The organism is Thiocystis violacea (assembly GCF_016583565.1).
Taxonomy (GTDB): Bacteria; Pseudomonadota; Gammaproteobacteria; order Chromatiales; family Chromatiaceae; genus Thiorhodococcus; species Thiorhodococcus violaceus_A.
In genome coordinates this window covers 1-55,377 of the sequence record NZ_NRRF01000029.1, presented here as the reverse complement: position 1 = coordinate 55,377, position 55,377 = coordinate 1, and the positions used below count along the sequence as shown (strand labels likewise).

At 64.4% G+C, this 55,377-nt stretch carries 56 protein-coding genes and 1 tRNA gene (1 of these 57 only partly in view); 34 read left to right on the top strand and 23 right to left on the bottom strand.

Going from position 1 to position 55,377, the window contains the following annotated elements; all coding sequences use genetic code 11:
- From cobM to sbmA, 4 genes are all read left to right on the top strand, one after another.
- Window positions 1–262 carry the final stretch of a precorrin-4 C(11)-methyltransferase gene (gene cobM / locus CKO23_RS13220; RefSeq protein ID WP_200331882.1) on the top strand. It extends 533 nt beyond the left edge of the window, so the window shows 262 of its 795 coding nt (coding positions 534–795); the start codon falls outside the window, past its left edge; its stop codon occupies window positions 260–262.
- A gap of 11 nt (window positions 263–273) precedes the next feature.
- Complete coding sequence (locus tag CKO23_RS13215) at window positions 274–1,455, top strand: adenosylcobinamide amidohydrolase (RefSeq protein WP_200331880.1); 1,182 nt, start codon at window positions 274–276, stop codon at window positions 1,453–1,455.
- Window positions 1,446–2,411 carry an adenosylcobinamide-phosphate synthase CbiB gene (gene cbiB, locus CKO23_RS13210; protein ID WP_200331878.1) on the top strand — a complete coding sequence of 322 codons (966 nt, stop codon included), beginning with the start codon at window positions 1,446–1,448 and terminating at the stop codon, window positions 2,409–2,411. Before CKO23_RS13215 ends, cbiB begins: the two co-directional genes overlap by 10 nt.
- A gap of 106 nt (window positions 2,412–2,517) precedes the next feature.
- The gene (gene sbmA / locus CKO23_RS13205) at window positions 2,518–3,774 is read left to right on the top strand and encodes a peptide antibiotic transporter SbmA (protein ID WP_200331876.1); all 1,257 of its coding nucleotides are present in this window, start codon (window positions 2,518–2,520) and stop codon (window positions 3,772–3,774) included.
- Window positions 3,775–4,031: 257 nt separating this feature from the next.
- Here the strand turns inward: sbmA and CKO23_RS13200 are convergent, their stop codons facing one another.
- The 4 genes from CKO23_RS13200 to CKO23_RS13185 all read right to left on the bottom strand — a co-directional run bounded on the left by CKO23_RS13200 (window position 4,032) and on the right by CKO23_RS13185 (window position 6,824).
- Window positions 4,032–4,829, bottom strand: a complete 798-nt coding sequence (locus tag CKO23_RS13200; RefSeq protein WP_200331874.1) for an esterase/lipase family protein — start codon at window positions 4,827–4,829, stop codon at window positions 4,032–4,034.
- 385 nt (window positions 4,830–5,214) lie between these two features.
- A complete protein-coding gene (locus CKO23_RS13195; protein WP_200331873.1) occupies window positions 5,215–5,811 on the bottom strand; it encodes a cytochrome C in 597 nt (198 codons plus the stop codon).
- Between the two features lie 30 nt (window positions 5,812–5,841).
- The gene (locus CKO23_RS13190) at window positions 5,842–6,198 is read right to left on the bottom strand and encodes a DUF1924 domain-containing protein (RefSeq protein ID WP_200331871.1); all 357 of its coding nucleotides are present in this window, start codon (window positions 6,196–6,198) and stop codon (window positions 5,842–5,844) included.
- Entirely contained in the window at window positions 6,198–6,824 is a 627-nt protein-coding gene (locus CKO23_RS13185; protein ID WP_200331869.1) for a cytochrome b/b6 domain-containing protein, read from the bottom strand. Before CKO23_RS13185 ends, CKO23_RS13190 begins: the two co-directional genes overlap by 1 nt.
- Before the next feature lie 145 nt (window positions 6,825–6,969).
- Between CKO23_RS13185 and CKO23_RS13180 the strand changes: the two genes are divergently transcribed.
- Window positions 6,970–7,293 carry a PepSY domain-containing protein gene (locus CKO23_RS13180; protein ID WP_242482418.1) on the top strand — a complete coding sequence of 108 codons (324 nt, stop codon included), beginning with the start codon at window positions 6,970–6,972 and terminating at the stop codon, window positions 7,291–7,293.
- A 72-nt stretch (window positions 7,294–7,365) separates the two neighbouring features.
- On the opposite strand, the gene CKO23_RS13175 is transcribed toward CKO23_RS13180, so the two are convergent.
- The 3 genes from CKO23_RS13175 to CKO23_RS13165 are packed head-to-tail and all read right to left on the bottom strand — an operon-like array spanning window position 7,366 to window position 9,779.
- Window positions 7,366–7,518 carry a DUF5989 family protein gene (locus tag CKO23_RS13175; RefSeq protein WP_200331868.1) on the bottom strand — a complete coding sequence of 51 codons (153 nt, stop codon included), beginning with the start codon at window positions 7,516–7,518 and terminating at the stop codon, window positions 7,366–7,368.
- Entirely contained in the window at window positions 7,518–7,922 is a 405-nt protein-coding gene (locus tag CKO23_RS13170; RefSeq protein WP_200331867.1) for an SxtJ family membrane protein, read from the bottom strand. The genes CKO23_RS13175 and CKO23_RS13170 overlap by 1 nt, the downstream gene beginning before the upstream one ends.
- Window positions 7,923–7,934: 12 nt before the next feature.
- A complete protein-coding gene (locus CKO23_RS13165) occupies window positions 7,935–9,779 on the bottom strand; it encodes a carbamoyltransferase family protein (RefSeq protein WP_200331866.1) in 1,845 nt (614 codons plus the stop codon).
- A gap of 92 nt (window positions 9,780–9,871) precedes the next feature.
- Here CKO23_RS13165 and CKO23_RS13160 point away from each other — a divergent pair, with 92 nt between their 5' ends.
- The 4 genes from CKO23_RS13160 to CKO23_RS13145 all read left to right on the top strand — a co-directional run bounded on the left by CKO23_RS13160 (window position 9,872) and on the right by CKO23_RS13145 (window position 16,313).
- Entirely contained in the window at window positions 9,872–10,927 is a 1,056-nt protein-coding gene (locus tag CKO23_RS13160) for an SGNH/GDSL hydrolase family protein (RefSeq protein ID WP_200331865.1), read from the top strand.
- Window positions 10,928–11,257: 330 nt separating this feature from the next.
- Window positions 11,258–12,517: an alpha/beta hydrolase gene (locus CKO23_RS13155; protein WP_242482417.1), complete on the top strand. Its 1,260-nt coding sequence runs from the start codon at window positions 11,258–11,260 to the stop codon at window positions 12,515–12,517.
- A gap of 122 nt (window positions 12,518–12,639) precedes the next feature.
- The gene (locus CKO23_RS13150; protein WP_200331864.1) at window positions 12,640–14,376 is read left to right on the top strand and encodes an OPT/YSL family transporter; all 1,737 of its coding nucleotides are present in this window, start codon (window positions 12,640–12,642) and stop codon (window positions 14,374–14,376) included.
- Window positions 14,377–14,717: 341 nt separating this feature from the next.
- Window positions 14,718–16,313 carry a S8 family peptidase gene (locus CKO23_RS13145; protein ID WP_200331863.1) on the top strand — a complete coding sequence of 532 codons (1,596 nt, stop codon included), beginning with the start codon at window positions 14,718–14,720 and terminating at the stop codon, window positions 16,311–16,313.
- A gap of 88 nt (window positions 16,314–16,401) precedes the next feature.
- On the opposite strand, the gene CKO23_RS13140 is transcribed toward CKO23_RS13145, so the two are convergent.
- The 5 genes from CKO23_RS13140 to CKO23_RS13120 form a co-directional block, all read right to left on the bottom strand.
- Complete coding sequence (locus CKO23_RS13140) at window positions 16,402–16,728, bottom strand: DMT family transporter (protein WP_200331861.1); 327 nt, start codon at window positions 16,726–16,728, stop codon at window positions 16,402–16,404.
- A gap of 104 nt (window positions 16,729–16,832) precedes the next feature.
- Window positions 16,833–17,333 (bottom strand): universal stress protein, encoded by a 501-nt coding sequence (locus CKO23_RS13135; RefSeq protein WP_242482416.1) that lies wholly within the window; start codon window positions 17,331–17,333, stop codon window positions 16,833–16,835.
- A 43-nt stretch (window positions 17,334–17,376) separates the two neighbouring features.
- Window positions 17,377–18,777, bottom strand: a complete 1,401-nt coding sequence (locus CKO23_RS13130) for a TRAP transporter large permease (protein ID WP_200331857.1) — start codon at window positions 18,775–18,777, stop codon at window positions 17,377–17,379.
- The gene (locus tag CKO23_RS13125) at window positions 18,774–19,319 is read right to left on the bottom strand and encodes a TRAP transporter small permease (protein ID WP_200331855.1); all 546 of its coding nucleotides are present in this window, start codon (window positions 19,317–19,319) and stop codon (window positions 18,774–18,776) included. Before CKO23_RS13125 ends, CKO23_RS13130 begins: the two co-directional genes overlap by 4 nt.
- 113 nt (window positions 19,320–19,432) lie before the next feature.
- Window positions 19,433–20,431, bottom strand: coding sequence for a TRAP transporter substrate-binding protein (locus CKO23_RS13120; RefSeq protein ID WP_200331853.1), 999 nt, complete (start codon window positions 20,429–20,431; stop codon window positions 19,433–19,435).
- A gap of 96 nt (window positions 20,432–20,527) precedes the next feature.
- Here CKO23_RS13120 and CKO23_RS13115 point away from each other — a divergent pair, with 96 nt between their 5' ends.
- From CKO23_RS13115 to CKO23_RS13100, 4 genes are all read left to right on the top strand, one after another.
- Entirely contained in the window at window positions 20,528–20,704 is a 177-nt protein-coding gene (locus tag CKO23_RS13115; protein ID WP_200331851.1) for a hypothetical protein, read from the top strand.
- Between the two features lie 158 nt (window positions 20,705–20,862).
- Complete coding sequence (locus tag CKO23_RS13110; protein WP_200331849.1) at window positions 20,863–22,326, top strand: c-type cytochrome; 1,464 nt, start codon at window positions 20,863–20,865, stop codon at window positions 22,324–22,326.
- A gap of 119 nt (window positions 22,327–22,445) precedes the next feature.
- Window positions 22,446–22,522 (top strand) — tRNA-Met (locus tag CKO23_RS13105).
- A gap of 314 nt (window positions 22,523–22,836) precedes the next feature.
- Complete coding sequence (locus CKO23_RS13100; RefSeq protein ID WP_200331847.1) at window positions 22,837–24,063, top strand: HD-GYP domain-containing protein; 1,227 nt, start codon at window positions 22,837–22,839, stop codon at window positions 24,061–24,063.
- Window positions 24,064–24,166: 103 nt separating this feature from the next.
- Here the strand turns inward: CKO23_RS13100 and CKO23_RS13095 are convergent, their stop codons facing one another.
- Entirely contained in the window at window positions 24,167–24,502 is a 336-nt protein-coding gene (locus tag CKO23_RS13095) for a hypothetical protein (RefSeq protein WP_200331845.1), read from the bottom strand.
- A 466-nt stretch (window positions 24,503–24,968) separates the two neighbouring features.
- Here CKO23_RS13095 and CKO23_RS13090 point away from each other — a divergent pair, with 466 nt between their 5' ends.
- The gene (locus CKO23_RS13090; protein ID WP_200331843.1) at window positions 24,969–26,870 is read left to right on the top strand and encodes a hypothetical protein; all 1,902 of its coding nucleotides are present in this window, start codon (window positions 24,969–24,971) and stop codon (window positions 26,868–26,870) included.
- 116 nt (window positions 26,871–26,986) lie between these two features.
- Here the strand turns inward: CKO23_RS13090 and CKO23_RS13085 are convergent, their stop codons facing one another.
- The 5 genes from CKO23_RS13085 to CKO23_RS13065 form a co-directional block, all read right to left on the bottom strand.
- Complete coding sequence (locus CKO23_RS13085; protein ID WP_200331841.1) at window positions 26,987–27,325, bottom strand: TusE/DsrC/DsvC family sulfur relay protein; 339 nt, start codon at window positions 27,323–27,325, stop codon at window positions 26,987–26,989.
- Between the two features lie 144 nt (window positions 27,326–27,469).
- A complete protein-coding gene (gene cas6, locus CKO23_RS13080) occupies window positions 27,470–28,168 on the bottom strand; it encodes a type I-MYXAN CRISPR-associated protein Cas6/Cmx6 (protein WP_200331840.1) in 699 nt (232 codons plus the stop codon).
- Window positions 28,169–28,233: 65 nt separating this feature from the next.
- Window positions 28,234–28,953, bottom strand: a complete 720-nt coding sequence (locus tag CKO23_RS13075) for a hypothetical protein (RefSeq protein ID WP_200331838.1) — start codon at window positions 28,951–28,953, stop codon at window positions 28,234–28,236.
- Window positions 28,954–28,975: 22 nt separating this feature from the next.
- A complete protein-coding gene (locus CKO23_RS13070; RefSeq protein ID WP_200331836.1) occupies window positions 28,976–29,167 on the bottom strand; it encodes a sulfur relay protein DsrC in 192 nt (63 codons plus the stop codon).
- An 8-nt stretch (window positions 29,168–29,175) separates the two neighbouring features.
- Window positions 29,176–30,207 carry a TauD/TfdA family dioxygenase gene (locus CKO23_RS13065; protein WP_200331898.1) on the bottom strand — a complete coding sequence of 344 codons (1,032 nt, stop codon included), beginning with the start codon at window positions 30,205–30,207 and terminating at the stop codon, window positions 29,176–29,178.
- A 454-nt stretch (window positions 30,208–30,661) separates the two neighbouring features.
- Between CKO23_RS13065 and dsrA the strand changes: the two genes are divergently transcribed.
- The 16 genes from dsrA to CKO23_RS12985 all read left to right on the top strand — a co-directional run bounded on the left by dsrA (window position 30,662) and on the right by CKO23_RS12985 (window position 45,825).
- A complete protein-coding gene (dsrA, locus tag CKO23_RS13060; protein WP_200331834.1) occupies window positions 30,662–31,915 on the top strand; it encodes a dissimilatory-type sulfite reductase subunit alpha in 1,254 nt (417 codons plus the stop codon).
- 74 nt (window positions 31,916–31,989) lie between these two features.
- The gene (gene dsrB, locus CKO23_RS13055) at window positions 31,990–33,060 is read left to right on the top strand and encodes a dissimilatory-type sulfite reductase subunit beta (RefSeq protein WP_200331832.1); all 1,071 of its coding nucleotides are present in this window, start codon (window positions 31,990–31,992) and stop codon (window positions 33,058–33,060) included.
- A 188-nt stretch (window positions 33,061–33,248) separates the two neighbouring features.
- Entirely contained in the window at window positions 33,249–33,641 is a 393-nt protein-coding gene (gene tusD / locus CKO23_RS13050; protein WP_200331830.1) for a sulfurtransferase complex subunit TusD, read from the top strand.
- Between the two features lie 12 nt (window positions 33,642–33,653).
- Window positions 33,654–34,064, top strand: a complete 411-nt coding sequence (tusC, locus tag CKO23_RS13045; RefSeq protein ID WP_200331828.1) for a sulfurtransferase complex subunit TusC — start codon at window positions 33,654–33,656, stop codon at window positions 34,062–34,064.
- Between the two features lie 31 nt (window positions 34,065–34,095).
- Window positions 34,096–34,404, top strand: a complete 309-nt coding sequence (tusB, locus tag CKO23_RS13040) for a sulfurtransferase complex subunit TusB (RefSeq protein WP_200331826.1) — start codon at window positions 34,096–34,098, stop codon at window positions 34,402–34,404.
- Window positions 34,405–34,441: 37 nt separating this feature from the next.
- Window positions 34,442–34,780 (top strand): TusE/DsrC/DsvC family sulfur relay protein, encoded by a 339-nt coding sequence (locus tag CKO23_RS13035; protein ID WP_200331824.1) that lies wholly within the window; start codon window positions 34,442–34,444, stop codon window positions 34,778–34,780.
- A gap of 86 nt (window positions 34,781–34,866) precedes the next feature.
- Window positions 34,867–35,598, top strand: a complete 732-nt coding sequence (locus tag CKO23_RS13030; protein ID WP_200331822.1) for a respiratory nitrate reductase subunit gamma — start codon at window positions 34,867–34,869, stop codon at window positions 35,596–35,598.
- A 60-nt stretch (window positions 35,599–35,658) separates the two neighbouring features.
- Window positions 35,659–37,227 (top strand): sulfate reduction electron transfer complex DsrMKJOP subunit DsrK, encoded by a 1,569-nt coding sequence (gene dsrK / locus CKO23_RS13025; protein ID WP_200331820.1) that lies wholly within the window; start codon window positions 35,659–35,661, stop codon window positions 37,225–37,227.
- 113 nt (window positions 37,228–37,340) lie between these two features.
- Entirely contained in the window at window positions 37,341–39,305 is a 1,965-nt protein-coding gene (locus CKO23_RS13020) for an NAD(P)-binding protein (protein WP_200331819.1), read from the top strand.
- A gap of 17 nt (window positions 39,306–39,322) precedes the next feature.
- Window positions 39,323–39,796: a sulfur reduction protein DsrJ gene (locus tag CKO23_RS13015; RefSeq protein ID WP_200331817.1), complete on the top strand. Its 474-nt coding sequence runs from the start codon at window positions 39,323–39,325 to the stop codon at window positions 39,794–39,796.
- A gap of 1 nt (window position 39,797) precedes the next feature.
- Window positions 39,798–40,583, top strand: coding sequence for a sulfate reduction electron transfer complex DsrMKJOP subunit DsrO (gene dsrO, locus CKO23_RS13010; protein WP_200331815.1), 786 nt, complete (start codon window positions 39,798–39,800; stop codon window positions 40,581–40,583).
- Window positions 40,584–40,604: 21 nt separating this feature from the next.
- Window positions 40,605–41,858, top strand: a complete 1,254-nt coding sequence (nrfD, locus tag CKO23_RS13005; RefSeq protein WP_200331813.1) for an NrfD/PsrC family molybdoenzyme membrane anchor subunit — start codon at window positions 40,605–40,607, stop codon at window positions 41,856–41,858.
- A gap of 21 nt (window positions 41,859–41,879) precedes the next feature.
- Window positions 41,880–43,259, top strand: a complete 1,380-nt coding sequence (locus CKO23_RS13000; RefSeq protein WP_200331811.1) for a cobyrinate a,c-diamide synthase — start codon at window positions 41,880–41,882, stop codon at window positions 43,257–43,259.
- A 166-nt stretch (window positions 43,260–43,425) separates the two neighbouring features.
- Entirely contained in the window at window positions 43,426–43,740 is a 315-nt protein-coding gene (locus tag CKO23_RS12995; RefSeq protein ID WP_200331809.1) for a HesB/IscA family protein, read from the top strand.
- A 42-nt stretch (window positions 43,741–43,782) separates the two neighbouring features.
- Window positions 43,783–44,898, top strand: a complete 1,116-nt coding sequence (locus CKO23_RS12990; protein WP_200331807.1) for a sulfur reduction protein DsrS — start codon at window positions 43,783–43,785, stop codon at window positions 44,896–44,898.
- A gap of 159 nt (window positions 44,899–45,057) precedes the next feature.
- Window positions 45,058–45,825 (top strand): EF-hand domain-containing protein, encoded by a 768-nt coding sequence (locus tag CKO23_RS12985; RefSeq protein ID WP_200331805.1) that lies wholly within the window; start codon window positions 45,058–45,060, stop codon window positions 45,823–45,825.
- A 52-nt stretch (window positions 45,826–45,877) separates the two neighbouring features.
- On the opposite strand, the gene CKO23_RS12980 is transcribed toward CKO23_RS12985, so the two are convergent.
- The 4 genes from CKO23_RS12980 to grxC form a co-directional block, all read right to left on the bottom strand.
- Complete coding sequence (locus CKO23_RS12980; RefSeq protein ID WP_200331804.1) at window positions 45,878–46,732, bottom strand: SDR family NAD(P)-dependent oxidoreductase; 855 nt, start codon at window positions 46,730–46,732, stop codon at window positions 45,878–45,880.
- A gap of 62 nt (window positions 46,733–46,794) precedes the next feature.
- Window positions 46,795–47,256, bottom strand: coding sequence for a hypothetical protein (locus CKO23_RS12975; protein WP_200331802.1), 462 nt, complete (start codon window positions 47,254–47,256; stop codon window positions 46,795–46,797).
- Between the two features lie 7 nt (window positions 47,257–47,263).
- Window positions 47,264–47,671 carry an RNA-binding S4 domain-containing protein gene (locus tag CKO23_RS12970; RefSeq protein ID WP_200331800.1) on the bottom strand — a complete coding sequence of 136 codons (408 nt, stop codon included), beginning with the start codon at window positions 47,669–47,671 and terminating at the stop codon, window positions 47,264–47,266.
- The gene (gene grxC / locus CKO23_RS12965; RefSeq protein ID WP_200331798.1) at window positions 47,668–47,922 is read right to left on the bottom strand and encodes a glutaredoxin 3; all 255 of its coding nucleotides are present in this window, start codon (window positions 47,920–47,922) and stop codon (window positions 47,668–47,670) included. Before grxC ends, CKO23_RS12970 begins: the two co-directional genes overlap by 4 nt.
- A 193-nt stretch (window positions 47,923–48,115) precedes the next feature.
- Between grxC and pepN the strand changes: the two genes are divergently transcribed.
- Entirely contained in the window at window positions 48,116–50,782 is a 2,667-nt protein-coding gene (gene pepN / locus CKO23_RS12960) for an aminopeptidase N (RefSeq protein ID WP_200331796.1), read from the top strand.
- A gap of 37 nt (window positions 50,783–50,819) precedes the next feature.
- On the opposite strand, the gene CKO23_RS12955 is transcribed toward pepN, so the two are convergent.
- Window positions 50,820–51,059 (bottom strand): TraR/DksA C4-type zinc finger protein, encoded by a 240-nt coding sequence (locus CKO23_RS12955; protein ID WP_200331794.1) that lies wholly within the window; start codon window positions 51,057–51,059, stop codon window positions 50,820–50,822.
- Between the two features lie 163 nt (window positions 51,060–51,222).
- Here CKO23_RS12955 and lptF point away from each other — a divergent pair, with 163 nt between their 5' ends.
- From lptF to CKO23_RS12940, 3 genes are all read left to right on the top strand, one after another.
- The gene (gene lptF / locus CKO23_RS12950) at window positions 51,223–52,350 is read left to right on the top strand and encodes an LPS export ABC transporter permease LptF (protein ID WP_200331792.1); all 1,128 of its coding nucleotides are present in this window, start codon (window positions 51,223–51,225) and stop codon (window positions 52,348–52,350) included.
- 82 nt (window positions 52,351–52,432) lie between these two features.
- Entirely contained in the window at window positions 52,433–54,946 is a 2,514-nt protein-coding gene (locus CKO23_RS12945; protein ID WP_200331790.1) for a type I restriction endonuclease subunit R, read from the top strand.
- An 83-nt stretch (window positions 54,947–55,029) separates the two neighbouring features.
- Window positions 55,030–55,377, top strand: a 348-nt coding sequence (locus CKO23_RS12940; protein WP_200331156.1) for a helix-turn-helix domain-containing protein, incomplete at its 3' end; no start/stop codon positions are given.

The window sequence follows — 55,377 nt, the reverse complement described above, 5'->3', positions numbered from 1 at the left end:
CGAGGCCGGCTGGGCAGCGACGGCCCAGGTCGTCGTCGTCCACAAGGCGACCTGGCCGGATGAGGAGCTGGTCCTGCGCGGCACCCTGGAGGACATCGCGGGCCGTTGTCAGGAGGCCCAAGTCGAGCGGCAGGCGCTGATTCTGGTCAGCCCGGCCTTGGGTGCGCGTGGGCGCGCCGGGTCGCAGCCCTCCAAGCTCTATGACGCCTCCTTCCCGCGCCGCTTTCGCCCGACGCGCGCATCCGAGTCGACGCGGGACTAGCGGGCGCTGCGATGCAGTTGGAAGAGACCGACCGCTATCGCCTGCGCCGGCGGGGGCGTTACCTCTGCGCGACCCTCAAGCAGCCCCACCGTGTGCTCAGCACCTGCCGGGTCAACGGCGGGCTGCGCGAGGATCTGACCCATATCGCCAATCACCAGAGTTGCGAAGGGGTCGCCCACGTCGTGCGAGATACCCAGACGGCCGGACAGGGGCATGACGGCTACCATCGCGGCGCCTGCGCCGCCGGCCAGCTACCGCCCGAATCGACCGCGCTCATGGCGACCGCCGCCAACATGCAGTGCGCCGTGCTGACGCACGCGGCCCACGAGGATCTCGCCGTCTCCGTGATCGCGACCGCAGGCGTGCTGGGCAATGCGACCCGAGCGGGCGATCCGGCCGGCTGGCACGAGCATCGAGATGGCAGCCGGCCGGTCGAGCGTGCGCGGCAGGCGGCCGAGGCGGACGCCTCCGGCGCGTCGGTGCCGCCGCCCGAGGCGGGCTCGGGCACCATCGTCACCCTGGTCTTCATCAACCAGCCCTGCACGCCGGCCTGCCTGGTGCGGGCCGCAACCCTGGTCACCGAGGGCAAGAGTGCCGCCGTGCTGGACCTGCGGATGCCGAGCTTGCAGTCATCCGGTCTGGCGACGGGCACGGGCACGGACCAGCTCGCCATCGCCGCGCCCCTGGTCCGCGAGGACACCTGGGAGCGCCATTGGGCCGGCAGCCACAATACGCTCGGCGAGCTGGTGGGGCGGGCGACGCACGCGGCGGTGACGCGCTGCCTGCTGCTGCAGAACGGCGTCTGTCCCGAACTGCGCCGCTCGCTCTGCGCCGCCCTGGGCCGACACGGTTGCGACGAGCCGACGCTGCGGGCGACGGCCAGGGACGAGCTCGAGGCGCGCGACGCCGAGTGTTTCGAGCAGAATCTGCTCGCCCTCCAGCACGACCCCATGAGTGCTGCCGCGGCCTATGGCATGGCGGAGATCCTGGATCTGACGCGCGCCGGCGTGCTGCATGCGGAGGTCGCCCGCGAGGCGATACTCAATCAGGCGGCCCTGCTCGCGGCGGCCGTCGCGGTGAGCCCGGAGGCGCTCACGGAGCTCCGGGTCGCGCTGTTTGCGCATCAGGACCTGTCTCCAGGCCGCCTTGCGGCGTTGGCCGTGGTCAAGGGGTTCGAGCGGAAATGGACATGACCACGCACCTGGCACTCGTCATCGGGGCTTGTCTCTTGGACGTCGCCTTCGGCGATCCCGTCTATCGGCTGCACCCCATCCGGTTGATCGGTGGCTGGAGTCTGGCCTGCGAGCGTCTGCTCTTCGCGCGCGGGCTAAGAGGTCGGGCGGGTGGCGTGCTGCACTGGCTGATGGTCGTCGGGGGGGCGCTCGGCGCCTGGCTGGGCGTCCATTGGGCGCTCGCCTTCGTGAGTCCGGCGCTGGCGATGGTCTGGGACCTCTTCATCGCCTATAGCCTGCTCTGTCTTCGGGGGCTGATCGAGCAGGGCTGGCGGGTGCTCAAGAGCCTGGGGGATCTCCCGGCGGCGCGGGAGCACATGCGCATGCTGGTGGGACGCGACACCCAGCCCCTGCAGCGCGACGGCATCGTGCGGGCGGCCATCGAGAGCCTGTCCGAGAACTTCACGGACGGGGTGCTGACGCCCCTCTTCGCGCTCTGCCTCTTCGGGCTGCCTGGCCTCATCCTGGTCAAGTCGGTGTCCACCCTGGACTCCATGGTCGGCTACAAGCGCGCGCCTTATCTGGAATTCGGTTGGGCGGGCGCACGCAGTGACGACCTGGCGCACTGGCTGCCAGCGCGGTTCTCGGTCGTCTTGATCGCCGTGGCGGCGGCGCTGCTCAGGCTCCATCCGCTGCTAGCGATTCGCGCCGCCTGGCGCTATCACGCCGTTCTCCCGAGCCCGAACTCCGGCTGGAGCGAGGCGGCCTGTGCGGGGGCCTTGCGCGTGCGTCTGCTGGGCCCTGTTTGGGCGAAGGGGTGTTTGATCAACGAGACCTACATGGGCGATGCGAATTGGCCAGCCGACCTGGATGGCGCCGATCTCCAGCGGGCCTTGGAGCTGATCTTCCTCTGCAGTTTGCTGGCGTTCGCCTGCGGCGTGGTAATGGCGCCTCTGCGCGCCTTCTTGCCTTGGTGACCTAGAGAAGGTGTCCGGCGGTGGCCGGCCCTTCAGGGATCTTGCACTCCAGTCGGTTTCACGCCAGTCTGCCCGCCGCTCAGTTGCCCCTTAAAGGAGATGTGCCTTGTTTCGTTCCTTCTTCCCGCGTCCCGGACTCTTCTTCTCGACCGCGCTGGGTTGGACAGCCGTCAGTATTCTGTTCTGGTACCTCTTCGGCGAGTCCTTGGGCACGGTGCTGGGTTTCCCCGCGGCGGCGGCGGATGCGCCGCCGGTCATCGGGATCGGCTATTTCGTCACGCCCGGCTTCATCTGGTTCTACATCTATTACGCGCTGGTCACCGCGCTCTTCGCGGGCTTCTGGTTCAGGCGCGACCCGCACCCCTGGCGCTGGTGGTCCATCCTCGGTTCCTCGCTGATCCTCTTCTCGACCTACTTCTCCGTGCAGGTCTCGGTGGCCATCAACGAGTGGCGCCGACCCTTCTTCGATACCGTGCAGAATGCGCTCTCGGGGGATGTCGTTGTGACCTCGGGCGAGCTGTTCGCCCTGCTGATCGACTTCGCCGAGATCGCCTTCATCGCCATCCTGGTGGTCGTGGCGACCAGCTTCTTCGTGAGCCACTTCGTCTTCCGCTGGCGCACGGCGATGAATGACTACTATGTCGCCCGCTGGGAAGAGGTCCGCTCCATCGAGGGTGCCGCCCAGCGCATCCAGGAGGACACCATGCGCTTCGCGGACATCGTGGAGACGCTCGGTGTGAAGATCGTGGACTCGGTGATGACCCTGTTCGCCTTCCTGCCGGTGCTCTTCGCGCTCTCCTCCTATGTCAGCGAGCTGCCGATCCTGGGGGCCATTCCGGCACCGCTGTTCAGCGCCGCCCTGGTCTGGTCCATCCTCGGCACCGGCTTGCTCGCGGTGGCCGGCATCAAGCTTCCGGGTCTCTACTTCCGCAATCAGCGCGTCGAGGCGGCCTATCGCAAGGAGCTGGTCTATGGCGAGGACGATGCCAGCCGCGCCCAGCCGCCGACGCTGCGGGAACTCTTCAGCAACGTCCGCAGGAACTACTTCCGGCTCTACTTCCACTACTTCTATTTCAACATCGCCCGCTACACCTACCTGCAGGCGGACAATATCTTCGTCTATCTCATCCTGGTGCCGACCATCGCGGCCGGTAAGGTCACCTTCGGCATCCTGCAGCAGATCCTGACCGCCTTCGGCCAGGTGTCTTCGTCCTTCCAGTACCTGGTGAATTCCTGGACCACCATCGTGGAGCTGCAGTCCATCCACAAGCGACTCGCGGCCTTCGAGGCCGCCTTCGAGCAGCGCCCGCTGCCGGAATTGGATCAGCTCTATCTGGCCACCGAGGCGGCGACCCCGGACTGAGCCCCGCTCGGTCTCATCTGGCGGCGCCGCGATCGGGCGTGTGCCGGCGGTTCCCCCTGGTCACGCGCTTCCGGCTGGCGCGGCGCGGCGGCTAGCGGCGGCGGCCTGGCCACACAGTCCCGGCCGCGATCCCGCGCCGATTCGCATGGCGGATGCGACCGACTTGGCGATGCTTTCCTCTGAAGTCCCTATGCCAATGGGCAGGGACCAGGCGCCCGTCCGACCGACGGGCGCCTGCTCTTCGGTCAGGCGCGCGCTCAGGCGACTTGCGCGCAGACGGCGCGGGCGGGCTCAGGGTAGAGCCATGCCTTGAGGCCGCGACGCTCGAACGGCTGCCATTGGCCTTCCGGCTGGGCGAGTCGGTCGGCGACCGCGAAGAGGCTGAGCGGGTTGCTGGCGAGGCCCAGGTGACTGGAATGGACCTCGATGTTTTCGGTCTGCGGACCCTCGCGCTCGAGACTGCAGTTCCAGGGGACGATGCCGTCCGTGCGGCTGTAGATGGATGTCGTCGGGACGGGAGGCGCTGCGTCGAGCGGGCCGTGCCGCTCGGGCAGGCCCATGGGGTCTCCCGTCGCCGCCTCGTACATGGCCCAGAGGTCAGCGGGCGTTTGGTGCCCGGTGAAGGGCGATCCGAGGGTGATGACCTGTCTGACCAGGTCCGGCGCCTCTTTGGCCATCTCTCGGGCATAGAGTCCGCCGAGGCTCCAGCCAATGAGGCTCACCGCGCGGCCATGCTCGGCATGGAGGTGCGCGAGTCGGGCGAGGCAATCGCGCAGGACGCCCTGTCGCGGGCCGAGGTTGACGCCAAGCTCCCAGGGGCTGGCGGCATAACCGAGCGTGGACAGGTAGTGGCGCAGGGGTTGGGTCGAGAGATCGCAGCCGAGCAGGCGTGGCAAGACGAGCACCGGGTGTCCGTCGCCTGTCGGCGCTCCGTAGAGGAAGGGCTGGGCGACGAAGAGGCTGGCGAATTCCAGGCCCGCGCGGGACTCCAGTGCGAGTCGGAACGGGGTGCTGGCCTGGAGCCAGAGGGCTTGCGATTCTGAGAGTCTGGTCATTGGATACGTCATCGATGCGGAAACGGAGGGTGTGAGCAAGAGGCTCGGGGCGGAGGTCGGGCAGCTGCGCTGGCTTGCTTTGGCGAAGCCGAGCGACATGCCCAGGTCATCGTCGACGCCATCGAGTGGCGCCGACGATGAGCGATCTCGCCCCGGGCATTGTCTCGCATCCGCGTGATCGCGTCGTCAACGATGCCGAGCGCGGCCTGGACGCTGACTCTGACCGGGCGGCCGATCGACTGGAACCAGGATCCGAGCCACGGTCTCCGGTCGCGATTCGACGACGGCCCGAGGGCGGCGGCGAGCCCCTGGTTCGGGAGGGCGTAACGCCCGGACGATGGCGGTCCCTAGGGGCATCGCGCGTGATCGCTTTGCCCTGCCTGGATCAATCCTCCCAGGGGCCATGGCCTGGAATGTTGATCTGCCGCTCGTTGTAGTTCCCCTCGGTCGCGCCGCGATGGCAGGCATTGCATTTGCTGAAGCTGCCAACCTCCGGATTTCCCGCCACCAGACGTGACGGGATCTCATCATGCTCGTGCTTGAAGTTGGCGGTTTCGCTGATGCGCGGCAGCACGCCGCCCGTGTTCGGCCCGCTGGCATCGAGGCGCCGAGGATTGCCCTGCAAGGCCAGATCGGCGGAATTGGCGCCGAGGAAGCTGCTGATCTCGGTGCGCAGATCCTCCGTCAGCGAGGCGTCGTCGCCATAGTGATTCGCAAGCGCCGTGGGCGTCATGATCTGCGCCCAGGCGCGCGGCGGCAGCAGTCCCGGCTGGTAGGCCATGTGACAGGAGCCGCACTCCGTGTTGTAAGTGGCGTTGACGACGGGCGCGAGCCGGGAGCGGGACTCCATCCAGCCGCTTTCCTCGTGGCCGCCCTCGCGGCCTTCATCGTCGTCGTCGTCATCGCCGAAGGCCAAGCCGACAGTGCCCAGCGAGAGCAGGCCGACGGCCAGCAGGATGAGAATGGGTTTGGGATGCTGCATTGATTGAGTCTCCGGATGACTGGGTCGTGATTACTGGGTTTTGAGGTAAGCAATGAAATCGGCCTTTTCGGTCGCGCTGCATTCGCGCCCGAGGGTCCAGTTGCAGTTGCGCAGCAGCCATTTGTCGACCTTCTTCTGGTCGGTCAGGCGTTGTGGATTGACCGAGGGCGCCATGGGTTCGATCGTCTTGCCGGTCTTGGCGTGACGACCCGCCTGGGTCAGGTCGCGGCCGTGGCAGGTGGCGCAACTGCGCGCGGGCGAGCCGTCCGTTTGGGCGTATTCCTTGATCCAGCCCGCTTTGCCCGCAGCCGGGTCGGCGGCCAAGAGGGTGGTCGGCAGAGTCAGCGCGCCAGTCGCGACCAGAGCGATTGCAAGGCGTTGTTTCATCAGTCTTCTCTCCGTTTGTATCCGGTAATCATGGCGCCGATCAGATTTTCCTGATGCGACAGGCTGGAAAAGAGCACGCCGGCCAGGTGAGCGATCACCAGGGCGAGCGTGAGGTTGGCGAAAAATTCATGAACGTCTTCGAGCGCATGCGCCGTGGCGTTGGAGACGCCGCTCATCGCCCCCGCCAGGGGACCGGCGAATTCCTGTGCGCCGTAGAGCGCCATCCCGCTGGCGCCGGTCGCCGTGACCGCGAGCAGCAGCGCCACCACCATGGCCCCGCCAGCCGGGTTGTGCCCCAGATAGCGCGGCGCGCGCAGGGTGAGCGCCGCCTTGAGGTAGGCGATGACCTGGCTAGGTCTCCGCACGAAGTCGCTGAAACGCGCATGTCGGGTGCCGATGACACCCCAGACCAGGCGCACGGCGATCAGGCTCAGGACCAGATAGCCGGCCCAGACATGCACATCGAGGAGGTCGTCCTCGACGATGAAGGCCGTGGCGAAACCGCCGGCCAGCGTCCAATGGAAGACCCGCACCAGCGGATCCCAGACGCGCACCCGCGGGCTCGCGGCGGCGGTGATGGAATCCGGTGGCGTGGTCTCCTGGGTGACCGTGGTGGGTGTCGTCATGGATCGGTGCTCCTTGTGGTGGTCGTCGCTTAGGCGGTCACGAGGTGTCGTGACCCTGTTGCGCAGACTACCGAGGCGACCCTGACTGTTGGCTATCGGGCCTTGTCAGCGTTCGGTCAGTTGGGGGCCGGCCATAATCGTCGGCATGAACATCGCCTCTCGCCGTCTTGAGTCGCTCGCCTGCCTCCTCGCGGGGGTACTGGCCTGCGCTTCGGTCCATGCGGCTCCCCAGCACGACCATGATCACGATCACGCGCGTGAGGCATTGAGGCGCGGGGAGGTGCGCCCGATCGCTGAAATCCTGGCTGGGGTGGCGGGCGAGGTGGTCGGGGTGGCGTTCGAGCGTTCGCGGCGCCACGGCGCCGAGGCGTGGGTCTACGAACTCAAGATCATTGCCAAGGACGGGCGTCTGCTGGAGGTCGAGGTGGATGCGGCCACCGGCCGCATCCTGGTGGCGCAGGAGGACTGATGCACGAGTGATCTGCCGATTCGCTTGCCCGCCATGTAGGGAACAACGGGCGTCAGCCTGCGTCGCCCAACCTCAGAACAGCGCGTAGATGAAGGGTGCCACGGCCGAGCCCTGGGCCAGCACGATCAAGACGCCGAGCAGCAACATGACGAGGATGATCGGCGCGAGCCAGAACTTCTTGCGCTCGCGCATGAAGCCCCAAAGGTCCTTGAGAAGATCGAGCATCAGTAAGGTTTCTCCATGGATTCGGGTGCGGCCGGTTGGCTTGGCTCGCGGTAGCTTTCGGCATCCGGCGACAGACGGCGCTTCATCGGGTCATTCCCGGCCAGACGCATGATGAGACCCGCCGGGACGAACACCAGGAAAAAGACGAGGGTCAGGATCAGGGGCGTCGTCACGCGGCTCATCAGGAGCCCAAGACGCATCCAGCCGCGATAGACCGGGCGCAGCGAGCGCGGCGCGGCCAGCCCCCAGAGCATCAGGACGGCGGCCAGCGGCCAGGGCCAGATCGGAAACCGCAGGTCGAACAGCCAGGGCAGGATCAAGCCGAACAGAGCGGCGACGATCGCACCTGTGGTCAGCGCGAAACGGCGCAGTCCGCGCGCGTCGAGTTCGGGAATGGCGTGCATCGGCGGATACCCTCAGTCCAGCTCGAATTCGTGTTGCCAGCTTTGATCGCGCGGTTGCACGGGCTGCTCGGACTTGGCCAGCAGGCAGTTCTCCAGCACCAGATAGTCCATCTCGGTGCGCATGAAACAGCGGTAGGCATCCTCGGGGGAACCGACGATGGGCTCGCCACGCACATTGAAGGAGGTGTTGATCAACAGCGGGCAGCCGGTGCGCTCGGCGAAGGCCGCGATCAACCGATGGAAGCGCGGGTTGGTCTCGGCATGCACGGTCTGAAGCCGGGCCGAATCGTCCACATGGGTGATGGCCGGGATCTGCGAGCGCGCCACCTTGAGTTTGTCGATGCCGAACAGCCGCTGCTGGTCGTCCGTCATGGCAATGCGTCGGGCTTCGGCGACCGGCGCGACCATCAGCATGTAGGGGCTGCGGCCCGCGTACTCGAACCAGTCCGTGACCTGCTCCGCGAGGACCGCCGGCGCAAAGGGTCGGAAGGATTCCCGATACTTGATCTTGAGGTTCATCACCGTCTGCATCTTCGCGCTGCGCGGATCGCCGATGATGGAGCGCCCGCCCAGCGCCCGTGGGCCGAATTCCATGCGGCCCTGGAACCAGCCGATGACCTGCTCGTCGTCGAGCAGCGCCGCTAGCCGAGCCATCAAGGTGTCGTCGTCCAGGCGCTGGTAAGGAATGCCGGCGCTATTCAGGTAGGCTTCGATCTGGGCATTGTCGAACGCCGGCCCCAAATAGGCGCCGCGCATGCGGTCGTGGTCGGCGCCAGCGCGGGGCTTGTCGAGGTACTGGTGCCAGACGGACAGCGCGGCGCCCAGGGCACCGCCGGCGTCGCCCGCCGCGGGCTGAACCCAGATCTCCTTGAATGGCCCCTCCCGCAGCAGCCGACCGTTGGCGACGCAATTCAGCGCGACCCCGCCGGCCAGGCAGAGGTGATCGACGCCCAGCTCCCGATGGACCGTCCGACCCAGGCGCAGCACGACCTCCTCGGTGACCGCCTGAATAGAACTGGCCAGGTCCATTTCCCGCTGCGTGACCGGCGATTCGGGCCGGCGCGGCGGGCCGCCAAAGAGCCGGTCGAAGGCCCGGTTGGTCATGGTCAGGCCGTTGGCGTAGTTGAAATAGCGCATGTCCATGCGAAAGCTGCCGTCGTCCTTCAGCGCCAGCAGGTGCTTGAGGATTAGATCCCTGTACCTCGGCTCGCCGTAAGGGGCAAGCCCCATCAGCTTGTACTCGCCGGAGTTGACCTTGAAGCCGGTGAAGTAGGTGAAGGCCGAGTAGAGCAGCCCCAGTGAGTGCGGAAACTGGATCTCCCACTGCGGCGTCAGCCGATGGCCGTCGCCGAGCCAGACCGAGGTGGTCGCCCACTCGCCGACGCCATCCATGCAGAGCACGGCGGCGCGCTCGAAGGGGCTTGGAAAGAACGCGGAGGCGGCGTGCGCCTGATGGTGTTGGGTGAACAGCAGTGGCGGCAGATCCGCCGGCGCGCTGCCGCCAAGCGCGGCGAGTTCCTTGCGCAACAGACTCTTGAGGAGGAGTTTTTCCTTCAGCCAGATCGGCATGGCGGCCAGGAAGGAGCGCAGCCCGCCCGGCGCATAGGCCAGGTAGGTCTCCAGCAGGCGCTCGAACTTGATCAGCGGCTTGTCATAGAAGACCAGATGGTCGAGATCCGCCAGCGCGAGGCCGGCCTCTTCCAGGCAGTAGGCGATCGCCTCCGCCGGAAAGTCCGCGTCGTGTTTCTTGCGCGAGAAACGCTCCTGCTGCGCAGCGGCCAGGATCTCGCCGTCACGCACCAGGCACGCGGCGCTGTCATGATAATATGCGGAGATACCAAGGATAGTGACGGCCATGGACGCGCGGTAACGATTGGGGCAATGGGCGCGCAGTATAGCGAACTCCCAATGGGGCGGCTCACGATCGAGATGTGATGCGAAAGGATCCGATGCGAAAAGCGCTGCTCGTCTTGGTCTGGTTGGTCTTCGTCTTCTTGCTGCTGGAGGCTGCGGGCTTCGCCTTCTATCAGCTGCGGATCAGTCAGCCGATCAGCGACTATGGCTATCCGACGGGTCTCACCGTTGCGCATCCCCAGCTGGGCTTTTCCTACCGGCCGAACTTCTCCGGTTACTTCAAGGGCTCGGCCTACCAGGACATTCCGATCGAGATCAACGCGCAGGGGTTCCGCGACCGTGATTTCGCGGCCCAGCCCGGCGATGGGGCGCGGATTGCCGTCTTGGGCGACTCGGTCGTGTTCGGCGCGGGCGTGCGCCAGGAGGACAGATTCACCGAGTGTCTCGGCGACGCCAATCAAACCGGCCATGCGGGCCGTCGCGTGCTCAACCTGGGCGTGAATTCCTATAGCTTCGGTCATTACCTGACGCTGGCGCGTCTGGGTTTCCTGGGCGCCGCACCCGATGCGGTCCTGGTCGGCATCACCCTGAACGACTTCGCGTCGATGGACAATAACGGCCCGGCCCGCCGTGCCCGGCGGCATGCCGAGGGATGGCACAAGCCCGACTGGGTCGCCCGCATACAGGAGCGCATCGGTCGCACCTATGCCGTGCGCTTCCTGCGCGAAATCAAGACGCGCGTCTCCTATGCCCTCGTGAACGTGGACGAGCGCGAGGAGTACCACACGAAGTGGATGCGCACCGTGGTCGCCGGTTGGCGATCCGAGGAAAACCGACAGCGATTCGAGACGCAGCTCGACGACTTCGCGGCACTGCTGAAAGGCGCGAACATCCCCTTCGATGTCATTCTCTTCCCGGAGCTGAACGAACTGCGCACTCCCTCGGAGTTCGGCGAACCGCGGATGCTGGTCCGCGACCTGCTCGATGGACGTGGCCTGCGATACTGCGACCCCTATGACGATTTCGCGCGCCAGAGCGATCTCGACGCCCTGTTTCTGGCAAGAGACGACATCCACTACAGCGCCAAGGGGCACCAGATCCTTTGCCAATCCCTCAGCCGCTGCCTCGATGATCTGACGTCGAAGCCATGATCTCGGGGTAGAGCCTCCGCAGGGGACTCGCGCCATCCAGGCAAAGGGGCGGGGAGTCGGATGCGATCGTTCCGTGACCGCTGTCAGAAGGCTGTCAAGGTGCCGGGGTATGATGGTGCTGCTGAGCGTCTTGGCTGGCGGCGCGGACTCGGGATCACCTCGACGCCGATCGTCCGGGCGGAATCGCTACCTCTCGACGGTATTGCGACATGGAGCACCTGTGATATGGCCATGCGACCCAGATCGAGTCGCCCGCTAAGGGCGCGTCTTCTTCTCTGCTGTGCCGCTGCCCTCGTGATGGCTGGCTGCGCGAGCTCCGCGCGGTCGCTGATGCCGACCCCCAGCATTTACGCCGCCCACCCCGAGAGCGCGCCCTTTGGTGAGGTGGCGGCCGATCTGCGCCGCACGAACGTCGATCTGCTCTACGTCACGGACCGACTGCCGGACCTGGCGAAGGAGGCGGTGCTGCCCTACGGCGAGGTGCGCTCGCGCTCCATCGGTTTCGGTTCGGCCATCGTGGAGATGACACCGGTGGCGGATTGGGCGACGCTGGAGCGGCAGAGTCTGCTCGCGCAGCGCACGCAGGACATCCATCTGGAGCTGGGCGCGGTCAAGGAGCTGGGCCGCTTTCCGACCGAGCCCTACGACATCGAGCGCACCGCCGCCGGCAAGACGGTTCGCACGCCTGGCGTCGTCGCGCGACACGCCCTGGCGAAGGCGCATTTCCAGGGCGAGCTGCGGCGGCGGCTGAAGAATGCGCCGAGCAAGCAGGTCATGCTCTACGTGCATGGCTTCAATGAGACCTTCGCGACGGCCTCCTATACGGCGGCCGAGCTGTGCCATTTCTTCGCCCATCGCCACGTCTGCGGCTTTTTCACCTGGCCCGCCTCCTCGTCGGGGAGCTTCCTGATTTCCTACACCAACACGACCGAATCGGCCGAATACTCGGTTGGCCATCTCAAAAAGGCCATTCGCCTCATCGCTCAGACGCCGGGCGTCGAGGGGCTCCAACTCCTGGCCCACAGCCGGGGGACCGCCGTCCTGCTCGGCGCCTTGCGCGAACTGGCGATCGAGTCAATCGCGGCGGGCATCGAGCCGGCGAAGTCGCTGAAGATCGAGAACGTCGTGCTGATGTCGCCCGACATCGACGTGGATGTGGCGACGCAGAAGGTCGAGGCCTTCGGCTCGGACCCGGACCTCATCGCCGCCTGGGATACCGAATTCGTGCCCAATCTGCTGCGCGGCCGACTGACCATCTATGCCTCGCCGGAGGATCGCGCGCTGCGTCTGTCACAATTCCTCTTCAGGAGCCGCAATCGCGTCGGTCAGCTCCGACCGGAAGACATCACACCGGCGGCCCAGGCGTACTTCTCCAAATGGGGGGACATGGACCTCATCGTCTACGACGGAGAGCGCACCGACATCTTCGGACACTCCTACTTCACCAGCAATCCAGAGGTCAGTTCGGACCTGATCGAGCTGGTGCGTTTCGGCCGCGCGCCCGGCGAGCCGGGGCGGCCGCTGGTGCAGACGGGACCCATCACCTGGGAGTTTCCGAAGGGCGCGACCCAGACGGCCGGCGGCCGCTGAGCCTCGGCGGTCCGGTGCGCGGGCTCCCGAGCCGGGCCGCATGTCATTGCCTTGCCCGCGCTGTTAGGATCGGAGCGGATCCCGCGCGCTCCTGGCGCGGATGACGAGAGGGAGCCCCGGCCGTGCCAGACAGACAACTGACCCTTCGCGCCATTCTGACCGGAATCCTCCTGGGCGCGCTGCTGACCCCCTGCAATATCTACTCGGGTCTCAAGATCGGCTGGTCCTTCAACGTCTCCATCATCGCGCTGCTGATCGCGTCGGGCTTCTGGGCCCTGCTCGATCGGCTGAGTCTCGGCCGGCCGCTCGGGGTGGGCGAGGCCAATATCGCGCAGACCACGGCCTCATCCTCCGCGAACATCATCTCGGGCGGCCTGGTGGCGCCCATCCCGGCCCTGGCCATGCTGACCGGCGCGAATCCGCCGACCGGCCAGCTGGTGGCCTGGGTCTTCGCGGTGAGCTTCCTCGGCATCTGGGTGGCCTGGTATCTGCGCGACTCGCTCATCCTGCGCTCGGGTCTGCCTTTTCCGACCGGCCGCGCCACGGCGGAGACCTTGCTGGAGCTGTTCGACAAGAGTCGCGAGGCGGCGCTCAGGCTGCGCGTGCTGCTGACGAGCATGGCCGTCGCCGGTGGGCTCAAGTGGCTGGACACGGGCTGGCTGGCGCTGCCGCGGCCGAGCCTGGGCTTCAGTCTCCCGGCGCTCGGCAAGCTCGCGGGCCTTGGCTCGGTCAGCGCCAAGAACCTGACCTTCACCCTGGATCCTTCGCTCATGCTGGCGGGGTTCGGCGCCATCATCGGCTTTCGCGCGGGGGTCTCATTGCTGCTCGGCGGCATCCTGTCCTGGGGCATGCTTGGGCCATGGGGGCTGTATCAGGGATTCGTGACGCCCGGTGAGGCGGATGCGGATGCCATCTGGTTCGCCGCCATGATCGAGTGGCTGCTGTGGCCGGGCGTCGCGCTCATGGTCAGCGCCGCGCTCACCAAGCTCGCCCTCCATGCCTACGCCAGCCGTCGCAAGGGCTCCGAGTTGCGTCCGGACGCAGCGGCAGATGGCGAGACTTGGCCGCGTCTACTGGGCTTGATGGTGGCGAGTGCCCTGGTGGTCATGGCGCAGGTTGGCTTCTTCGGTATCCATTGGCTGATCGCTACGCTGGCCGTGCCCATCGCCTTCCTGCTGGCCATGGTGGCTTCCCGCGTCGTGGGCGAGACGGGCATTCCGCCGATCGGCGCCATCGGCAAGGTGTCGCAGCTCGGCACCGGGGTGATGGCGCCGGGGGAGATGACCGCCAATCTCATTGGGGCCAATGTCGCCGGCGGCGCGGCCGGACAGAGCGCCGATCTGCTCAACGACTTCAAGGCCGGGCACGCCATCGGGGCGCCGCCGCGTCTGCAGGTGGTCGCGCAGATCTTTGGCGTGCTCACGGGCAGCCTGATCGGCAGCCTGGTCTACCTGAGTCTCATCCCAGATCCGGCAGCCATGCTGATCACGGAGGAGTGGCCGGCGCCGGCCGTCGCGACCTGGAAGGTGGTGGCGGAGACGTTGAGCCATGGGCTGTCCTCGGTGCCGGCGAGCGCGCTCTGGGCGGTGGGGATCGGCGGGATGATCGGCATCCTGGCATCCATCCTCGAGCATCGCCGCGGTCCGCGCTGGCTGCCGAGCATGCCGGCCTTGGGACTGGCCATGGTCATCCCGGCGTCGCTCTCCATCACCATGTTCTTCGGCAGTCTCGTCGCAAAGCTGCTGGAGCGTTGGAACCCGACGGTGGCGCAGCGTTTCCTGATCGCCGCGGCCTCCGGGCTCATCGCGGGCGAGAGCCTGACGGGCGTCGCCCGTGCCCTGGTCGGCATCTTGGAGTGAACCGGGATCGACCATGGAGCGAGCGTCGATCGATCATGCGATGCGCGTTCGGCGAAGACGATTCCATGTGCTTGTCGAACTTCTTGGGGCTTTGCACACCTGTGCCGCGTCAAGTTGAGACGTTCATCTCAGAATGGAGAGGCTGCTGTCCGCTGCGCTCGACGCACCTGGCAGGGCGGGGTAGAAGTGAGGCTATTCATCATCTTTCATGAGAGGAGGTGCGCGTCTTGCTCACTCGATTTCCGTGTCATGCAACCGCCCTCGTCATCCTATGTCTCTCCCCTTGGGCTGCGAGCGTTGCGGCTTCGGATCTTCCCGGGTCGTCAGGGCTGCCTCAGTCGTTGCTCACCCATGACGTCGCGGGTGCCGCGGATGGGGATCTCTTCGATGGATGGGGCAGCCAGGCCAAGTGGAGTGTTCTGCCTGCCCTGGTGAACCGCGCCAGGGCCAAGGGGCGCATCCGGGTTCTTGTCGGGTTCGATGTGCAACACGGCTTTCTGTCCGAGGGCCGGTGGGATTCGACGGATGCCGTCATCCGACAGCGCGCATCGATCGCTTCCGCGCAGAGCAACGTTGCTGATCTGTTGGCCGGTCTCCAGGCGCAGGTTCGGGCGAGTTTCAAGTATGTCCCAGGCATGGCCCTTGAGCTCGACGCGGACGCGCTAGAGGTGCTTGCGTCCTTGCCGCAGGTGCGGTGGATCGAGGAGGATGTCCCAACGCCACCGACGATGGAGAGCAGCAATCTCGTCATTGGCGCCGAGTCGGCATGGGCAATGGGTTACGACGGCAGCGGTCAGGTCGTGGCTGTCTTGGATACGGGTATCGACAAGACCCATCCGTTCTTCAGTACGGGCGGCAACAAAGTCGTCTCTGAAGCCTGCTATTCGACGACCGCCGCGACCTACGGGTCGACGAGCCTATGCCCCGGCGGAGTTGCTGAATCCGTGGCCGTTGGCTCTGGTGTCAACTGCTCTACTGCGATTTCCGGCTGCAAGGATGGGACGCACACGGCGGGGATCGTCGCCGGCAATGACGGCATCGGCCCGAACTTCGGCGTCGCGCCGGGCGCTGATCTGGTTTCGATTCAAGTCTTCTCGCGCATCGAAGGCACGGCTTGCGGCAGTCGGCCATCGCCTTGCGCCCTGTCGTATAAGAGCGATCAGGTGAAGGGGTTGGAGCGGGTCTATGAGCTTCGCCATCAGTATGCCATCGCCGCAGTCAACATGAGTCTTGCTGGTGGATGCTATAACGATCAGAACCTGTGCGACGCTGACAATGCCCTGCGTAAGGCCGCGATCGACAACCTGCGCAACGCGGGCATCGCAACGGTTGTGTCGTCTGGGAATAGTCTCTGCAAAGACAGTATTGGAGCGCCTGCCTGCATCTCCAGTGCGATTAGCGTCGGTGCGACCGACGATGACGATGTGGTGGCCGAGTTCTCGAACGTGGCCCCCTTCATGAGCCTGCTCGCCCCGGGATCCTCGATCACCTCGTCGGTTCCTGGTGGTGGCACGGAAACCTTGAGCGGCACCTCCATGGCGGCGCCGCATGTCGCCGGTGCCTGGGCGGTGCTCAGGCAATCCCAGCCCAAGGCAAGTGTCGATGTGGTCCTCGAGTCCTTGCAGGCGACCGGAGCCTCCGTGGACGATAGCCGCAGTGGTGGTCAGGTGACCGATATGCGTCGGATCAACGTCGACCTCGCGCTTGGGCTCGAGTGCTCGGCAAGCTCGATCTCGCTAGCGCCCGGTCTCTTTCTAGGCATTGGCGAGGTGCGCTCCGGCAACGACATTCTCACCTCCGGGAACCTCGTCATCGCCTCGGACGCGGCCGTCTCATTCAACGCAGGTCGCCAGATCCGGCTCAACAAGGGCTTTGCGGTGCGGGTGGGGGGGCTCTTCCAAGCACGGATCGGTCCGGTCGGCTGTCCGACGGGCTGAATCCACCCGGCATCACCACAAGCGACTGCCGACGCGCCGCATCGCCGCGATGCGGCAGGCGCGGCTTGGTGTGTGGAGCGACGAATCCTCAGCCGGGCGAAACCAGCTTGAGCCCAAGGATCCCGATGACGATGAGTCCAACGAAGAAGAAGCGCGCCAGGGTGGCGGGTTCGGCGAAGACGAGAATGCCGAGTGCGAAGGTGCCCACCGCGCCGATGCCGGTCCACACGGCATAGGCGGTGCCCATGGGGATGGTCTTCTGGGCTACCAGAAGCAGCGCTCCGCTGGCGATCATGCAGACGACGGCGAAGCCGATCCAGCCCCAGCGCAGCCCCGACTCACTGAGCCCTAGCTTCAGGCCGATGGGCCAGCCCCACTCGCAGAGGCCGGCGGCGAAGAGATAGATCCAGGCCATCGGCTAGGCGGAGCCGCCGATGCGCCACGCCCGGCGGCTCGCGTCCAGGTCCGACCCGACGCGCGCCGAGGCGTCGCGCCGGACGGACAGCGGCGCAACCGGCCTCACCGATGCGGCGCCACGTTCGGCACCAGCAGCACGGGGATATGGCTGTGCTGGATGACCTTGCGGGCCGTCGAACCGACCGACGAGCGACCTAGGAGTGCGTGCGTACAGGTGCCCATGACGATGAGGTCCGCGTCGCGCGCCTCGGCCGTCTTGATGATCTCCTCCGATGGCAGGCCGCTCGCGACCTCCAGCGCATCGACGATGTCCGCCTCGATGTCCGCGGGCGCGGCGTTGAGTTCGTCCTCGCAGAACTTGCTCAGGCGCTTGTGCATGGTCGCCAGGATCTCCTTCAATGCCTCCTGCTCGATCCGATGGACGTCCACGTCTGGCAGATAGGCGCCGATCACCGCGCGCCCCGTGTTGCCCAAGGGTTCCACCACATGCAGCATGGTGATGCGCGCGTTGCTGTATTGCGCGAGCGCGACGGCGTTGCGAAAGACCGGGCGCGTGTAACGGCCCAGGTCGGTCGCGTAAAGGATGTGCGTGTAGGTCGGCATCATAGGTCGGCTTTGGCCCCGCGGTTCAGTTGTAGCCTGAGGTTCAGTTGTAGCCCTGAAGTCTGTCGATGTATTCCGGCAGGAAGAGCGAGATCTGCGGGACATAGGTAATCAGCATCAAGAAACCAAGGAGCAGCAGCATCCAGGGCAGCACCGACTTGATGACCCAGCCCATGCTCTCGCCCGTGATGCCCGCGGTGACGAAGAGATTCAAGCCCACGGGCGGCGTCAGCATCCCGATCTCCATGTTCACGACCATGATGATGCCGAGATGGATGGGATCGATCCCCAGCTGGGTGGCGATCGGGAAGAGGATGGGCGCCATGATGAGCAGGATCGCCGAGGGCTCCATGAAGTTGCCGGCGATCAGCAGCAGGATGTTGACCACGACGAGGAACATCCAGGGCGAGAGTCCCCACTCGACGATCGTCTCGGCGATCTGATGCGGGATGCGCTCGGTCGTCAGGACATGCGCGAAGAGCATGGCGTTGGCGATGATGAAGAGCAGCATGATGGAGACCTTGGCGGCGTCCAGCACGACCTTGCGAACCTCCGGATTGGCGAAGCTGCGTGGAATCGCGAGCGGGACTTGCCAGAGGTTTCTCACCAGCAGGCGGCCCACGCCTTCGCCCGCTTGGCGCCAAGGGGTGCGTTTCAAGGGGCCGATATCGCGATAACCGATCACCGCGACCAGAAAGGCGTAGACGGCGGAGACGGCCGCGGCCTCCGTCGGGCTCGCGACGCCGCCGTAGATGGAGCCCAGCACGATGACGATCAGCAGGATGCCGCCGGAGGCACTGAAGCCGGCGCTCAGCACCTCCCGAAAGCCCGGCCAGGGCTGCGACGGCAGCCCCTTGATCCGCGCGGCGATGTAGATGGCGATCATCAGCAGGAGGCCCATGAGGATGCCCGGGATGAAGCCGGCCATGAACATGCGGGCGGCCGAGACCTCGGTCGCCGCGGCGTAGACCAGCATGACGATGGACGGCGGGATGAGGATGCCCAGTGTCCCCGCGTTGGTGATGACGCCCGCGGCAAAGGACTTCGGATACCCGGATTTGACCATACCGACGATGACAATGGTGCCGATGGCCGCGACGGTCGCCGGGGAGGAGCCCGACACGGCCGCGAACAGCATACAGGCCAGCACCGAGGCCATGGCCAGTCCGCCGCGGATGTGTCCGACGATATCGGTCGCGAAGCGAATCAGTCGCTTGGCCACGCCGCCTGTCGACAGAAAGGCGGAGGAGAGAATGAAGAAGGGGATCGCGAGCAGCGTGTAATGCCCTGACAGGGCCTCGAACAGCTTCAGTGTGATGGAGGCGATCGAGTCGTTGGAGAACAGCAGGATGGTGACGATGCTGGAGAAGCCGAGTGCGATGGCGATCGGCATCCCGAGCAGCATGCAGCCGAAGAGGAGCAGGAAGAGCGTGGCCGTGGTCATGGCGTCTCGACCCCCCGCTTGATCTCCTCGGCCAGGTGCATGCTCTCCTTGGCCTCGTCATTGCGCAGGAATCCGGTTGCCTTGCCGGTGATGACGGCCCAGAAGAGTCCAAGCAGGCGGATCGACAGCATCACCAGTCCGAGCAGCAGGATGCTTTGGGCGATCCAAGTCTGGATAGGGATGTCCTCCAGATCGATGCCGATCCGCTTCATCTTGCCCAGATAGACCCAGGCCCCTTGGATGAACAGCCCGCAGTACACCAATGAGAGCAGGATCGCGATCGCGCTGATCAGGCGCTGCCCGAGCGGCGAGAAGAGTTGCACGAAGGCATCGACGCCGATGTGGGCGCCGACCTTGAGCCCGTAAGAGACACCGAACAGCACGAACCACGCCGAGAGGTAGAGGGTCGCCTCCTGTCCCCAGGTCAGGCCCGTGTTGAAGACGAAGCGCAGAATCACCTCGAAGAACACCAGCAGGGTGATTCCGACCAGGAGGAGGGAGATGACGGCCTCCTCGATCTGATTGAGCACGCGGAAGAACATGGCGTGTGACCCGGAGTTGAAGGGTTGAGCGGGGCTGCGGCGGGCGTCGCGGGCGCTGTGCCCGGCGACGACCGATGGGGGCGGGCGGCCGCCCCCATCCAGGCGCAGGCGGCTTACTTCTGATTCGCCGCGTAGGCCGCGTCGATCAGCTCGGGGCCGATCTCCTTCTCGAACGTCTTCCACACCGGCTTCATGATCTGGACCCATTGAGCCCGTTGTTCCGGCGTCAGCTCGATGACCTCGGAGCGCTTGGAGTCGATGATGGCCTGACGGTCCTCGATGTCCTTCTCGCGCGCGATCTTGTTGCCATAGGCGACGGCCTCGTCGAGCGCGCCCTTGACGCCTGCGCGCACGTCATCCGGCAGTCCTGTCCAGAATTCGGTCGAGGTCACGACCATGTAGTCGAGCAGACCGTGATTGGTCTCGGTAATGTAAGGCTGCACCTCGAAGAACTTCTTGGAATAGATATTGGACCAGGTGTTCTCCTGGCCATCGATGGCCTTGGTCTGGAGCAGGGTAAAGACCTCGGAGAAGGGCTTCTTCAGCGGCGCCGCGTCGAGCGCCTCGAACTGCGCCTCGAGCACGGGCGAGGCCATGATGCGGAACTTGAGCCCCTTGGCGTCGTCCGGAACGCGCAGCGGCTTGCTCGAACTCAGCTGCTTCATGCCGTTATGGAGATAGCCCAGGCCGATGAGGCCCTTCTTCTTCATTGAGTCGAGCATCGCCTGACCCTTGTCGCTCTGCTGGAAGCGGTCGACGGCGTCCAGGTCTTCGAAGAGGAAAGGCAGGTCGTAGAGCGCGAGCTGGTCGGTGTAACGGCTGAACTTCGAGAGCGCGGGCGCGGCCAGCTGGACATCGCCGAGCTGCATGGCCTCGAGCACATTGTCATCGCCGAACAACTGCGAGTTGGGGTAAACCTCGACGACGACCTTGTCGCCCAGTCGCTCCGCGACCAGCTCCTTGAACTTGTTGGCGGCGAGGCCCTTGGGGGTGTTTTCCGCAACCACGTGGGAGAACTTGATGACGATGGGGTCCGCCGCGCTGGCGATGCCGGTCGCCAGCGCCGAGGCGGCGGTCGCGGCGAGCGTAAGTGCGGCTAGGGTGCGCTTCATTCTGGTGTCCTCGCGAAAATGTGTGGTGATTCGCCGATCCGTCTGGATCGGAGCACCATCAGCAAGGTACGGGCCAGAGGCGGTGCCGCTGGCCAGATGGCTGAATTCATGGGCTTCCTGGTCGGGTTGCCGGGGTTGCTCGTGAAGGAGATGGGTGGAAAGCGACCCATTCGAGCCCATGCTGCGGTACGGAAATCCGCTCATCCTATTTCTCGTCACGGCGTTTCAGTCGGCTCGACGGGCAAGACTGGCGTCGTCATTCTTGAGCCGTGAGAGGGTGGTGTGATGCCGGCGGCGAGATTCTCGCGCGCCACCGGATCGCGCACGCGGCAATCATTCGCATGCAAGGAGATATCGAGATTCCAATCCAGCCCGTTTTCGATGCCCGAGTGACTGCACGCGGCTACGCCATGACGTGCCTCGACAGACGCATGACGCCATGGCGGCCCTTCGGTGCTTGTCGAGGGTACCTGTCCCTCGGCGGCATCCTCGGGCTCTTGTTGATCACTCTCGCCGTGACCGGCTGTGAGCAGGGTGTCGAAGAGCACGGGGGAATCTACAAGGCGGAGGTGGGTTCGGTGCCCGCCTTCCCGCAGCGTCCGGGAGACCCGGAGAAGGGGCGCGACGCCTTCCTCAACCGGTCGATCGTCACTTGCGGCATCCCTGACCGCGTGTACCGCAAAATGGCTGGCGAGGCGCCGGTCGAGAGCGAGCAGCGCCTGGCCGGCCGTGCTGGGCGAAACGCGGAGCTGCCGTACAGGCTGACGGCGACGCAGTCGAGGTCCGGCGTGGAGCTGGTGACATCCAACTGCCTCGGCTGTCACGCGGCCGTTTTCGGCGATGCGGTGATTGTCGGGCTCGGAAACGAGTTCCTCGACATGACGCAGGATCCCTTGCTCGCCGTCGAGGCGGCGGGGGCGGTGGACATGAGCGAGGTCGAGCGGGCGGAGTGGCGGCGTTGGGCCGACCGCATCACGGCGATCGCCGACGACATCATGACCGACACCGTCGGTGTGAATTCGGCCAACAACATCACCTTGGCCTTGATGGCGCATCGCGATCCGATGACCCTCGCATGGTCGAATACACCACTGATCGAGCCGCCGCCCGAAAAGCCTCTGCCCGTCAGCGTCCCGCCGCTGTGGAACCTCGGGAAGAAGCGCGCCCTGTTCTACAACGCCGAGGGTCGGGGCGATCACGCGCGGTACATGATGTTGGCATCCACCGCCTGCGCGGACTCGGTGGAAGAGGCCGCCGCGATCGATGCCTGGTTCATCGACGTGCGGGCCTATCTAGCGACCTTGAGGGCGCCGAAGTACCCCTTTCCCGTCGATCCCGTCCTGGCGGAGCAGGGGCGGGGCGTCTTTCAACAGACGTGCAAGGAGTGCCACGGATCCCATGGCGAGGGCGGGCGCTACCCGAACAAGGTCGTGGCTCTCGGTAAGGTGAAGACGGATCCGGCGTTGGCGCGCATGGGATATAGCGACGCTGACAGGTTTCGCAGATGGTTCCAGCGGTCCTTCTACGGAGCACTCTCACAGGCCGCTCCTGCTCTCGGGTACATCGCCCCTCCGCTGGATGGCGTCTGGGCGACGGCTCCTTATCTGCACAATGCGTCCTTGCCCAACCTCGAGCTGCTCCTCGATAGCCAACGGCGTCCGAAGTATTGGGCATTCGATCGCGAGGGGGATCAGCTGCCGGCCTACGATCGGCAAGGCTTGGGTTGGGCGTACCGAGTGCTGGAGCAGGGAAAATCCGGCGCCATGAGCTGGGACGAGCGCAACCGCATCTACGACACCACCCTTCCGGGCTACGGAAACGGGGGCCATTCTTTTGGAGACGCTCTCACGAGCGCAGAACGGGCCGCTCTGTTAGAGTATTTGAAGACGCTATAAGGCCCGCGCTGGATGGGCCTGCAACTCCAGAGTCGATCCGGAAACGAAAGAAATGGGTCGGTAAGTAAGAAAAAGGGGTTGCAAGGAAGGGGATCCGAAGCTAGTATAAGCAGCTCAGTTGCGGGGTGGAGCAGTCAGGCAGCTCGTCGGGCTCATAACCCGAAGGTCGTAGGTTCAAATCCTGCCCCCGCTACCATATCAAAAGGCCTAGAGGTTTTTCCTCTAGGCCTTTTTTCGTTTGTCTGGAGCGGATGGTGACGCGCGCGGCCTCGTTGTACGCTAGGCAGCTTGTGGGCCATTAGGAATGCGCTGTGCAGAGCCGCGTTTTCTGCCGCGACCTCCCCATTTTGCGTCTCTCGGAGCGCGTAAAAGGCAATTCTCCCGGTCAAGTCTCCGAGCGGCTCTTGGTCGTGCGTCGGATCCACGACTTAGCCCACACTCTTTTCGGGGGATTGGCGATAGGATCCACCCACTATCGACAGCAGCAAGGGCGCCGATGAATCCTCAAAAATGATCAAAAAGATTCGAGTAGAAGATCTCAGGCTGGGGATGTATGTCCAGGACTTGAACTGTGGCTGGATGGATCATGGGTTTCTGCGCAGCCAATTTGCGGTGAAGTCCGAGGCGGCGTTGCAGCAGATCCTGCGAACGGGCACGCGAGAGCTCTACATCGATACGGACAAGGGGTTAGACCTCCCGACTGCGCCGACCGACACGGAGGTGATCGCGGGGTTAGAGGAGGAGTTGATCGAGATTGCGGGGGCGCAGTCTGGGGCTGAGCGCCCCGTTTCCTTGGCGAAGGAGCGTGCCCAGGCCAAGCGCATCCATAACGAGGCCATCAATCTGGTGAGCGGTCTCATGGAGGATGTGCGGCTCGGACAGCAGATCAGTCTGGAACGCGCCAATCCGGTGATCAGCGAGATGGTTGGCTCGATCTTTCGCAACCAGAATGCCCTCATGGGCCTGGCCCGCATTCGTCGCATGGATCGCTACACCTTCGAGCACTCGGTCAATGTGTCTGTGCTCATGGTGTCTTTCGCCCGAAGCCTGGGGTTGGATCAGACGCTGATCCATGAGATTGGGATCGGTGCATTGCTCCACGATATCGGCAAGACGCTGGTACCGAACGAGATCCTCAACAAGCCCGGCAAGCTGACGGATGAGGAATTCGTCGTGATGCGCAGTCATGTGGTCCATAGCCGCGATGTTCTATCGAGCATCCCTGGGATGCCGGCGGCGGCCTTGGCGGTGGCGGCCGAGCACCATGAGCGCGCGGATGCGAGCGGTTATCCGGACGGCAAGCGGCTCGATCAGATCACCCTGTTCGGCAAAATGGCATCCATCGTCGATGTCTATGACGCCATCACGTCGGATCGTGTCTATCACAAGGGCATGGAACCCCACCAGGCGTTGCGCAAAGTGTTGGAATGGAGCAGCCATCACTTCGATCCGCAGTTGGTGCAGCAGTTCATCCGGTGCGTGGGCATCTATCCGGTTGGCACGCTCGTCATGCTTGAGAGCAAACGGCTTGCCGTGGTCATCGAGGCGGGGCGTGATGAGCTGTTCAGCCCCGTGGTGCGCATCGTGATGGATGCCAAGCATCGCCGCTATTTACCCATTCAGGACTTGGACCTTTCGGCGCAGGGCAGAGGGGGCAAGGATCGCATCCTGAGTGCCGAGTCAACGCAGCGCTGGCGCATCGACCCGGAGGAGATTCTGCAGATGCCGCTGCGGTAGGGTGGCGGTTGGGTTGCCGATTGTCATGCCGCACAAAAAAGCCGCATCCTCTTGGATGCGGCGATGAGTGCGCGTCAGCCAGGGATCCCCTGGCCGATTCCGATTAGCGCATCTGTGTCGCCAGACCGGAGTCCTGCGGGATGACGCTCAACGCGTTGCTCATGATGCGCGGCACGCGCTTGAGAATCTCCGGGTGATCGCTCAGGATCACGACCGTCGCACCGATGCGTTTGAGGCGCTCGTTGAGCAGCCAAAGCAACGCCATTCCTGAGTCGAAGACGCGGTCCAGGCCGGTTAGGTCCATGATGCAGGTGCGCAGCGTGGACGGAATGGCGGTAAAGAGCTGGCAGACTTCCTCTGTGATCGTGAGATCGAGGTTGCCGTGGAAGGAGAGATCGAGCCGATCCTCGCTCGCGATAAAAGACGTGATCATGGGCATGACAGCCATCCTCCTGTGGTTTGCACTTCGTCGGCTGATTCCGACTCGGGCAGTCGCGTTCGGTCTCTTCTAAGAACCCAGTGCGTCCGCAACCCATCTGGGTATTCATTATGGACCTTTTGATCTGGGTTTGCCCAGCGCTCTTGTAGGGGCTTTCCCACTCGCGCACGAGGGGAACAGGAAGGCGGTGCCTACAAGCTTATAATTATAGTGGGTTTAACACCACAGCCAAGTCCGTAAGACTACTTACAACTCGAATCTTGCCGGCGCGATTTCCTCGGTTTTTTCATCGCGCAACGGCTTCGCGCCCCTCTGCCTTGGGCTCACTGCGCCCCTGTCATCCAATCTTCACAGCGCTCGCCGACGTGCTGGTGTAGCGTTCGATTTCCTTGTGACGTTCAAGGGGTAACGCCGCGCCGGGCGCTTCCGATCAGCCCCGTGGCGGACCCGATCAACAGGTGGTCCCGTGAGGTACAAGCATCCAGTCGCGGCCTTGGGGGCGACGGCACTCGCGCTGAGTTTGGTCGCGCTCGCATTCGCCGTCCTCCCGAGCACAGTGGTTCCGCTGGCAATGGGTGATGCCGGGTCATCCGGCTCGGACGCGCAGGGGCATCTCGACCTCCGCAATACCCGCATCCGCAACCGCTTCGCCTACATCGCGCCCCAGTGCTACGTTCTCAATCGGGACGAGACCAATGCGGTGCTGAATCCTTGTTACGTCTGCCATCAACGCGGCAAGGTTCCCAACTACCTGGACGACAGCGATTTCCAGCTCAGCTATCAGATGACCGAGCAGGGCCTGACCAATCCCTGGTCGAACCTCTTCGAAGACCGCTCCGCCCGCATCGAAAGTCTCGGCGATGGCGAGATCCTCGAGGCCGTGCGCACCAGCAACTATGTGACGGAAGCGGGCGAGCTGATCCTCGCCCAGCGCCTGGCGGACTTGCCGGTGACCTGGGACCTGGATGGCGATCACCACTGGGACGGCTATCGCCCCGACGCCTATTTCCGCTTCGATTCACAGGGCTTCGACCTCGACCCGGATGATGGCTACACCGGCTGGCGCGCCTTTGCCTACTACCCCACGCCAGGCACCTACTGGCCGACTAACGGCTCGGCCGGGGACGTGTTGATTCGGCTGCCCGAGGCCTTTCGCCGCAACGGCCAGGGCGAGCTGGATCCGACCCTCTACGCGCTCAATCTGGCCATCGTGGAATCCCTCGTCAAGGGCGCGGACGTGGCCATCGACCCGGTCGATGAGAACCTCTACCGGAGCGATCTCAACAAAGACGGCAGCCTTGGCTGGACCAACCTGGTGCGTTACGACTGGGCACCGCTCGAGGGCCGGACGATGTCCTATCTCGGGCAGGCCGGTGAGCAGCAGACGGCGGGCAAGCTGCAGTTGGCCGCTGGCCTCTTTCCCGAGGGGACTGAGTTTCTGCAGAGCCTCCGCTATCTGGACCTGACAGAGGAGGGCCGGGTTCAGCCGGCCGCGCGGATGAAGGAGCTGCGCTATGCGCGCAAGCAGAGCTGGTACAACTACAGAGAGTTGAAGGGCCTGGTCGACCGGGAGAACGCCGAGCGGCGCGAGTACGAGAACAACACCATCAAAGAGGTGCCCGGGGACTATGAGCGTGGTCTCTTCGCGCAGGGCTGGGTCTACCAGGGATTCATCGAGGCCGCGGACGGCAGTCTGCGACCGCAGAGCCAGGAGGAGAGCCTCTACTGTATGGGTTGCCACAGCGGACTGGGTGCGACCACGGATACCACCTTCGCCTTCGCCCGCAAGCTCGATGCCGGTGCCCATCAACGGGGTTGGTATCACTGGTCGCAGAAGGATGCCTCGGGTCTCGACGAACCCAAGGTTGAGATCCAGGGCGCCGGTGTGCAGTACGAGTACAGCGACTATCTGATGTACACCCGATCGGGCAGTGACTTCCTGGACAACGCGGAGCTGCGGGGGCGCTTCTTCAACGCCGACAAGACGCCCAGGGCCGAGGCCTTCGCACGGCTCCACACCGACATCAGCCAGGCATTGATGCCCTCGGCCGAGCGGGCGCTGGCGCTCGACAAGGCCTATCGCACCATCGTCGAAGATCAGGACTTCGTCCATGGCCGGGACGCCAACATCGCCCCCTTCAGCTGGGCGCTGCCCATCGTGCCACCGGATCTTCCCACCGGGGTCGAGCAGGCCGCCAATCCGCTCGCCTTCGGCGGCTGTTTCGCCGCCGATGACGCCTGTGTTCCGGATCAGTTGGAAGCCAAGGACGCGGACCCCTGGGCATCCCTGATCACGGGCGTCGGGATGGACGGCCCCAAGGGTGCGCGCGATCAGGCGGACTGGCAGGATGTGTCGGCGACCGACTAGGCAATGTCTGAAAGAGGGGGAGGGCGCGCGGACGTGACGCTCGGGACTGCGCCAGCTCGGCGCGCTACGAAAAAGGCCGGCGAATCGCCGGCCTTTCGTCCGGTTTCGACGGGGCGTCAGTACCCGCCCTTGCGATTGACGGCTGGTAGACCGGCGATCTTGGTGCCCTGCTTCGTCGGCGCAAGCGGGAAGAGCTGGTAGAGGTCCTTGCTCGTGGGCTTGCTGCCCCACATCTTGCCCAGGTCCTTGAGCACGGCCCGCTCCATCGGCTGGTTCTGGCCGTTGTTGATGTATTCGTCGCGCAGGTAGTTGATCACATCCCAGTGCTTGTCCGTGAGCGCGATTCCCTCGATCTCGGCCAGCTTGCGCGCCACGTCCTCATCCCAATCGGCGTGGCTCTCAAGATAACCGGTCTCGGTCGTTGCGATGCTTTTGCCATTTACCTCGATGGCCATCTTCTTGCTCCTCGATTCATCATGAAGTCATGAGTGGTCAGTTCACCGGCCACTCGGTTCGTCGGTTGGTTCAAACCTCAGAATTTTATGATTTTATGATGAACGAGTCACCCGGTTGTTGGCGAATCCATGCCTGGTGGCCGCTCAGGACGCCTTCTTGACCGAGTCGATGCCTTTGTGGGGGATGAAAATGCCGCATCCCATGAGGCGATGGGGACCTAGTCCCAGCTGCTGGAGCCGCATGGACTCGTCCTTGGTGAGGCCGGAGAGCATGAGGCTGCGGGTGTGGATCGGGCCATTTGGGCCTTGCAGCCGAGTGGCCTTGCCGCAGAGGGCCTTGCGGATCTTGATATCCATCTCTGTGAGCGCTCGCGCGGCCAACTCCAGGAAATGCGCTTCGGTCAGCTCCGGCTCGGAGTCGGCCCCCGTGGCCAGGTAGCGGGTGAAGAGGGTCGTTTCGGTGCTCAGGGGCTTGATCTTGCCGGATCCGAGGGCGATGCCGTTGCCGGCGACCTCTAGCTGGACGCCAGGCAGCGCGGCCAGCAGCTCGTCGGCGCGGGCCTTGGGCGCGCGAATGCAGAGCTTGGTCCGACGCGAGACCATGAGCAGCGAGTCCGGTCCATGCTCCGGGCGCTCCCAGCCATTTTGTGAGCCGGCGACGTGGATGCTATGGATGCCAATGAGCGGCTCCCGGGCAATCCAGGGGATGGCTGACTGAATGGCCGCGGAGAGCAGATAGGCGTGGTCGACGGGGATGCGCTTGCATTCGATCGAGAAGAGGATATCGACGATCTCCTCCGCGCCGTTCGAGTCTTCCGTCGTTTCGTCTTCATACCAGAACATGCGATTTCACTCCGCGGATGCTGCTGTGTGCGGCGGATGGGTCGTCCAGCGACGTGCGCCCGATCTCAGGCGAGGGGTAAGCGCTCTTGGAGTGCCTCGCGGTCGAACCACCAGTTGTCCTGCACCAGGACGTCGACGACGTTGCGCAATCGGACCAGGAACTTCTCCGGCTCCTTGAGCTCCAGGCGTTCCATCCACTCGTCGAGCTGTGCGGGGGAGTCGACGCCGCTATGACGCCGGGCGACCAGGCCAAGCAGTTGGGTGGCGAAGAACATCAGATCCTCGCGCTGCCGACCCTCCGCGCGCACGTCGGCGAGGAAAAGGGCCGTGGTGGCGGCGACAGCGGCGCCGTCGGCATCGTCTGGCGTGTCCTCGATGACGTGATTGAGCAGCTCGACCGTCAGCTCCGGGTCGATCGGGCAGGTGACGGCGATCCAGATGCCGTGCCCGAGTGCGGCGATGGAGTCGGGCTGATTGGCCTGGAAGAGCACATCGCACGCATCCGCGGCGAGTTCGAACTGATTCCATTCGATGAAGTGATCGAAGGCCGTGCGTGCCATCGGCCAGGCCTCGGCGCCGCGATCGAGATTGGCCAGGGTACGCGCGACTTGCAGTTGCAAATCGGCAAGGTGATGCGCGGAGCCTCCACTGCGTTTCAGTTCGCTCAGGTGCTCATTCAGGACTTGGAGGTGCGACTCCAGCGCCGCCGTCTCGACGCCGAATCCAAGGACGGAGTCGGCCGCGGTGTCTGGTAGCCGTGCGGTGAGTAGGTCGAATTGCTTCATGGTCGACTGCCTTCGGCCTGTGTTAACGAAGGAGTCCGCTGAAAGCGGCCTCGAGTCGGTCCTCCCAGTTCTCCGGTGTGTCCGGGTAGGGTGGCTTGACGTCCATGCGGAAGAAGCGCTCTCCTGATCGGGCGACGTCCTGTACCAGCGGGATCAGCGCCTCGAAGGATTCGATACCTTGATTGGCTACAAGGATTTCACTCAGCTTTAGCATGGGGTGTCCTAACCGTTCCTTTCGATTGGATGGTGAATCTGGACCTGGCCGCGTGGGCCGCTGGTCTCCTCCTGCACGCCCGAAGGCTGGGTGCGGTGTTCCATGGTAGGGGCGCCCGGCGAGGTGGGCCGCTCTCCCGCGATCTTGGTTTCGATTCTGTCGCGGTAGCGAACCCGATAGAGCAGTCGCCCTGAGCGACCCGCTGGGAGATCCTCGAATCCTGATCGGTTGTGGAGCACGTTGTTCGAAACGATGCCTTCTCCGGGCTCCAACCTGTGGTGGAAGGTGAAGGCGTCCGCGGACGAAAACAACTGATCCAGGGCCTTGCGGGCCAGCGCGGTCGCGGCGTTGTCGCGCCAGACGACATGCTTTCCACGGGCTGAATAGCGCATGTGCAAGTGTCCCCGGCGGACCGAGAAGACCGGTCCGATGCGCGCCGGGCGCAGCGTTTCCTCGGCCTGGGTGTGCGCTGGGATGAGGAGCGCCCGCGGATGGGTCAGTGCCTCGATATGGCGCGGCGAGTCGTCCCTGAGGCGGATGTAGGCGATTTCGGGATCCAGGAGGGCGTTGACGCCGCCCCGATGCGCCGGACGCACGCAGAAGAGTGTCCAGGCTTCGACCTGGTCCTCGGGCGCGTTGTAGTAGCCGTCGGTATGCCAGCTCAACGGCCGATTGGTATAGGGAATGAAGTCCGTGCGTCGCGCGCCACCGCCCGCGTTGTCCCGCGTCGCCGTCGCGGCCTCGATGTGGCTCACCGCGCGAGTGTCGGCAAAGAGGTTGGCGTCGGTGCGCTGAAGTCCCAATGCCCGGCCGACGGCGAGCACGCCCGCCGGGCAGACGTCTTCGGGGCGGGCCTGAATCAGGGCCATGTTGAAGCGGGCGACGCGCGTCTTGATGGCGTCCAGCTCCGCCGCGGTCGGGTGGTGGAGGTCGTCGATCTCGATGCGGATGCGCTCGATCCCCGCGGGGTAGTGCGCGAGCTTGAGGCGGCGCCACCGCAGGTAGGCGTCCTGATCGTCGAGATCCATGGGGTCGAACATGTGTGTCTGGTCCAACGCTTGTCCGGGCATATCAGAAAATAGTAATATTACGAAACATTGGCCTTTTTGCCCGGTGCCTTGTAGCATCCTGGCGCGATGGGCTCAAGATTGTGGGTCGCGACAGGGGAGGGCAAGGGTCGCGACATCCGGTGGGTCAAGGGATGCGGGGCGCCGTTCGACCGAGATGGGAAAGGCCATATCCCGAAAGGGATAGAGGTGGGGTAGATATCCCCCCCAATCGTGGAATGGGCGGGCTTACAGTCAATCGGTACATTAAGAAATGCCGATGGGGCTGCCGGTACGAAAACAGACGACGCACATAGTCGGTACCACCACCTCCAACTCAGATGTGACGTGATGTATGAACCTGTTGCTCCGGCAAGGCCGCCGCAACCCGCTCGTGCACGCGAAAAACCACTCACTTTCCTGGTTAATCGATAGGAGAGACCGCGCAATGGCGATCGATAAGCACACGACCCCGATGCTCGACCAGCTTGAAACGGGCCCCTGGCCAAGCTTCATCTCAGGCATCAAGCGCCTGCGCGACGAGCATCCAGAGCCGCGCATCAACGAAATGACCAACGACTTGTTGGGTCAGCTCGAGCACTCTTACGAGACCCGTAAGGGCTACTGGAAAGGGGGGACGGTGTCGGTCTTCGGTTATGGCGGCGGCATCATTCCCCGCTTCTCCGAGGTGGGTAAGGCCTTCCCCAAGTCGAAGGAATTCCACACCCTGCGCGTCCAGCCGCCAGCGGGCAACCACTACTCGACGGCCATGCTGCGCCAGTTGGCCGACAGCTGGGAAAAATACGGCTCGGGCCTGGTCACCTTCCACGGCCAGACCGGCAATATCATGTTCATCGGGACGGATACCCACAACACCCAGCATTTCTTCGACGAGATCAATGAATACGGCTGGGACCTCGGCGGCGCCGGCCCCTGCGTGCGCACCGCGATGTCCTGCGTCGGCGCGGCACGTTGCGAGATGTCCTGCACCAACGAGCTGAAGGCTCACCGGATGCTCGTCAACAACTTCGTCGACGACGTTCACCGTCCGGCGCTTCCCTACAAGTTCAAGTTCAAGGTCTCCGGCTGCGCCAACGACTGCCAGAACGCCATCGAGCGCTCCGACTTCGCGGTCCTGGGCACCTGGCGCGACGACATGAAGGTCGATCAGGCCGAGGTCAAGAACTACATCGCCGACAAGGGCCGCCAGTACTACGTCGACAACGTGATCACGCGCTGCCCGACCCAGGCGCTGTCGCTCAACGACGACGACACGCTGAACGTCAACAACCGCGACTGCGTGCGCTGCATGCACTGCCTCAACGTCATGCCCAAGGCGCTCCATCCTGGGGACGACAAGGGTGTCACCATCCTCATCGGTGGTAAGCGCACGCTCAAGATCGGCGACCTGATGGGAACCGTCGTGGTTCCCTTCAAGAAGCTGGAGACCGAGGAAGACTACGAGTCCATGGTCGAGATGGCTGAAACCATCATCGATTTCTGGGCCGAGAACGGCCTGGAGCACGAGCGTTGCGGCGAGATGATCGAGCGCATCGGCTTGGCCAACTTCCTGGACGGCATCGGCATCGAGCCGGACCCCAATATGCTGAGCCACCCGCGCCAGAGCTCCTACATCCGCATGGATGGCTGGGACGAGGCCGCCGAGGAATGGTTCGCGCGTCAGGCCGAGGCCGGCAACTGAGCCGCCCCGAACTGACGACCATACTCATCACCTGAACTGAACCATTCGAACAGAATCATTCGGAGGATTAGGCAATGGCGGAAATGCGCGAGCCAATCGAGTCAGGCTGTCCAGATCCCTGGCAGTACCTGCATCCCGTAATGCGGAAAAACTTCGGGATGTGGAAGTATCACGAGCACCCGCGCCCGGGTGTGCTGCTGCACGTCGCCTACAGCGGTGACAAGATCTGGACGGTCAAGGCCGGCACCCAGCGTATCCTGGACGTCTTCTCGCTGCGCAAGCTGTGCGATATCGGCGACCAGTTCGCGGACGGCTACGTCCACTTCACCCTGCGCTCCAATATCGAGTACATGGTGAGCGAGGAGTCCAAGGTTCAGCCGTTGATCGACGCCCTGGAAGGCGCTGGCTTCGTGGTCGGCGGAACCCAGAACTCGGTGGCCATGATCTCGCACACCCAGGGCTGGCTGCACTGCGACATCCCGGGCACCGATGCCTCGGGCGTGGTGAAGTCCATGATGGACGAACTCATCGACGAGTTCCGCAACGCCACCATGCCCAACCGGGTGCATATCACGACCTCCTGCTGCCAGATCAACTGCGGCGGGCAGGGCGATATCGCCATCAACATCCAGCACACCAAGCCGCCGAAGATCAACCACGATCTGGTCGCCAACGTCTGCGAACGCCCCTCGGTCGTCGCGCGTTGCCCGGTCGCGGCCATCCGCCCGGCCATGGTCAACGGCAAGCCGTCGCTGGAAGTCGACGAGCGCAAGTGCATCTGCTGCGGTGCCTGCTTCCCGCCCTGTCCGCCCATGCAGATCAACGACGCGGAGCACTCCAAGCTGGCGATCTGGGTCGGTGGCAACCACTCCAACGCCCGCGGCAAGCCGACCTTCCAGAAGCTGGTCGCCGCCGGTATCCCCAATAATCCGCCGCGCTGGCCCGAGGCGACCGCCATCGTCAAGCGCATCCTCAAGGCGTACAAGGAAGGCGCCAAGGATTGGGAGCGGATCAACGAGTGGATAGAGCGCATCGGCTGGCCTCGTTTCTTCGAGGAGGTCGAGCTGCCGTTCACCAAGTATCACATCGATACCTGGCGCGGAGCACGCGCGAGCTTCAACAGCTCGTCCTACATCCGGTTCTGAGAAGAAGCGGGGTTGTCCCGATTTCGGGGCGGTGATGGAACGCTTGGCGCCGGATGATCCGGCGCTGCGTCCCGGCCATCCCCCGCCAAGCCCCAGCTGCGGGCGTGAGGCGGCAGGGGCCATGCGTCCCAATTACTGACAACTGACCACTGACCACTGACCACTGACAACTCTATTCCGAGGTCGACATGAAGTTCGCACTTCAGATCAACGAGGGACCCTATCAGCACCAGGCGTCCGACTCGGCCTACATGTTCGCGAAGGCCGCGCTGGAGAAGGGGCATGAGATCTTCCGTGTCTTCTTCTATCACGATGGTGTCAATAACTCGACGCGTCTGACGACGCCGCCGCAGGATGACCGTCACATCGTCAACCGCTGGGCGGAGCTGGCCGAACAACACGATCTCGACATGGTCGTCTGCGTGGCCGCGGCCCAACGTCGCGGTGTCGTGGACGAGGGTGAGGCTGGCCGCAATGGCAAGGACGCCACCAACATCCATCCCAGGTTCCGGATTTCCGGGCTCGGGCAGCTGGTCGAGGCGGCGATCCAGGCCGACCGTCTCATCGTCTTCGGCGATTAAGGGGGCTAAGACATGTCGGAAGTCGTGAAGAAATTCATGTACCTGAATCGTAAGGCCCCTTACGGCACCATCTACGCGTGGGAGGCCCTGGAGGTCGTGCTCATCGGTGCGGCCTTCGATCAGGACGTGTGCGTCATGTTCGTGGATGACGGCGTCTACCAGCTCACCAAGGGGCAGGATACGAAAGGGATCGGGATGAAGAACTTCTCCCCGACCTATCGCACCCTGGGCGACTATGAGGTCAAGCGGATCTTCGTGGATCGCGCCTCGCTGGAGGCCCGCGGGCTCACCCAAGAAGACCTGGTCGAGATCGCCTGGGAGGATTTCGAGACTGAGGAAGAGATCGAGAACATCGTCGAAGTCGTGGATGCGGCACGCGTCAGCGAGCTGATGAACGAATCCGACGCAATCTTCAGTTTCTAGAACGCTCTAAGGAATCTCGGGAGTCGTCCCAATGACCATTCTGCACACCGTGAATAAATCACCCTTCGAGCGGAATTCGTTAGAATCCTGCCTGAAGTTTGCCACCGAGGGCGCCGCCGTCCTGTTGTTCGAAGATGGGATCTACGCCGCTCTGTCCGGGACGAGCGTGGAGACCCAGGTCGCCGGAGCGCTCGACAAACTCAAAATCTACGTGCTCGGCCCCGATCTGAAGGCGCGGGGTTTTCGCGAAGAGCGCGTTATCGCTGGAATCAGCGTCGTGGACTATGCGGGTTTCGTGGACCTAACCGCGGAAAACGACACGGTTCAGGCCTGGTTGTAGCTTTCGTTTTACAGAAACCGAAGAGAGGAATATCGCGATGTCTGACACGATCGAAGTTGATGGCAAGCAATTTGCCGTGGACGAAGAGGGCTATCTGGCCGACCTGAACGACTGGGTTCCGGGTGTGGCTGGCGTCATGGCCAAGCAGGACAACCTGGAGCTGACCGACGAGCACTGGGACATCATCAACTTCCTCCGCGAGTATTACGAGGAATACCAGATCGCTCCAGCCGTTCGCGTGCTGACCAAGGCCGTCGGCAAGAAGCTGGGCAAGGAGAAGGGCAACAGCAAGTACCTCTATAGCCTGTTCCCCTACGGACCGGCCAAGCAGGCTTGCCGCTTCGCCGGCCTCCCGAAGCCGACCGGCTGCGTCTAACAGCTGATCCGCCGGTGAGCCGCGCGACCTTCGTGGTCGCGCCGGCTTGCCGGACCACAATAAAGATCCACTGAGGTAGCGGAAACATGGCGTTTCTGACGAACTTCTACGCCTTCCTGTTTTACTTCGCCGCTTTCGTGCTCGTCGCCGGCCTGGTCTTCAAGATCGTCCAGTACTCGCGTACTCCGGCGCCCCTGAAGATCCCGACGACCCCGGCTCCGACGACGCGCAGTGGCGTCGTATTCAGGATGATGCGCGAAGTCGTCCTCTTCGAGAGCCTGTTCCGCGGCAATAAGTGGACCTGGATCTTCGGCTGGATGTTTCACTTTGGGCTCTTCATGGTGACGCTGCGACACCTGCGCTACTTCATGGAGCCGGTCCCGTTTCCGATCGAACTCGTCCAGCCTTTTGGAATCTATGGCGGCCTGGCGATGATCGTGGGGCTTGCCGGGCTCTGGTCAAGGCGCTTCTTCGTCGACCGTGTGAAGTACATCACCTCAACCTCGGATCATCTTATCCTCGGGCTGCTCATTCTGATTGGCTGCAGCGGTCTGTTGATGAAGTTCGTCTTCCACACCGATGTGGTTGAGATCAAGACCTTTTTTCTGGGTCTTTACAGTTTCGACATCAAACCCTTGCCGGGTGATCCGCTCCTTCTGCTCCACCTGTTCCTGGTCGCCTCTCTGATGATCATCTTTCCGTACAGCAAGCTCCTGCATGCGCCGGGACTCTTCTTCAGCCCGACCCGCAACCAGGTCGACAACCCGCGTGAGCAACGGCACATCGCGCCCTGGGCGAAAAGACTCGACCAGCCATAGGACCGTCGCAATCCGACCATCCCGCGATCCGAGTCGTCTTCCGCATTGAGAGGTTGATCCATGGCCAAGGCAACGTTTGAAGTCCCAGAACTGAGTCAGTACACCGAGGTTCCGCCGGTCACGCCTGGCACCATGGCTCACAGTGCGCCCTTCAAATCGAAGGATGAGTGGCAGGACGCGCTCGGTTTTCCAGGCGAGTTGCCGGAGGACTGGCAGGCCAGGGCCATCGACAAGATGGGCGACCTGCTCGGCAAGTACCGCTCACTGCGCGTTTACATGGACTCTTGCGTCAAGTGTGGCGCCTGCACCGACAAGTGCCACTACTTCCTGGGTACGAAAGATCCCAAGAACATGCCGGTCGGCCGCCAGGATCTGATGCGCAAGGTGTATCGGCGCTACTTCACGTTGGCGGGCCGGTTCTTCCCCAAGCTGGTCGGCGCCGAGGACTTTACGAAGGAAGTCCTGGACGACTGGTACAGCTACTTCCACCAGTGCTCGCAGTGCCGCCGTTGCTCGGTCTTCTGCCCCTATGGCATCGATACCGCCGAGATCTCCATGGCCGCGCGCGAGATCATGGACAGCATCGGCGTCGGCCAGAAGTACTGCAACGAGATCATCGCGAAGGTCTACAGGATCGGCAACAACCTGGGTCTGCCTGGCCCAGCGCTGGAGGACACCCTCGAAGGTCTGGAAGAGGACGTGTTCGACGAGACCGGCGTCAAGGTGCGCTACCCGCTCGACGAAGAGGGTGCCGAAATTTTGTTGGTGACGCCCTCGGCGGACTTCTTCGCCGAGCCTCATGTGGACGGACTCATCGGCTACGGCAAGGTCTTCCACGAGGCGGGCGTCTCCTGGACCATGAGTTCCTATGCCTCCGAGGCCGCGAACTTCGGCATGTTCATTGGCTCTTACGCCAACATGCGCCGGCTTGCGCAGCGCATTCGCGAAGCGGCCATCAAGCTCAAGGTCAAGCGCATCGTGTTCGGCGAGTGTGGCCATGCGTGGCGCGTCGCCTACAGCTTCCTCAACACCTTGGCCGGCCCCTGGGATTTCCTGGATCCGCGCTACCCGGTGCCGCAGCACATCTGCGAATTCACCTACGACCTCATCCAGAAGGGCAAGCTCAACCTGGATAAGAGCGAGAACGACGACAAGGTGCTGACCTTCCACGATAGCTGCAACGTCGCCCGCGCCTCGCGCATGGGCAGCACGCCCGGCGGTCAGTTCGAGATCCCGCGCGCCATCCTCAAGGCGACCTGCAACAACTTCTACGACATGGACGAGGACACCATCCGCGACCGCACCTTCTGTTGCGGCGGCGGCGGCGGATTGCTGACCGACGACCTCATGGAGATTCGCGTCAAGGGCGCCAAGCCCCGGCTGGATGCCCTGAACAACGTGATGCAGGAGAAGGGCGTGACGCACATGGCCGCTATCTGCGCCATCTGCAAGAGCCAGTTCACCAAGGTTCTGCCCTACTACGGAATGGAGATGGACCAGATCGTCAGTCTGCACCAGCTCGTGTCGAATGCGCTGGTGCTCACGCCCGGCGAGGACGACGAGGAGCCGGATGAAGACGACGATCTCGACAAGAACGATAACGACGAAGAGACAGACGAGGCGGCCTGACCGGGGCCATCGAGCGAGTCCGGTCCGCGCCCAGGCGCGTCGACGGGTTCGCGTGATGATACGAACACCCTGATTCCGCGTCAGGGCTCAAACTGGTACGGAGAGTGATCAAGATGGCAACTTCCAGCGACGAGATGAAGACCAAGCCCTCCTGGCGTCGGTTCGAGGACGGCGAGCACGTTTGGGACGACCTGACGCAAAAGATCTTCAACGAAGATCATTCTCATAAGTGCCCGACCTATGTCCACAAGACGCCGCCCTGTCAGGGCAGCTGTCCCTCGGGTGAGGATATCCGTGGCTGGCTGCAGATCGTGCGCGGCATGGAAAAGCCGCCGCAGGGGATGGACTGGCGCGAGTACGCCTTTCGCCGCTCCACGGAGGCCAATCCCTTCCCGTCGATGATGGGCCGTGTCTGTCCGGCGCCCTGTCAGGACGGCTGCAACCGCAACGAGCTGGAAGACTTCGTCGGCATCAACGCCGTCGAGCAGTTCATTGGCGATACCGCCATCGCGAACGGCTACAAGTACGATGCAGCCCCCGCCGATACGGGCAAGCGCGTTGCCATCGTCGGTGGTGGTCCCGCTGGTCTCGCCGCGGCCTACCAGCTGCGCCGCAAGGGCCACGCCTGCACCATCTTCGAGGCCAACGAGGGCCTGGGCGGCATGTTCCGCTTCGGCATCCCCGGCTACCGCGTGCCGCGCGATAAGTTGGACGCGGAGATCCAGCGCATCCTCGACCTCGGTCAGATCGAGGTGAAGCTCAAGACCCGCATCGGCACCGACGTCACCGTTGAGCAGCTGGAGAAGGATTACGACGCCATTCTCTGGTCCATCGGCTGTCAGAGCGGGCGCGGCTTGCCGGTTCCCGGTTGGAACGATACCCCCAACTGCGTCTCGGGCGTCGCCTTCCTCAAGGCCTACAACGAAGGCCGTATGAAGGTCACCGCCGGCAAGGTGGTGTGCGTCGGTGGCGGCGATACCTCGATCGACGTCGTCTCGGTCGCGCGCCGTCTTGGCCATATCACCAAGACCGGTAGCAGCGACCTGCCGGAGACCGTCATCCGCGATGGCTATGTCGCGCACGACGCCGCCACGGCCGCGGCTGCCGAGGGCGCCGAGGTCACGCTGACCTCGCTCTTCACCCGCGACAAGATGACGGCCTCCGAGCACGAGGTCGACGATGCGACGCGCGAGGGCGTGACCATTCTCGACGGTGTCATGCCGGTCGAGGTCATCAAGGACGCCAACGGCCGCGCAACTGGCCTTAAGGTGGCTGATTGCACCATGGTTGACGGCCGGCCGACGCCGGTCGATGGCACCGAGCGTGTGCTCGAGGCGGAGCTCATCGTCTCCGCGATCGGGCAGGGCGGCGATCTCTCCGGTCTGGAGGGTCTCGACAACGGTCGCGGCCTCATGGACTCGGACAAGTTCTACCAGGTTCCTGGCAAGGCGGGTCACTTCGTCGCTGGCGACATCATCCGCCCGCACCTGCTGACCACCGCCATCGGTCAGGCCTGGATCGCCGCCGACTCCATCCACGACTATGTCATGCAGGCCGAGCACAAGCGTCGCCCCAAGGTCGACGTCCATCACTTCAACCTGCTCGACAAGATGACCGAGGCGAATCTGGCACCCGAGAGCTTCGAAGTGGCGCAGGCCGGTGATCTGCGCGGGACCTCCGATGCCAACTATGCGATCCACAATTACGAAGACCGCTCGGGCGCCGAGATCATCCCGCACGACGAGCTCTTCCTCGGGCATTTCAACTATGTCGCGCGCAACCTGCGCAAGGAAGAGGTGCCAAGTTCCGACGACGTTCTGGGTCATTTCCACGAGCGCGTCATCGGGCTGACCGAGGAAGAGGCGATCAACGAGGCCAAGCGCTGCATGAGCTGCGGCATGTGCTTCGAGTGCGACAACTGCGTCATCTTCTGTCCTCAGGATGCCGTCTTCCGTGTCGACAAGGGCAGCCGCACAACCGGGCGCTACGTGGATACCGACTACGCCAAGTGCATCGGCTGTCATATCTGCGCCGATGTCTGCCCCACCGGCTACATCAAAATGGGGCTCGGGGAGTAAGCAACGTGGAGGCGTCGATGGCTAAAGCCTTACTCAGAGCGAGCCTCGTCGCCGTTAGTCTGGTCTGGGTGCTCGCGGCCCAGACCGTCCTGGCGGCCGAGGTGAAGCGATACGTGGTCGAGGGATCCCGGGCCGCCGAGCTGGACTCCTGTGTCGAGCCGACCGAGCGCATGCGCCGAATGCACTTCGAATTCATCAAGCATCAGCGCATCTCGACCGTTCACCAGGGCATCCGCGGGACCAAGTACAGCCTGGAGGGCTGTGTCGACTGTCACATCAGCTACGATGCCAAGTCGCAGCCGCAGCCGATCAACCGGTCCGACCAGTTCTGCGGGGCTTGCCACGCCTATGCGGCCGTCGATCTGAACTGCTTCGACTGCCACGCCTCCATCCCGAACAAGCCTGACCTCGATGCCGAGGCCCAGGCGGCGCACCGTGCCGCCGGCGTCGACCTCTCGGCGCCGAGCGATCGCAATGGGGAAGGCCACTGAGATGAATGACAAGACAGATAGGACCGACCAAGCGATCGATTCCGGTCGTCGTGAGTTCATTGGCGTGGCGGCGGGAGTCGGCGCGGCCATGGTAGCGCCTGGCGTCATCCTGCACGCCGTTGCCGCGACGCCACGCTCGCAGCCCGTGTCCAGCGACGTGCGCTGGGGGTTGCTGGTCGATACCGCGAAATGCGCGGACGGCTGCTCGGCCTGCGTCGAGGCCTGCAACGAGGAAAACGGCCTCAACTTGCAGACCAAGCCCGAGCGCGAGTCCGATCTCAAATGGGACGCCCAGAAGTCCGTTTGGATCCGCAAGGTCAAGCTGCAGGACAATCAAACCGGGCGCATCACCAACCTGCCGATGATGTGCCAGCATTGCGAGCACCCGCCCTGCGTCGATGTCTGTCCGACCGGTGCCTCCTTCAAGCGCGCCGACGGCATCGTCATGGTCGATCGCCATCTGTGCATCGGTTGCCGCTACTGCATGATGGCCTGCCCCTACAAGGCGCGGAGCTTCATCCACGACGAGCTGCAAGGCCAGCTCACGGCGGTTCCGCGCGGCAAGGGCTGCGTCGAGAGCTGCAATCTCTGCGTGCATCGCCGTGACTATGGCGAGGCGTCGACGGCCTGCGTCGACGCCTGCGCCGCCGAGGGCCATCACGCGATCGTCTTCGGTGATCTCAAGGACCCCAACAGCCCTATCAACCAGAAGCTCAGGGAGCTGCCGAGTCGTCAGATTCGGGAAGATCTGGAGCTGAATACGGGTGTGCGCTACTCCGGTGTCTAGTCAGGGCGAGGGAAACTGAGCATGAAACGAATCGTCTATCGCGAATGGCGGATTCCGCCGCAGCGCTACTGGAGCATCCTGGGCGTCCTGGCCGCCGTCGTCGGGGTCGGTGCCCTGGCCTTCGGGTACATGGAGCACCAGGGGCACTGGGTCACCGGGATGAACAACTCGGTGGTGTGGGGAACGCCGCACGTCTTCGCCGTCTTCCTCATCATCTCGGCGTCTGGCGCTCTGAACATCGCCTCCATCGGCACCGTCTTCCACAAGCCGATCTACAAGCCGCTTGGCCGACTCTCGGGCCTGCTGGCGGTGGCGCTGCTCATGGGCGGGCTTCTCGTTCTGGTCACGGATCTGGGCCGGCCGGAGCGCCTGATCGTCGCCATGACGCACTACAACTTCAGCTCCATCTTCGCGTGGAACATCTTCCTCTACACCGGATTCATGGCGATCGTCATCGCCTATCTCTGGACGATGGCCGACCGTCAGGGCGGTCCCTTCAACCGTTCGGTCGGCATCCTCGCACTGGTGTGGCGTCTTGCGCTCACCACGGGTACCGGCTCCATCTTCGGCTTCATCGTCGCGCGTCAGGCCTTCGACGCCGCCATTCTGGCGCCCATGTTCGTCGCCATGTCCTTTGCCTATGGGCTGGCGGTCTTCATCCTGGTGCTGATGTTCGCCTTCGACGACGAGGGTCGCCCGATCGGTCCGCGGATGCTGCGCCGCCTGAAGAATCTCTTGGCCCTGTTCGTCGCCATCGTCCTCTATTTCACCCTGATCTATCACCTGACCAACCTCTATGTCGCCGAGAACGACGCCCTGGAGTCTTGGCTGCTGCTCAAGGGCGGCATCTATACCTTCCTCTTCTGGGTCGGCTGGGTGCTGATCGGAGGTCTGGTGCCGCTCGGGATCCTCTATCACCCGCAGTTGAGCCAGGACCGCCGCTGGATCGCGGGCGCCTGCGCCCTGGTGATCGTCGGCGGGCTCGCGACCATGTACGTGATCATCATCGGGAGTCAGGCCTTCCCCATTCAGATGTTCCCTGGGCGCACCGTGCTGGAGTCCGGCTTCTTCGATGGCGTGAATGGTCAGGCGGCACCCTACTGGCCGACGATTCCCGAGATCCTCTTGGGGCTCGGAGGCGTTGGGGTCGGTTTGCTGATCACCGTCGTGGGCGTGCGTGTTCTGCAGTTCCTGCCAGAGTCCCTCGCCGACGATGTGGTCCCCATCGACGAGGAGACCCTCGACGAATCGGGTTCGGCGCCCAAGCCGGCGTGATCGGGTGAGCCTCCCGGCGCGATGGCCCACCTCTACATTGCTGCTCCGCAGAAGTCGTCAGGGAAGACGACGCTCTCCATCGGTCTCTGCCGCGAGCTGAGAAACCGCGGCCTCGTCGTACAGCCGTTCAAGAAGGGGCCGGACTACATCGATCCCCTCTGGCTGGGGCAGGCCGCAGGCCGATCCTGTTTCAATCTCGATTTCCACACTATGGCACCGCCCGAGATCTCGGACGCCTTCGGGCGCGAGCTGGTGGGGGCGGACATCGGGGTGATCGAGGGCAACGTCGGCCTCTTCGACAGCGCGGATCTGAACGGCGCCAACAGCAATGCGGAGCTGGCCAAGCAGCTCGGCGCGCCCGTCGTCCTGGTCGTGAATTGCAATGGGCTCGCGCGCGGCATTGCGCCGCTGTTGCTCGGCTACCTGGCTTTCGACCCGGATCTCGCGATCGCCGGCGTCATCCTCAACCAGGTGGGTGGCATGCGCCATGGCGCGAATCTGGTGCGCGTCGTCGAGCACCACACCGACCTCGCCGTTCTCGGCGTTCTGCACCGCGACGACGAGATCGCCATCTCCGAGCGTCATCTGGGATTGATGCCCATCAACGAGGCGCAGGACGCGGATGCCTGGATCGAGTCGATCCGGTCGCGGATCGCCGATCAGATCGACCTCGAGCGGCTGATCGGAATCGCGGAGCGGGCGCGGCGTCCTGAGTTCGCGTCGGCAGCCCATCCCACTCAAGGTGCCTGCGGCGCCCCGGTACGGATCGGCATCGCGCGGGATGCGGCCTTCGGCTTCTACTATCCGGACGACCTGCGCGCCCTCGCCGCGGGCGGAGCCGAGCTGGTCTCCTTCAGTCCGATCAGCGACCCCGAGCTGCCGCCGGTCGACGCACTCTTCCTGGGTGGCGGTTTTCCCGAGTACCGCATGGCGGAACTCGAGTCCAATGTCTCCATGCGCCAGGCGATTGCCGAGTTCATCGCCGACGGCGCTCCGGCCTATGCCGAGTGTGGCGGACTCATGTATCTCTGCCAGGGGATCCACTGGAACGGCTCCAGGCGCGCGATGGTCGGCGCGCTCGCCGCCGAGGTGGAGATGCGCCCGCGGCCCCAGGGGCGCGGCTATGTCCGCTTGCGCGAGACCTCCGACTTTCCCTGGCCTGCCGAGAGCGCGCGGCGGGCCGAGATCCCGGCTCACGAGTTTCATCACTCGGCGATCCTGAACCCGGACCCCGGCTGGCGATACGGTTACGAGGTGCTGCGCGGCGTCGGGATCGACGGGTCGCGCGACGCGGTCGTCCAGGGCAACCTGCTTGCCTGCTACAGCCATTTGCGCGACGCCCCGGGCAACCGCTGGACCGGTCGCTTCCTTGCGCACATCAGGCGCTGCCTCGGCGCCTGATCCGAGGGCGCGGCATCGGCCCGCGGGGTGCCGTACGGTCGCTCGCTCAGGCGCGCGCCGAGCGGGAGCCGCGTTGCTCGCTTCCCGTATGGCTGGCGGCTGGTGGCGCGATTTCGGTGTTAAACTTCCCGGCAGTCCAAGTGGAAGCCAAGAACAAAGGTCTGAGATGTTCAAACTCACAGCAGCAGCTGCGGAACAGGTCCTCAAGGCGGCGAAACAAGGTGGCACCGAGGGCTTGTCGCTGAGACTCGCCGCGGCGCAGAACCCGGACGGCAGCATCGAGTACCGCATGGGATTCGACGAGCTGACCGACGACGATATTCGCCTGTCGTGCGAGGGCGTGGATATCGTGATGACCCCAGAGCAGGTGCCGCTCCTCGATCAGGCCACGATGGACTATGTCGAGATGGAGCCCGGTCAGTTCCACTTCATCTTCCTCAACCCCAAGGATCCCACCTACGAGCCCCCGATCGAGGGCTGAGGATGGCTTCCGGCACGTCTGACGTCGTCCTCGACTGATCCCATGGAACTCAGCCCAGAGGACAGCCTGAGACTCAGCGTTCTGCTCGCCAACAAGCCGCAGGCCATCCGCATCGACGAGAGTCGCATGCGCGTCCAGGGCCTCACGGCGCAGGGTGAGTCCACCCTGCGTCTCAGTCCCAATGCCCGGCCTGACCAATATCTCCGGCTCGTCCGTGAGCTGATCTCCGGTCATGTACTCGGCTCTCCGGGCGGATATCCGGTGTATCTGAGACGCTGGACCCGGATGGGCCAGATGCGCGACGAGAGCCTTGAGCAGCTCCTGCTGCTGGGTGAGCCGGAGGCGGTGGTCGCCGCGGTCTGCGCGCCTGGTCTGAGCGACGAGCTGGCCCGGCGCGCCTGGTGGGCGATGGAGGACGCCGGCAATGCGCGGCGCATGCTCAAGAATCCGGCGGTGAGGGAGGGGCGGATGGGCAGGATCCTGGCGGATTACCTGGTCGACTATCTCCCGTTCGAGACCGAGCACGAGGAGATCATGGAGACGGTTCGCCTGGTCTTGCAGCCGGGCCTGCTCGAGGAGTCGCAGCGGCTCGATCTCTGGCGCAAGTCGGCACGCAAGCAGGCCTATCTGGTCGGTTTTCTGCAAGCCTTGCCGGATGGGCTACCCGAGCCGGCCCCGGCGCGTGAGTTGGCGTCCGCGCTCTCGCCGCTCGCCGAGACCGGCAATGACTATGCGCGCTTGCTGCGGCGTGTCTGCAGCCCCTTTGGCCAGGCCTTCCTCAAGACCGTCTCGAGCGTGCTCGCCAAACCACCCACTCAAGAGGTCCTCATCGCCGCCCTGGAGACCCTGCGCGGCTACTTCGCCGGCCTGCGGCCGGCCGGCGATCCGGATCTCACCCTCGACGACCTCCTCTCCGAGGTGCAAGGGCTTGCCACATCGCCGCTTCAGCATGCGCAGGCGGCCGAGGTGCTCGCCCTTGCCCCCGGTGTGCGCGACGAGGTCTTGGCGATGCGGTTTCTCTCCGGTGTCGGCTATGGTCTCATCAGACCTCTGCTGCCGGACCCGACGACACAAGGCAGTCTGATGCGCCGCAAGCTCGCGCCCGTCATCGATCCCATTCAGGAACGGCTTGGCATCCTGCGCGGCGTCCAGGGCTGACATCGACGCACCTCGCCTCTCATCCCGACCGGCAACCCGGATGTCTCGCTCATCCATCGCCCTCTGGCGCGTTCTTTGCTGGAGCTTCGAATGAACCTTTGATTCATTCGGGGCACGCCCCCTCTCGACTCATCTCAACCGTCACGAGGAGAGCCAGCAATGAGCAGCATCTTGAACAGCATCGGTGATCTCGCGTCGAGCGTCTATGGCGCCAACACGACGCAGACCAAGCGGTATGGCGACCCAGCAGACAGCATCAAGCAGGTGTTCTCCAGCCTGGACACCCAAGGCAAGGGCTATCTGGATGCCGCCGACTTCCAATCCGCCTTCGAGAGCCTGGGGCTCGGATCCGCCGGAGAGGGTGACGAATCCTTGACGGCGAAGAGCGCCAAGGAGGTGGTTTCGGTCCTGGATCTGGATGGCGACGGCCAGGTCACCACGGAGGATATGACGCAGGGCCTGCAGACACTCACCGACAGCCTCGGTGTCCTGCGTGGGCGCGACGCCATGGCGGGCCCGGAAGCCATGAGTGGAATGCCTCTGCCACCAACGCCCGAGCAGGTGCTGGGTTTCACCCGCGACGAGCTGACCAGTCAGCTCGAAACACTCACGACCGCGGTCGATGCCGACACCGAGGACGAGGGCACGCAGCTTCTCGCCACGATGCTGGCTGATTTCGACACGGCGGACGCGGACGGTGACGGCCGGATCAGCGGCGAGGAGGCGATGGCCTTCGCGCAATCCCTGGATGCGGCCGGAGCGACGACTGCAGCGAGCACAGCCGGGCAGACGGGCGTGGAGTCCGCGTCCGCGCGGGAGACATCGACGGAGCAGCTCGTCATGCGCCGCATCATGGCCCTGGTGGATGCCTACGGGTCATCCGCTGTGTCTGGCGAGGCCAGCGATCTGCTCTCCGAGCTCGCGTGAATCAGGCGTCGGTTGGGTCGTCCCTCGGCCCAACCGCCACGGATGCCTCGCGTCAGCGCATCCCAGTCAGCGCCTCGCTGATCTCCCACAGACGTCGATTGGCGGCCGGATCCCGTGCTTGGGCGGGTGCCCGAATCGCCTTCTCTCCGGCCAAATAGGCCCCGCTGAGATCGGCGATCTCCGCTGATCGGGCCGCATGGAGCACGCGCCGCGCCGCCGTCTCAGATGTGGGCAGCGCCCAGCCAAGACCTACCTTCAGCAGCGTCCAGAAGAGCCCCTGCGCCCCGTCGGTGCCGCCTAGATTGGAGTTGAAGACACCCGGGAAGACACAGTTCACCGTGACGCCCGTGCCCTGGAGTCGCCGCGCCAGCTCGAAGGTGAAATGCAGCATGCCGAGCTTGGACTGGCCATAGGCCTGCATCATGCGATAGGGGCGCCGCTCCCAATTGAGGTCGTCGAAATCCATGGCGGTGTCCATCCGCGTCCCGACATTGATGATGCGCGCGGGGGCGTCCGCCGCGAGCCTGGCGAGCAGCAGATGGGTCAGCAGAAAGGGCGCCAAATGATTGACGGCGAGCGCGCACTCGATGCCGTCCGGGCTGAGGCGGCGCTCGGCGAAGGCCGTCCCCGCGTTGTTGATGAGGAGGTGAAGGGTGTCAAAGTCCTTCAGCACCTCGGCGGCGAGCCGCCGCACCGCGGACTGGTCCGCGAGATCGGCGACGAAGAGCCGCAGCGCCATGTTGCCAGTTTTGGCTTTGATCTCCTCCAGCGCCTGGGTCCCGCGCGCCTCGTCGCGGGCGACCAGTCCGACCCTCGAACCCTCGGCCGCCAGTGCCTCGGCGATGGCTCGGCCAAGACCGGAGCTGGCACCCGTGACCAAGGCCGTCGTTTGCGTGTGGTTCTGCATCCCGCCCTCGTCGCCGTCGTTTTGTTGGTTGTGAGCCAGGCGTTGGTTGTGAGCCAGGCGGCTCAGTGTCCAGATTTGCGTATCCGCTTGCGCCCCTGATAGGCCGCAATCTGCTGCATGATGTCCGTGAAGGGCAGCTGATCGAGCGATCCGAATGCCTCGATGGCGGCCAGGATCGTCGCCCGGATGTCGTCGATGTAACTGGGTACGGGCTGGTCCGGTGCCAAGGCGGCCTGGATGCCGCGCAGTCCGCCGACCTGGATGCGCATGGCCTTCGCGTGGGGGAGGGCGGTGTGGGTATCGGTCGACTTGAGGGCAAAGCGGGCCTGCCGGCGCAGCAATTCCAAGAGGTGCAGGCAGGTCGCTTGAGCGGCCTCGTCGCCGCAGCGAACGCCCTCGCGCTCGGCAATGCAGAACTTCTGGGCCAGGGCGCAGCCGCCGCTATTGGTCAGGATGCTCTTCTCGTAGGGGCAGAAGCGCTCGTTGATGGCGCGATAGGTGCTGCGGAAGGCGTCGTTGTCCACGTTCGTCTCAGTCGGAGGGTTCGTTGCGGCCCGTGAATCGCTGGATCATACGGCGATCGCGCTTGCTCGGGCGGCCTTCCTGCGGCTGGCCGCCCAGCTCGCGGCGCTCACGAGCGATCTCCTGGCGCTTTTCGCGGCTTGCCTCGTCTTCGACATAGAGTCCTGCCGCCTCGGTCGCCGGGCGTCGCTGTTTGTTGATCGCCAGGACCTCGATGGTCCAGGATAGACTGCCCTTGTGGATCTCCAGTCGGCTGCCCGGCCGGATCGATCGGCTGGGCTTGGCACGCTGGCCGTCGACTTGGACCTTGCCGCCGTTGATGGCCTCGATGGCGAGCTGGCGTGTCTTGAAGAAGCGGGCCGCCCAGAGCCATTTGTCGAGCCGCATCTCGCCGCCGGGGCTTGAGAGCTCGCTCATCGGCCGAGCAGGGGGTCCAGCTCGCCCCGGTCGTCCAGCAGCGCCATGTCGTCGAAGCCGCCGATGTGCAGCTCGTCGATGAAGATCTGCGGTACCGTGTAGCGGCGGCTGCGCTCGACCATGATGGCCATCTGCTCGGGGTCGTGGTCCACCGAGATCTCCTCGAAGGGGACTCCCTTGCGTTTCAAGAGGTTTCTGGCACGCGAACAGTAGGGGCAGATTCTGGTCGAATAGATGGTGACCTGAGGCATCTTGTCATTCTTTCCTGAGCCGTTACTCTGACTTCCGAGCTTCGCCGCCTCGACGAATCCCGTCAAGCCGCCCCCATTTAAAATGGCGACGGATCGCGCGCAGACCAAATCCGCCCTGGCATGCCGCTGGCGCGCGCGGGGCGCATGACCATCAATCGCATGAACATCAATCGATTCAACCGATAGGGCTCTCATGTATCGCGACACCCCGCATCCAGTCCATCGCAAGGACTATCAGCCGCCCGAGTTCCTCATCGATCGCGTCGATCTGCGCTTCGATCTCGACCCCGAGCTCACCAAGGTCGAGGCCACGCTGGCGCTGCGGCGCAATCCGGCGGCGACGCGCGGCGGCGGCGATCTGCGGCTGCACGGCGAGCAGTTGGATCTGGAGTGGGTCGCCATCAATGGCGCGGCGCTCACACCTGCGGAATATGCCGTCGACCAGGAGAGCCTGACCCTGCACCGGGTCCCGGATCACTTCACGCTCGAGACCCGGGTGCGCATCCATCCGAGCCTGAACACCGCGCTCGAAGGGCTCTATCAGTCCGGCGACATGCTCTGTACCCAATGCGAGGCCGAGGGCTTTCGCCGCATCACCTATTTCCTCGACCGTCCCGACGTCATGGCGCGCTACAGCACCACCCTGGTCGCTGACAAGGCCAAGTTCCCGGTGCTCCTGTCCAACGGAAACCCGGTGGAAACGGGCGATCTGGATCGCGGTCGCCACCTCGCGCGCTGGGAAGACCCCTTCCCCAAGCCCAGCTATCTCTTCGCCCTGATCGCGGGCAATCTCACGGCGGTCGAAGACCGTTTCGTCACGGCCTCAGGCCGCGAGGTCGCGCTCAAGATCTATGTCGAGCCCCACAACCTCGACAAGTGCGACCACGCCATGCGCTCGCTCAAGAAGGCCATGCGCTGGGACGAGGAGCGCTTCGGGCGCGAGTACGACCTCGACATCTTCATGATCGTCGCCGTCAGCCACTTCAACATGGGCGCCATGGAGAACAAGGGGCTCAACGTCTTCAACGACAAGTTCGTCCTCGCCCGACCGGACACCGCGACCGACGTCGACTTCGACGGCATCGAGAGCGTCATCGCCCACGAGTATTTCCACAACTGGACCGGCAACCGCATCACCTGCCGCGACTGGTTCCAGCTCAGCCTCAAGGAAGGCTTCACCGTCTATCGCGACCAGGAGTTCTCCGCGGATGTCGGCTCGCGCGGCGTCAAGCGCATCAGCGACGTGCGTCTGCTCAGGGCACACCAGTTTCCCGAGGACGAGGGGCCCATGGCGCATCCGGTGCGCCCGGACTCCTATATCGAGATCAACAACTTCTACACCGCCACCGTCTACCAGAAGGGCGCGGAAGTGGTGCGGATGCAGGCCAAGCTGCTCGGTCCCGAGCTGTTCCGCAAGGCCACGGACCTCTATTTCGAGCGGCACGACGGTGAGGCCGTCACCACCGACGACTTCGTGCGCTGCATGGAGGACGCAAGCGGTCGAGACCTCGAACAATTCCGCCGCTGGTACCAGCAGGCGGGCACCCCCGAGCTGAGTGTTCGCGAGGCGTTCGACGCGGACAGCGGCCATTACAGCCTGACCTTCCGCCAGCACACGCCGCCGACGCCAGATCAGCCGCTCAAGGCACCCTTTCATATTCCGCTCGCCGTGGGGCTGCTCGGACCGCATGGCGACGACCTTCCGCTGCGGCTCGACGGCGATGCCGAGGCGGGCACAGCGGGTACCCGGGTGCTGGAGCTGACGGATAGCGAGCAGCGCTTCACCTTCGTGGGTCTGGCGACCCGGCCCGCTCCCTCGCTGCTGCGCGGCTTTCCGGCCCCCGTCAAGCTGCGCTTCGATTACAGCGATGACGACCTGCTCTTCCTCATGGCCAACGACAGCGATGGCTTCAATCGCTGGGACGCGGCCCAGACCCTGATGCAGCGGTTGCTGCTGGCACTGGTCGAGGATCCGCGCGCCGCGGCGCCGGACCGCTTCTTCGACGCCTTCCGCCAGGCGCTGCTGGATCCGGCGAGCGACAAGGCCCTCTTGGCCGAGGTGCTGACGCTGCCCTCCGAGGCGTATCTCGGCGATCAGATGCGCGTGGTGGACGTCGACGGCATCCACCGGGCGCATAGCGCCCTGGGTCGACGCATCGGGGAGCGGCTGCGTGATGCGCTGCTGGAGGTCTATCGCCTCAACGACAGCGCCGAGCCCTATGTCTTCACGCCGGAGGCGGTTGGGCAGCGCGCGCTCAAGAACCTGGCGCTGGGCTATCTGATGAAGGCGGACGAGGCGGCTGCCTTGAATGCCTGTCAGTCGCAGTTCGCGGCGGGCGGGAACATGACGGACGTCATCGCCGCCTTGCGCTACTTGGTCGACCACCGGACGGTGGAGGGCGCGCGTGCGCTGGAGGACTTCTATGCGCGCTGGTCGGGCGAGCCTTTGGTGCTGGATAAATGGTTCAGCGTCCAGGCGACGAGCCTGCGCGAGGATACGCTGGAGCGCGTCATCGCACTCATGGGCCATGCCGACTTCTCGCTGCGCAATCCAAACCGGGTCCGCAGCCTCGTCGGCGCCTTCTGCAACGCCAATCAGGTGCGCTTTCACGCGCGGGACGGACGCGGTTACCGCTTCCTCGCCGATCGCGTGCTGGAGCTGGATCCGCTCAATCCGCAGATTGCCTCGCGCCTGCTCCGCTCGATGCTGCGCTGGCGGCGCTTCGATCCCGAGCGTCAGACCCTGATGCGTGCGCAGATCGCGCGCATTCTGAGCGCCGCTGAGCTGTCAGCGGACGTCTTCGAGGTCGCCTCCAAGGCATTGGATGACGAGGGCGCCAAGGCTCGGGGCGTCTCGTGACAGCCGCTCGGCGGTGTCACGAGACGGGCTTGGTTGGCTAGGCCGCGGAGCGGCGGACCGGCGCATGGCTGCGTTCCATGGCTTCCTGGCAGCCCGCGCAGCGCTTGGCGTTGGGCACATGGCGGCGGCGGCTCTCCGGGATGATCTCCCCACAGTCGATGCAGAACCTGCGGCCGAATCCCAGGTTCGCGTGGCGCTGGATGGCATCGATCCTCAGCTGGATCTCGCGCTCCGTATGGGCCTGGGCCATGTCGAGCTCATCGGCGAATTTTTCCATCTGACGCTTGCCGTTGCTGGAGATACGAGGCTCAAGTATGTTCCCGCCAGATGATGCTGAGATGAGCGTTTGATGGCCGCGCCATGACGACCGGAGGGTGTTGCGTTGGCTGTGAGTCTGGCTCCCATGCGAGAATGACGCGCCATTCGCACTGAGGCGGACCATGCTCGGAATCGTCGACCGCTACATCCTGCGCGAGGTGACCAAGGTCTTCCTCGCGATCGTCGTTGTCCTTCTGCTGATCGTCGCGAGCCTGATGTTCCTGCGCACGCTCGAAGAGGTGAACGTCGGCGGGCTTGGCGTCGACGTCGTCTTCTATTTCCTGCGACTGCAATTGGTCCGCGATACCTCCAGCCTGCTGCCCCCGGCCTTCTTCCTCGCCATGCTGGTGACCCTGAGTCGGCTCTCGCGCGACAGTGAGCTGATCGCCATGAACGCCTGTGGCATCGGTCCGCCGCGGATCTATCGCACGCTCATCCTGCTGGCGATTCCGGTGGCCTTGATCACGGGCTGGTTCGCGCTCGTTCTGCAGCCACGCGCGGCGGCTGGCATTCAGGAGGTCCGACTGCAGCAGAAGGGACAGGCCGCCCAAGTGGCGGGGCTCCAGGCGGGTCGCTTCTATGTCGAGGAGCAAGGCGACGTCGTCGTCTACATCCGCGAGATCGATCGCAGCAAATCGCTTGGCGACGTCTTCGTCCTGGATCGCCGGGGTGGGAAGCGGCGGCTGGTGGTGAGCAAGGGTGGGCAGCACCAGGTGGAGGAGGCGACCGGGGACCATCTGGTCACCCTGAGCAACGGTCATCGCTTCGATGGGACGCCCGGCTCCGGTGCCTACCTGATCGGCGATTTTCAGGAGTATCAGATCCGTATCCCCGGATCCGGTCCGACGAAACAGGCCTACACCAAACGCTCGACCACGCCAACCCTGGATCTGCTGAAGTCCTCCGCCATCGGCGATCGGGTCGAGCTGGAGCATCGCATCGCGAGCCCGCTCGCCATCTTCACGCTCGCGATCATGGCGATCCCCCTGGTGGACATCTCACCGCGTCAGCGGACCTCTGGAAGGATCTTTCTGGCACTGCTGGCCTACTTCAGCTTCTTCAACCTGCAGCGCCTGGCGGAGAGCTGGCTGGAGGCGGGGGATACGCCGCCCTGGCTCGGCAGCCTCTGGTATCAGCTGGCCATCCTGATGCTCGTCTATCTCGTTGTGCTGCCCGAGAGTTTCTGGATCAAGCGGCTGCGGCATCGACTGATCCCCGCGCGCGCGGCGGTGGCGGAGGAGGGGGTCTGAGCGCGATCGAGGGACCGAGCATCTGTCGTTCGTCAAGGAGGACATGCCGTCGTCAGCACAGCCTTGTGTCGACCCCATACCCATGACACCGGAAGCCAAGGCACGCCAACACATCGACCACAAGCTCGAACAGGCCGGCTGGGTCGTGCAGGACATGAAGCGGCTCGACCTCTCGGCTGCCGTGGGCGTGGCGGTGCGCGAGTTTCCCACCGACTCCGGCCCCGCCGACTACGTCCTCTTCGTCAATCGCATCCCCGTGGGCGTGATCGAGGCCAAGAAGGACACCGCCGGTGAAAACCTCACCGTCACCGAGAGCCAGACCGAACGCTACGCCACCGCCAATCTCAAGTGGCGCAAGGACGAGACCCCGCTGCGTTTCCTGTTCGAGGCCACCGGCCAGATCATCCGCTTTACCGATAACGCCGACCCAGCCCCGCGCTCTCGCGAGATCTTCCACTTTTTCAAACCCGAGACCCTGGCCGCCTGGCTGGCCCAGCCGGACACCCTGCGCCGCCGGCTAGCCGAACGGATGCCGGCACTCCCCCAAGAGAAGCTGCGCGACTGCCAGATCAGCGCCGTCACCGGACTGGAGCAATCGCTGGCGCTGAACAGACCGCGTGCCCTCATCCACATGGCCACCGGTGCGGGCAAGACCTTCACCGCCATCACCGCGGTCTACCGTCTGCTCAAGTTCGGCTCTGCCCGCCGCATCCTCTTCCTGGTCGACACCCGCAACCTGGGCAAACAGGCGCATCAAGAGTTCATGGCCTACACGCCACCCGATGACGCGCGTAAGTTCACCGAGCTGTACAACGTCCAGCGGCTGGCCTCGCCCAGCATCGACCCGCATGCGCAGGTCTGCATCAGCACCATCCAGCGCATGTATTCCATCCTGTCCGGCGAGCCCATCGATGACTCCGCCGAGGATCTGTCGCTCAACGAGGTCCGGCAAACCGCCACGCAGGAAAAGCTGGTCCGCTACAACCCCGCCGTGCCGGTGGAGACCTTCGATTTCATCGTCATCGACGAGTGTCACCGCAGCATCTACAACCTCTGGAAGCAGGTACTCGACTACTTCGACGCCATCCTCATCGGCCTCACCGCCACGCCCGACAAGCGCACCTTCGGCTTCTTCAACGAGAACATCGTCGCCGAATACACCTACGAACAATCGGTGGCCGATGGCGTCAATGTCGGCTATGACGTCTACGTGATCGAAACCGAAATCACCCAAAAAGGCGCCGAACTCAAGGCCAAGGAGTGGGTCGATCACCGCGACCGCCAGACCCGCAAGAAGCGCTGGGCCGAGACCGAGGACGACACCGCCTACGCCAGCAAGGAGCTGGACCGCTCCGTGGTCAACCCCAGCCAGATCCGGCAGGTCATCCAGGCCATGAAGACCGCCGTGGAAACGCAGATTTTCCCGGCACGCAAGGAAACGCCCAAGACGCTCATCTTCGCCAAGACCGACAGCCACGCCGACGACATCATCAACATCCTGCGCGAGGTCTACGGCCAGGGAAACGCCTTCTGCAAAAAGGTCACCTACCGCGCCGAGGACGACGCCGACAGCATCCTGTCCAGCTTCCGCAACGACTACCACCCGCGCATCGCCGTCACCGTGGACATGATCGCCACCGGCACCGACGTGAAGCCCCTGGAAGTGCTGCTTTTCATGCGTGACGTGCGCTCGCGCGGCTACTACGAGCAGATGAAAGGCCGCGGCGTGCGCTCGCTCGACGGCGACAGCCTCAAGCGCGTCAGCAACTCAGCCGACGGCGCCAAGACCCGCTTCGTGCTCATCGACGCCGTGGGCGTGGAGACATCGCTCAAGACCGAGAGCCGCCCGCTGGAGAAGAACCCCGGCGTCGCCCTGAAAGACCTGCTGCAAGGCGTGGCCCTGGGGCACCGCGACGATGACACCCTCCTCTCGCTCGCCAACCGCCTGGTGCGACTGGCCAAGCAGCTCGACCACAAGGCCCAGGCGCGCATCCAACAGGCATCGGGCGGCATCCCGGTCGCCGAGCTGGGCAAGGGACTGATCGCCGCGCTCGATCCCGATGCCATCGTCACCGCCGCGCTCGCCACTGCCCAGGCCAAGGGCATCACGCGCACGGAAGACACCCTGCTCCCGGACGAGATCGAAGCCGCCCGCTCGATGCGCGTCGCCGCCGCCTGCGCGCCCTTCGACACACCCGAGCTGCGCGACGCGATCGAAGACGCCCGCCGCGAGCGCGAACAGCTCATCGACCACATCAACCTCGATCAGCTGACCTTCTCCGGCTTCAGCGAGCAGGCGGAGACCCAGGCCCAGACGCTCATCCAGCGTTTCACTGACTACATCGCCGCCCACAAAGACGAGATCGCCGCCCTGGACTTCTTCTACCAACAGCCCTACCAGCGCCGACAGCTCACCTTCGACATGATCGAGGAGCTGCACGAGCACCTGAGCAAACCGCCGCTGATGCTGACCACCGAACGCCTCTGGAGCGCCTACGCCCGCGTGCGGGCCGGCCAGGTCAAGGACCAGACCAGCCGTCGCCAGCTCACCGACCTGGTCTCGCTGGTGCGCTTCGCCCTGGGGCTAGTGGTCTAGAGTGAAAGTCCTAATACTGTTTCTGGGCGATCGATGGCATCCTACTCATCTGTCTTGAGTTTCGCCGACGAGTTGATGACACGATGCCACGCTGCACCCCGATTCCCGTTTCCCTCACCGACAAAGAACGTACCCAGTTGGAGGCGTTGGTGCGTCAGCACACCACGGCGCAGCAACTGGCGATCCGAGCCCGAATCATTCTCGCCGCCGACGCCGGCAAGGGGATGCACGAAACGGCCGCCACGTTGCAGGTCAGTCGCTCGTTGGTCCAACGCTGGCGCCGCCGCTGGCGCGAGCGCGCGGATCACCCGGTGCTCGAGCGTCTGAGCGATGAGCCGCGTTCGGGGACACCGCCGACCTTCACCCCCGAGCAGATCTGCGCCATCATCGCCCTGGCGTGCGAGCCTGCGGTCCGCGAAGGGGTGAAGCTG

What these genes read in the sequence shown, in the direction of transcription:
- grxC (WP_200331798.1), bottom strand. Translation starts at nt 47,922, where the DNA reads ATGCCTCAGGTCACCATCTATTCGACCAGAATCTGCCCCTACTGTTCG.
- CKO23_RS12985 (WP_200331805.1), top strand. Translation starts at nt 45,058, where the DNA reads ATGAGCAGCATCTTGAACAGCATCGGTGATCTCGCGTCGAGCGTCTAT.
- CKO23_RS12995 (WP_200331809.1), top strand. Translation starts at nt 43,426, where the DNA reads ATGTTCAAACTCACAGCAGCAGCTGCGGAACAGGTCCTCAAGGCGGCG.
- CKO23_RS13190 (WP_200331871.1), bottom strand. Translation starts at nt 6,198, where the DNA reads ATGAAACAACGCCTTGCAATCGCTCTGGTCGCGACTGGCGCGCTGACT.
- CKO23_RS12980 (WP_200331804.1), bottom strand. Translation starts at nt 46,732, where the DNA reads ATGCAGAACCACACGCAAACGACGGCCTTGGTCACGGGTGCCAGCTCC.
- CKO23_RS13160 (WP_200331865.1), top strand. Translation starts at nt 9,872, where the DNA reads ATGCGAAAAGCGCTGCTCGTCTTGGTCTGGTTGGTCTTCGTCTTCTTG.
- CKO23_RS12970 (WP_200331800.1), bottom strand. Translation starts at nt 47,671, where the DNA reads ATGAGCGAGCTCTCAAGCCCCGGCGGCGAGATGCGGCTCGACAAATGG.
- CKO23_RS13020 (WP_200331819.1), top strand. Translation starts at nt 37,341, where the DNA reads ATGGCAACTTCCAGCGACGAGATGAAGACCAAGCCCTCCTGGCGTCGG.
- CKO23_RS13170 (WP_200331867.1), bottom strand. Translation starts at nt 7,922, where the DNA reads ATGCACGCCATTCCCGAACTCGACGCGCGCGGACTGCGCCGTTTCGCG.
- CKO23_RS13180 (WP_242482418.1), top strand. Translation starts at nt 6,970, where the DNA reads ATGAACATCGCCTCTCGCCGTCTTGAGTCGCTCGCCTGCCTCCTCGCG.
- nrfD (WP_200331813.1), top strand. Translation starts at nt 40,605, where the DNA reads ATGAAACGAATCGTCTATCGCGAATGGCGGATTCCGCCGCAGCGCTAC.
- CKO23_RS13155 (WP_242482417.1), top strand. Translation starts at nt 11,258, where the DNA reads ATGCCGACCCCCAGCATTTACGCCGCCCACCCCGAGAGCGCGCCCTTT.
- CKO23_RS13135 (WP_242482416.1), bottom strand. Translation starts at nt 17,333, where the DNA reads ATGCCGACCTACACGCACATCCTTTACGCGACCGACCTGGGCCGTTAC.
- CKO23_RS13185 (WP_200331869.1), bottom strand. Translation starts at nt 6,824, where the DNA reads ATGACGACACCCACCACGGTCACCCAGGAGACCACGCCACCGGATTCC.
- CKO23_RS13035 (WP_200331824.1), top strand. Translation starts at nt 34,442, where the DNA reads ATGTCTGACACGATCGAAGTTGATGGCAAGCAATTTGCCGTGGACGAA.
- CKO23_RS13195 (WP_200331873.1), bottom strand. Translation starts at nt 5,811, where the DNA reads ATGCAGCATCCCAAACCCATTCTCATCCTGCTGGCCGTCGGCCTGCTC.
- CKO23_RS13165 (WP_200331866.1), bottom strand. Translation starts at nt 9,779, where the DNA reads ATGGCCGTCACTATCCTTGGTATCTCCGCATATTATCATGACAGCGCC.
- dsrO (WP_200331815.1), top strand. Translation starts at nt 39,798, where the DNA reads ATGAATGACAAGACAGATAGGACCGACCAAGCGATCGATTCCGGTCGT.
- CKO23_RS12945 (WP_200331790.1), top strand. Translation starts at nt 52,433, where the DNA reads ATGACACCGGAAGCCAAGGCACGCCAACACATCGACCACAAGCTCGAA.
- CKO23_RS13000 (WP_200331811.1), top strand. Translation starts at nt 41,880, where the DNA reads ATGGCCCACCTCTACATTGCTGCTCCGCAGAAGTCGTCAGGGAAGACG.
- CKO23_RS13215 (WP_200331880.1), top strand. Translation starts at nt 274, where the DNA reads ATGCAGTTGGAAGAGACCGACCGCTATCGCCTGCGCCGGCGGGGGCGT.
- CKO23_RS13115 (WP_200331851.1), top strand. Translation starts at nt 20,528, where the DNA reads ATGGCTGAATTCATGGGCTTCCTGGTCGGGTTGCCGGGGTTGCTCGTG.
- CKO23_RS13030 (WP_200331822.1), top strand. Translation starts at nt 34,867, where the DNA reads ATGGCGTTTCTGACGAACTTCTACGCCTTCCTGTTTTACTTCGCCGCT.
- CKO23_RS13200 (WP_200331874.1), bottom strand. Translation starts at nt 4,829, where the DNA reads ATGACCAGACTCTCAGAATCGCAAGCCCTCTGGCTCCAGGCCAGCACC.
- CKO23_RS13075 (WP_200331838.1), bottom strand. Translation starts at nt 28,953, where the DNA reads ATGAAGCAATTCGACCTACTCACCGCACGGCTACCAGACACCGCGGCC.
- CKO23_RS13065 (WP_200331898.1), bottom strand. Translation starts at nt 30,207, where the DNA reads ATGTTCGACCCCATGGATCTCGACGATCAGGACGCCTACCTGCGGTGG.
- cas6 (WP_200331840.1), bottom strand. Translation starts at nt 28,168, where the DNA reads ATGTTCTGGTATGAAGACGAAACGACGGAAGACTCGAACGGCGCGGAG.
- CKO23_RS13125 (WP_200331855.1), bottom strand. Translation starts at nt 19,319, where the DNA reads ATGTTCTTCCGCGTGCTCAATCAGATCGAGGAGGCCGTCATCTCCCTC.
- CKO23_RS13070 (WP_200331836.1), bottom strand. Translation starts at nt 29,167, where the DNA reads ATGCTAAAGCTGAGTGAAATCCTTGTAGCCAATCAAGGTATCGAATCC.
- CKO23_RS13110 (WP_200331849.1), top strand. Translation starts at nt 20,863, where the DNA reads ATGACGCCATGGCGGCCCTTCGGTGCTTGTCGAGGGTACCTGTCCCTC.
- tusB (WP_200331826.1), top strand. Translation starts at nt 34,096, where the DNA reads ATGACCATTCTGCACACCGTGAATAAATCACCCTTCGAGCGGAATTCG.
- CKO23_RS13120 (WP_200331853.1), bottom strand. Translation starts at nt 20,431, where the DNA reads ATGAAGCGCACCCTAGCCGCACTTACGCTCGCCGCGACCGCCGCCTCG.
- pepN (WP_200331796.1), top strand. Translation starts at nt 48,116, where the DNA reads ATGTATCGCGACACCCCGCATCCAGTCCATCGCAAGGACTATCAGCCG.
- cbiB (WP_200331878.1), top strand. Translation starts at nt 1,446, where the DNA reads ATGGACATGACCACGCACCTGGCACTCGTCATCGGGGCTTGTCTCTTG.
- lptF (WP_200331792.1), top strand. Translation starts at nt 51,223, where the DNA reads ATGCTCGGAATCGTCGACCGCTACATCCTGCGCGAGGTGACCAAGGTC.
- CKO23_RS13015 (WP_200331817.1), top strand. Translation starts at nt 39,323, where the DNA reads ATGGCTAAAGCCTTACTCAGAGCGAGCCTCGTCGCCGTTAGTCTGGTC.
- CKO23_RS13140 (WP_200331861.1), bottom strand. Translation starts at nt 16,728, where the DNA reads ATGGCCTGGATCTATCTCTTCGCCGCCGGCCTCTGCGAGTGGGGCTGG.
- CKO23_RS12955 (WP_200331794.1), bottom strand. Translation starts at nt 51,059, where the DNA reads ATGGAAAAATTCGCCGATGAGCTCGACATGGCCCAGGCCCATACGGAG.
- tusC (WP_200331828.1), top strand. Translation starts at nt 33,654, where the DNA reads ATGTCGGAAGTCGTGAAGAAATTCATGTACCTGAATCGTAAGGCCCCT.
- CKO23_RS13100 (WP_200331847.1), top strand. Translation starts at nt 22,837, where the DNA reads ATGATCAAAAAGATTCGAGTAGAAGATCTCAGGCTGGGGATGTATGTC.
- dsrK (WP_200331820.1), top strand. Translation starts at nt 35,659, where the DNA reads ATGGCCAAGGCAACGTTTGAAGTCCCAGAACTGAGTCAGTACACCGAG.
- CKO23_RS13095 (WP_200331845.1), bottom strand. Translation starts at nt 24,502, where the DNA reads ATGCCCATGATCACGTCTTTTATCGCGAGCGAGGATCGGCTCGATCTC.
- CKO23_RS13085 (WP_200331841.1), bottom strand. Translation starts at nt 27,325, where the DNA reads ATGGCCATCGAGGTAAATGGCAAAAGCATCGCAACGACCGAGACCGGT.
- CKO23_RS13130 (WP_200331857.1), bottom strand. Translation starts at nt 18,777, where the DNA reads ATGACCACGGCCACGCTCTTCCTGCTCCTCTTCGGCTGCATGCTGCTC.
- CKO23_RS12990 (WP_200331807.1), top strand. Translation starts at nt 43,783, where the DNA reads ATGGAACTCAGCCCAGAGGACAGCCTGAGACTCAGCGTTCTGCTCGCC.
- tusD (WP_200331830.1), top strand. Translation starts at nt 33,249, where the DNA reads ATGAAGTTCGCACTTCAGATCAACGAGGGACCCTATCAGCACCAGGCG.
- CKO23_RS13175 (WP_200331868.1), bottom strand. Translation starts at nt 7,518, where the DNA reads ATGCTCGATCTTCTCAAGGACCTTTGGGGCTTCATGCGCGAGCGCAAG.
- dsrA (WP_200331834.1), top strand. Translation starts at nt 30,662, where the DNA reads ATGGCGATCGATAAGCACACGACCCCGATGCTCGACCAGCTTGAAACG.
- dsrB (WP_200331832.1), top strand. Translation starts at nt 31,990, where the DNA reads ATGGCGGAAATGCGCGAGCCAATCGAGTCAGGCTGTCCAGATCCCTGG.